The organism is Enterobacter sp. PTB, from assembly GCF_051130085.1.
GTDB lineage: Bacteria > Pseudomonadota > Gammaproteobacteria > Enterobacterales > Enterobacteriaceae > Enterobacter > Enterobacter ludwigii.
Window position 1 is genome coordinate 57,672 of the sequence record NZ_JBDKEE010000010.1, and the last position, 57,671, is coordinate 115,342.

Consider the following 57,671-nt stretch of genomic DNA (forward strand, 5'->3'; position numbering starts at 1 on the left):
CCGCGTCGATTGAGCAGGCGTGTAACCTGATACGCCAGCATCAGCCGAGGCTGATACTGCTGGACAATTATCTCCCGGACGGTAAAGGCGTGGCGTTAATCGATAACCCGCTCCTGAAAAGCTATGAATGCTCGGTGATCTTTATCACCGCAGCCAGCGATATGCAGACCTGTAGCCATGCCATGCGCAGCGGCGCGTTTGACTACCTGATTAAGCCCGTTTTTTTCCAGCGTCTGCACGCCTCGCTGGAGCGTTTTATGCGTTTCATCCACACCGTGCAGCAGGTGAAGGTTGTTGACCAGCATGCGCTGGATCGCCTGTTTAACCTCCCCGCCGCGGACACCTCGCAGACCCCGTCCACAAAGGGTATTGAGCCCCACACCCTGGACCGTATTAAGCGTTTATTTGCGGAACACCCCGAAAAAACAATGTCGGTGGAAGAGGTGGTGGAATACGTCGGGATCAGCAAAACCACGGGCCGCCGTTATCTGGAATACTGCGTGGAAAGTGGGTTAATCAGCATCGAAATGCTGTATGGCAATATCGGTCATCCCAGAAGGCTTTACCGCAAAGCGGCAGAGAAAACGTAATCCGCAACCGTTCGTTTGCTAAGCGTCGCGGATTTTATGGTGTTAATTGCTGAAACGACGCCGACAATCACACTTCGGAACCGCAACCCGCGCCCCCCTATTGTCGGCGCGGAGCCATGCGCTATGTTGACAATTAGTTCCTCAAATGTAACTAAAAGGTTAACTATAATGTCGAACATTTTCCGAATTTCTCTGATTACCGCTACCGTACTGTGTTCTGCTTCCGCACTGTCTGCTTTGCCGCAGGGCTACCCTGCTGACTATCAAAAAATGGTCGATGCTGCGACCAAAGAGGGCAAAGTGGTGATCTACTCCACCACCGACACCAAAGCTGCCGGGCCGCTGATTGAGGGCTTCGAAAAAACCTATCCGGGCATCAAAGTTGAATATAACGACATGAACAGCACCGAGCTGTATAACCGTTTTATCAGCGAACAGGCTTCGGGTGGCGGTAGCGGCGATGTGGTCTGGAGCTCCTCCATGGACACCGGGCTGAAGCTCGCTACCGACTACGCCATGGAGTACAAATCACCGGAGCAAAGCCAGCTGCCGAAATGGGCGGTCTGGAAAGATAAAGCCTACGGCACCACCTATGAGCCCGTCGTGTTTATCTACAACAAACGGCTGATCCCGGCGGGCGACGTGCCTGATTCCCATGCGGCGCTGGCTAAGCTTATTGCCAGCCAGACGGATAAATTCAAGAGCAAAGTCACCACCTACGACATCGAAAAATCGGGTCTGGGCTTTATGCTCTCGGTGCAGGATCACAAGGCCGATCCTAACTACTTCAAAACCCTGGCCGATATCGCCAAAGGGGGCTTAGCCGTTCAGTCTTCAACCGGCACCATGATGGAGAGGGTGTCATCAGGGGAAAACCTGATCGGTTTTAATATCCTCGGATCCTACGCGGAAGCGCGCGCGAAGAACGATCCGTCGCTGGGGATCGCCTATCCAAAAGATTACACCCTGGTGTTATCACGCGTGTCGTTCATCAGCCAGCAGGCGCAAAACAGCAATGCCGCGAAACTGTGGCTGGACTACGTCCTGTCTGAAAAAGGGCAAAGTATTCTGGCAAGCCAGGCGGATATCCCGTCCATTCGTAACGATATCGACGGCAAAAATGATATCGACGGCCTGACGAAAGTGCTCGGCAATGCGCTGAAACCTATCCCGGTTGATGAAAGCCTGCTGGAGTATCTGCAGCCGAAAAAACGCCTGGAGTACATCAAACAGTGGCGTACCGCCGCCGCCAAATAAGCGTCTGAGCGCGACGCGGGCCGTCGCGCTCCTGTTACCTGAGTTCGTTTTGCTGGGCTGCAACACCAGGGATACCCCATGAATACATTTCGCAGAAAGTGGCAAAGCCTGCCGCGCGGTATTGTCGTGTTGATAACCGCCCTGGTTATCTACACGCCGCTGTCGTTTATCGTGATACAGAGCTTCTTGTCCGCCCCGTTCTTTTCACCGGCAAAAGAGTGGAGCCTTGAATCATTTGGTTTTATCTTCACCGACCCTGATTTCTATAAGGCGCTGAAAAGCGGTTTTATTCTCGCTTTCGGGCTGGTCATCATCGCCATTCCGTTAGGGGGCGTGCTGGCCTTTCTGATGGTGCGTACCGACCTGCCCGGCCGCCGCCTGATTGAACCGCTGATCCTCGTGCCGGTTTTCGTGTCGCCAATGGTGCTGGGATTCGGCTACGTGGTGGCCGCCGGTCCGGTGGGCTTTTTATCCCTCTGGGCGCAGGCGCTGATTGGTTTCGTACCGTGGAATATCTACGACATGTCGAGCATCGTGGTCATTGCTGGCCTGACGCATGTTCCGCATGCCTATCTCTATATTTCGTCCGCGCTGCGAAGCGTCGGTTCCGATGTGGAAGAGGCCGCACGTACCGCGGGTGCGTCGCCGTTACAGGTGATGACCTCGGTCAGCCTGCCGATGGTGCGACCGTCCATTTTGTACGCCATCGTTCTGCTGTTCTTCCTCGGTCTTGAAGTGTTTGGTCTGATGCTGGTCCTCGGCGATCCGGAAGGCAACATGGTGCTGGCAACCTACCTGTACCAGCTGACCAACAAGCTTGGTACCCCTTCCTACCACCTGATGGCGGCGGTTGCGGTGGTGCTTATCTGTATCACCATTCCGCTGGTCATGCTGCAGCGTCGCCTGATGCGCACCGCCAACCGTTTCGTGACCATGAAAGGCAAAGCGTCCCAGGCCCGGGCCTTACCTCTGGGTAAATGGCGCTGGGTGGCGGGCGCGGTGGTCGCCTTCTGGCTCACCGTCACGATCGGCGTTCCCCTGCTCGGCGTGGTATTGCGCGCGTTTATCTCAAACTGGGGCGTGGGCGTTTCGCTGTGGGACGAGCTTTCCCTCAGTACTTTTCGCACGATATGGGCGCAGCCGAACCTGCTACGTGCCATCGTCAACTCCATGTCCATTGGGGTCATTGGCGGCGCGCTGGCCGTGGCGTGCTACCTGTTTGTCGGTATCGCCATGCACCGCAAACCGGACAATACCACGCGTTTCCTGGATTACAGCGTCCTGGTGCCGCGCGCCGTGCCTGGCCTGCTCGCGGGTCTGGCCTTTCTCTGGGTGTTCCTGTTCCTGCCAATGTGGCTGGATAACTCGCTGAAATCGGGCTGGCTTTCCGGGTTCGCCTGGAGCGACTGGATGCGTGAAAACCTGATTGTCTGGCTACGTTCGCTGCGCAGCACCATTTTCAGCGTCTGGCTGGCCTATACGGTGGTCTGGATGGCATACGGGCTGAGACTCATCTCGTCCACCCTGCTGCAGGTCGCGCCGGAGCTTGAAGAGGCCGCCCGCAGTACGGGGGCTACACGTGGCCAGATCACCCGCCATGTCACGATCCCACTCTCCCGCTACGGCCTTATCGGTTCGTGGCTGCTGATGTTCCTGATTTTTGAACGCGAATATTCAACGGGTGTGTACCTGCTTTCACCCGGCACGGAAACCATCGGCTCGATGCTGGTATCCCTCTGGGCCGCGGGAGCCATTGATATTGTGGCGGCGCTCTCTTTTATTAACATCCTGCTGGTGGTGGTAGGTCTGGGCATTGCCCTTCGTTTCGGAGTCAAAATACATGATTGAATTAGCGGTTAACGATCTGCACCTGACCTACGGTGACAATCCTGTTTTAAAAGGGGTCTCCATGAACCTCAACCGCGGCGAAGTGGTCTCCCTGCTGGGGCCATCCGGCAGCGGGAAAACCACCCTGCTGCGTGCGGTGGCGGGCCTGGAAAAACCGACTCAGGGCTCGATTATCATTGGCAAAAACAAAGTCTATGACGGCACGCCGCGCAGTGAGATCCCGGCGGAAGAGCGTAACCTGGGCCTGGTGTTTCAGTCGTATGCGCTGTGGCCGCACAAAACCGTTTTTGAAAACGTGGCCTATCCGCTCAAGCTGCGCAAGGTTCCGGCCAAAGAGATCCAGCAGCGCGTACAGGACGTGCTGGACCAGCTCGGGCTGGGCCATCTGGGCAAACGCCACCCGCACCAGCTCTCCGGTGGACAACAGCAGCGCGTGGCAATTGGCCGGGCGCTGGTCTACAACCCGCCGGTCATCTTACTGGATGAACCGCTCTCTAACCTCGACGCCAAGCTGCGCGAAGAGGCTCGCGTATTCCTGCGTGAGCTGATTATCAAGCTGGGCTTATCCGCGCTGATGGTAACGCACGACCAGAATGAGGCGATGTCGATTTCCGACCGTATCCTGCTGCTTAACAACGGTAAAATCGAGCAACAGGGCACACCGCAGGAGATGTACGGCTCGCCGAAAACGCTGTTTACCGCTGAGTTTATGGGCAGCAATAATCGCCTGCACGGCAAGGTAACGGAAGTACGCGACGGCAAAGCGCGTATCGAAGGCAAAGGCTGGGTGCTGTGGGGCCAGGCCGGTGAAGGGGTACGAAGCGGTGAAGACGCCACCGCGGTGATCCGCGTCGAGCGCGTGGCGGTGGTCGAGGGGCCGGGGGAAAACCAGCTGGCGCTCCCGTTACTGACCAGCATGTATCTCGGTGACCGTTGGGAATACCTGTTCCGCACGCCGGGGGATGATTTTGTCATTCGCGCCTATGGTCACGAGGCCCGGGACCCGCTGCACTGCCACCTTTCGCTGCCTGAAAAGCACGTGTGGATCTTCCCGAAAAACTAAATGTAAAAAGGCTGCGATAAGCAGCCTTTTTTATACCCGACATACTGCCTGCACACGGCAGTGAAAGCCTTACGTCATCAGCTTACCAGGCAAGACTGCCCGCGCTGAGTCAACGTCCATAAGGTTGTGACCGCCGGGATGAACGCGGACTGACCGGCGTTCAGCGTCATGGTGGCACCCTCGGCGTGGCTGAGCGTGGCACTCCCCTTCAGCACCAGCAGAATTTGCGCACGGTCTGTCCGGATGTTTTGCTGCTCGCAATGTTCAATGACGCTAAAGCGAAAATCCGTTACCGGGATCGGGTATTGCTGCATCCCCTCTTCCCGCTGCGGATGCATCCTGAGGCGGTCGGCTGGGGTTTCGTCAAACACCGTACAGCGCACCAATTCTGCCACATTGATGTTCTTGGGGGTTAAGCCCGCCCGCAGCACGTTGTCAGAACTGGCCATGACCTCAACTGCCGTACCATTCACATAAGCATGTAGCGTACCGGCGCGCAGGAACATCGCCTCACCCGGCGCAAGCGTAATGCAGTGCAGATACAGCGGGGCCAGAGCCCCGATGTCCCCCGGGTAGTCTCGCAGTAGCCGTTCGATAAAGGGCGCTACCGGAGCAAACACCCCGCATGCAAGTCGCGCTTCCAGACACGTCAGCACGCCCTCTTTTTCCGTCGGCTCAAGCGCCATCAGACGCGTAAAAAAGGCCTTAAGCCCTTCAGCATGCAGGTTGTTGCGAAACAGCGACAGCGCGGACGTCAGGGCCGGGGCATCCAGGCGCAAAAAGTGATTAGCAATCTCCTGATACGGCCGGAAGCCGTTCATGGCCATAAAAGGCGTCAGGGCAAAAACCAGCTCGGGCTTATGGTTCGCATCGGTGTAATCCTCTCCGGGCAGGTTGCCCTGACGGGCGAACCCGTCTTCTGCCTGAAGCTTATTGGGATGTACCTGCAGCGACAGTGCGCGCTCCGCTGACAGCAACTTCAGCAGGTAAGGCAACTGCCCCGCAGTTTCTCCCGCGCACGCGCCCAACATCTCTGCCGGCCTCTGTGAAATAAGGTCCTGTAAAGAGCGTAACCCTGTATCGGTTTCAATCTCCGAGCAGCCTGCGGGGTGGCTTCCCATCCAGACCTCGGCCTGGGGTTGATCGTCAGGGTTGAGCAGGCCAAAAAGATGATTAAGCGCTACCCGACTGCCCCAGTCGTAATTTTTGATGCCGTTACGCATCCGGTAAAAAGGCTGACTCATTGCGTATCCTTTTCACATTCGCCAGGGGTGAAGCCATTTTCAGCCGCCAGCTGCGCAAACCACAATGCGTTACGTTTGATTTGTCGCTCCCCGGTGGCTAAATCCAGACGCCAGAAGCCATATCGCCGCTTGAAGCTGTTGATCCAGGACCAGTTATCAATGAAGGTCCACTGATGAACACCAAAACAGTTGGCGCCGTCAGCGATACCACGATGCAGCTGAGCCAGATGCTCCTCCATCAGAGCGATACGGAAGGTGTCATCTATCACGCCATCGGCCTGCACCGGCCCTTCGGACTGCAGATCCATCGCGATGCCAATTTCCGCCAGATACCATTTGATGTTGCCGTAGTTATCGCGAATATTGCAGGCAATGTCATAGATAGCTTCCGGGTGGATCTCGTTATTGTCGCGATAAGGGTTAAACCGTCCCTGAGGATCGACGTAATTTTCGAAATAGACTTCCGGCGTGAAGTAATCGAGCGCGTAAACGCTTTCCCGCGCTTTCACCCTTCTCGGCACATAATAATTCACCCCCAGAAAATCAATTCTCGACTGCAGGATCGTCTCCACATCCTGCCGTGAAACCTCTGGTAAGCAGCCGTTTGCGGTTAAGATTTCGCACAGTTCTTTGGGGAATTCATGTTTAACCAGCGGGTCGAGGAAGCTGCGGTTAAACAGCAGGTCGGCATACCAGGCCGCTTTTTTATCGGCCTCGCTGTCGCTGCGGGTATAAGAAGGCGTGAGGTTGAGCACGACACCAATCTCACCCGGCAAGCCCATTTCACGGTAGACATTCACCGCCCTGGCGTGCGCCAGCATAATATTAAAGGCGACCTGAGCCGCCAGTTTGCCATCTTTTTTACACGGATAATGGAAGTCATATAAATAACCGCCTTCCACCGGCACGATCGGCTCATTAAAGGTTATCCAGTATTTCACCTTATGGCCAAACAGCTCGAACGCGGTGCGGGTGAAGCGGGCAAAAAGCTCGGTTACGTAGGATGACTCAAATCCGCCATATGCTTTTTGCAGCGCCTCGGGCATATCAAAATGGTAAAGATTGATGATAGGCTCGATGCCGTTGGCAATCATTTCATCGAAATAATCGTTATAGAAGCGGACGGCGTCGCGGTTTGGCTGTCCGGTTTTGAAATCATCGATCAGACGCGACCACTGAATAGAGGTTCGAAACGAGTTAAACCCCGTTTGCTTCATCAGGGCTACGTCTTCTTTATATTTACTGTAGGTTTCACAAACGTGCTGCGGACCAATCTGCTGAAAAAAACGCTCCGGTTGTTCGGCAAACCAGCTGTCCCAGACAGAACGGTGCGGCTTATTGGCTATGCCTTCCGTCTGCGGACCTGATGCCGCTGCGCCCCAAAAAAAACCTTCCGGGAATTGATACCGGTTCATAACGCCTCCTGAATGAAAAAAAGGGCTGCCCCGAACAGGGCAGCCAAATAACTACTCTGCAGTGACTTCAATTGATTTGATGAACATATATCCCCAGTCGCCAGAGAACTTGCCAAAGCTAATGGTGTTGTCCCCTGCCCTGAGCGTGACCGGTACGATCATCGTCTGGCCTTTCTCATCCGTTTGCGGGAATTCAATGCTCACCGGCGTTCCGCCGTTCACAATGAACGAGTTTTTCTTACTCCCCCATTTGCCGTTAAATTTCACGTGCAGGGCAAACTTACCGTCCCAGGGAGCGTTAACCTGCCAGGTCACGCTGTCTCCGTCATTGGCAAAAGGACCAAGGAAACCGTCTTCACCAATCGCTAACGTATCTTTATCGCTCTTGGTGATGTTCAGTTTCCCCTTGCTGACGTCCAGCGTTCCGCCGCCAAAATGACAGTAGTCCGCCGGCGCGGGCCCCGCCGCGGCCTTCACGCTAACGTTTACCGTCTTGCTGCTTTTCAGCAGTCCATCGTCAGCGGTAAAGGTCAACGCATAGTCACCGGGAGCCGAGAACCAGGCACGGGTTTCCGCTTTGGTGCTGTCACAAAAGTGGACGTTATCCTTGCCTTCGTGATGCCATGCCACGCTGACCTTCGGCTCCGGCAGATTGTCATCCTGCCAGGCCGCGGTGAGCTGAACGCCTTTATCCACGGTGGTAGAGAGCGCATCCTGCAGAGTGATGACCGGCGGCAGGTTTTTCTGCGTATGCTCAAGGCGAATCACGTTTGAAGGCGCAGACTGACCGCTTTCGTTCTTTGCGATCACCCGGTAGTAGTAAGTCTGGCCCAGCGTCAGGCTGCGATAGTCATCACGGAAGAGATCCATTTTTGCCGGATCCCACTCATTTTTGCCGTCAGAGATATCCTGACCAACGCGGGTCCACGGGCCGTGTGGCTGAGTCGCTCTCTCCACATCGTAATAACGCCCGACGGGGGATCCCATCCAGTTAATGGCAAACGGTGAGTTGCTCTCGCGCAGCTTAGGTGCTTCCGGGACCGGCAGGGCCGGCGCCTGGCTCAGCCCCGCCATTTGCGCCGAGGCGGTTCGCACCAGATTGACGACCTCCATCTCCTGGTTTGCTTTGCCCTCGACCGGGAAACCAGGCAGATGGTAGCTGTAGTGCCCGGTAAACTCTTTGTGCCAGTAAAAACCACCATCATGGCGATGACCACGGAAGCCCCAGATAAAGCCCCCCGCCGCCTGCGCGCCATTGACCTCGGTATGCACAATGGCCTGCATGATTGTGTTAAGGTCTTTTTGATCGAGCAGACCAAATTCGCCCACCAGATAGACCTTTTTGCCGCCAATCGCCTCCAGATCTTTACGAACCTGCTCGGGGTGGTTGTTCTCGGCGTTGGTGTAATAGTGGTTACTGATGATGTCGACGTTCGGATCGTTGAGCGCGAAAACATTCACCTTTTTATAGGTACCATCGACGATCAACTGATGGGGCGCCCACTTGCGGATCCAGGCCGACGTTTTCTGCAGGAAATCAACGTTGGTGTTTTCCAGCTCATTACCCGTTTCCCAGGCCATGATCGCCTTTTCATCGTAGTAATGGCGTCCCGTAATGGTGTTGGTACGGGTAATCACCTGACGGATCACATCCTGATAAGCACGGTAGGTTTTACTGTCAGTTCGATAAAAATCTTCCGGCTTTTCATGATAAAACGCGGCCAGCTGTTCGCGTCCCCCCCACCACCACCAGTGGTCAATAAACGGCAGAATCAGGCGCAGCCCCTGCTTATCCGCCTCGGCAATCATGTTGTCATACACTTTCATGGCCGTTTCATTCAGCCGCGGCATGCCGTCCGGCGTTGCCGGTGCCAGAATATGTGTCTCACGTCCGCAGGCGGCATCATTTTCCTGCTGCACGGAAAGCACATATACGCGCTGTGCTTTAGCACCGGTTTGCACCAGCGCTTTGATCCAGTTCTCCTGCTCTTCAGCAGTCGGCCATCTAAAGTATTGCCCCCAGCCGCGCGGATCCGCCTTACAGGTTCCGCGCGCGTCATCTTCTATACGATGCAGCTCCGGGGCGTGGATCCCGGCGAAGCGAAAGACGCGATTGCCATCTTTTAACGCTGCGCCATCGCGAGTAATAAAGTGTTCAAAATGGGATTGCTCGGCCGCCAGAGCCCCCGCGCTTCCCAGCGCGGAGAGTAAGGAGACGAGAAGCAGTTTTCGAATCGGGAAAGCCATCTCTTTTCTCCTCAGAACCAGACTTCAGCCTGCACACCAAAATTCAGCGTATCGGTATCGCCGCTACGTGAATATCCCCCCGGACTCAGGGTGCCAGTGCTCCAGTCGTAATTTCTGTCCATCGCATCCGAGACGCCTTTATCCCATTTTGCGTAGGTGGCAAAGAAGCGCAGTTGCGGACGGCTCCAGAAACCTGAATCAAAGGTCAGGGTCGGCGCAATGGTCACCTTGGTCAGGCCACCTTTCCCTTTACCGTTTACGCCCATGTAGTTTTTATCATCCAGATATTCGTAGCCCACCTCATATTGCATGGCGAAGTTTTTGGTTATCTGATGATACGGACGGATACCCGCTACCCACATGGACCGTCCCCAGCCGTCATCGTCGTTGGTCCACCAGCGGTAGTTTTTGTCTTTCTGATAAAACGCAAAGGTCGATACTTCCACATCACCCAGGTTGGCCATGCTGTCCAGCACGACGCGCCAGGATTGCGTATCGTCAAGGTTTGCCCAGCCCCAGCCGTTTTTACCCAGCGAATCCGCGGCGGCCAGGCCTTTGCCATACTGGAAAGCGATGCGGGAGTATCCGTTGGTCAGGCCGTAGAAGCTGTCAAAGTTGTACAGCGCCGTCACGCCGTACCCCTTCTCAGCCGAGGTAGGATGGTTTTCATTGCGGTTCATGTGGTGGCCGATAAGTTCGACGTCGAGCCCGGTGCCGCCGATCTTTTTAAACCACAGGTTAAGCGAATAGTCATCCGGATAGCCCTGATCCCCCAGATCTACCGGATAAGCTTTGGCTTCGTCGGTGGTCGAGAAGGCATACACACCCGCGTCAAAGCGCGCAAAGCCTAAGTCCAGGTTATCGAACCCGCCCCCGGTTCCGTTGTACTGAATGTACTCCCAGTCGAACTGGTGGCTGGAAAGGTTGGAGCTGCTGTAGCGTTTACCGGCCCAGAAGGTCATGTCCGGGGCAAAATTGAGATTCGTTAATTCAGCAAACCCTTCGCGGAACTGGGTCTCTTTGCCGTCATCGTCAGTACAGTTCCAGTCGGCGGTACATTTGGTCTGGTGCGTCAGGTTGGCCTGAATACGTGCGACTGCGCCTGAATCCGACTTCAGCGTCACCGTCGGGATCAGCTCAATTTTGGTATCTTCTTCGTTACCCAGACGCCATTTCCCGTCAGGCATCAGCCCCACCGAATCGACCCGGTTGCCATCGCTATTGGCAAGAATACCCGAGCGTAAATAGCCGTGGAGAGCGAAATCATATTTCTCATCGGCGCTGGCATAACCGCTGATGACAGTAAGAGCAATCAAGGACAGAGGTATTGATTTCATTAACGTTTGCATAGGTTCCCTTTGAATTTTTATTTTCACGGTTAAACGTGCAGGGGAAATGTAAGGATCAAATCTGGAAATGTACATCCACAAACGGAAAGCGCTTTCCATGTTTGCCGGATTGAATCACAAATTTAAGATCAAAGAGAAAATTTTTGTGAAGAATGTCACGAAATAATCTTCTGCCCATCAGGAACGGGCAGAAGCAGGGAGGCGGGGATTATTTTTCCAGCTGCATCAACTGGCGTTCATGAACCTTGAAGAAGGGGCGATAGAGCATCCATGCATTGAAAAAGGCGAACAGGCACATGCACATATTTTTCCAGCTGCCGTTCGCCGACCAGGCTGCGCCCAGCGGTGAAGGCATAGACCAGGGCAGCATGGCGACGGCTCTGTCGAGCACGCCAAGCTGGGTTAAATACCAGGCTATACAGGCATTTATCAGCGGTACAAACACAAAGGGCAGTAAAAAAACCGGGTTCATGATGACGGGGAAACCAAACAATATCGGCTCGTTAATGTTGAACAGCGACGGCAGAAGGCCAATTTTCCCGACGCTCTTCAACTGCCGGGATCGGCTTCGCATCGCCATAAAGACCAGCGGCAGCGTAGAGCCGATACCGCCAATCAGCAGATAAAAATCCCAGAATCCCTGCAGATAAATATGGGGCAGCACGGCTTCCCCGGCGGCCAGGGCCCGCTGGTTTTCAAACAGATAGGTGAGCCAGAACGGGTTCATGATGCCCGTAATGATCAGGGCACCATGAATACCGACGAACCATAAAAGATTACACAGAAACAAGGAGATAAGCACCGCCGTAAGGGTATCGGATGCCACGATAAGCGGGCGTAACGCCTCGCCAATCAGCTGCGGCAAAATTTGTCCGGTCGTCTGCAGCATCACGGCATTCATTACGCTAATGGAGAGCATGATCACCAGCAGCGGCATCAGCAGCTGGAAACCATTTCGCGTCATCACCGGTACCTCCTCCGGCAGACGAATGCACCACCCTCTTTTGTAGAAAAACCTTATTATTTCAATAGAGTAAGCGCTTGAAATGAGCGCAGTAAAAAGCCCCATCCCACCCAGAAAAATATTCGTTGCACCGTTATCCCGAAAGCCAATGAACAGCAAAAAGGAGAGGCAGCCGGTGAGCCCACACAGCCGTTCCGGCAGTTGATACTGCTTGGCCAGACTGGCGCTGGCACCAAACGCGACAATCAGCGCCACCAGTCCGAGCGTCAGCTCAAAGGTTGGCAACAGCATCGGACGCAGCAGCAGATAGACGTGTCCGAGGCGCGATGCACTTGAAATGGCGAACGGTGGAAACAGCAGCGGCACCATCAGGCTTCCCACAATCACAAAAGGCATGGCGAGGGAAAAGCCGTCCCGCATCGCGGTAATATGTTGATTTCTGGTGATTATATTGGCTGCTGGCGTGAGACGTTGCTCAATCAAATCCACAGCAACATTCATCAAATGAATGTTCATAACTCGACCTTAATAGTTCGTGAATAGCCGCGATGATCTCGCACATCCGGACAAAGTGAAAGATTCCCTCAGGTGATCGCGGTCACAATTACCTTATCCACCAATGGAAAGCGCTTTCCGTTTTGTTCCATGATGACTATATTCCAGCCATAAGTTCAAAGGAGACGTTATGAAAAAAATCATGTTGTGTTGTTCTGCCGGGATGTCCACCAGCCTGCTGGTGAAAAAAATGGTCGACGAAGCGCAAAAGCGTGGCCTGGAAGCGGAGATCAAAGCGTTTGGCGTGGCCGAATTCGCCGAGCAGGTCGGTCACTATCAGGTGGTGCTGCTTGGACCGCAGGTGAAGTACATGCAAAGCGATCTTCAGAAACAAGCTGATAAATACGGGATCCGTGTTGAGCCTATCAACATGATGGATTACGGCATGCAAAAAGGGGGCGCAGTTCTCGATTTCGCCCTCTCCCTGATAGATAACAAATAACGAAGGGAAAACCCATGAGCTCTCTGTACGCGAAACTTATCCAGGTCATTGAACAGAAAATTACCCCGATGGCAGGCGCCGTCGGGCAGCAGAAGTATGTGACCTCGATTCGTGACGGCTTTATCACCGCCCTGCCGTTCATGATCGTCGGTTCCTTTATGCTGGTGTTTATTTTCCCGCCCTTCTCACCCGACACGTCCTGGGGTTTCGCCCGGGCATGGCTGCAATTCTCGTTGGATCACCGTGAAGCCCTGATGCTGCCGTTCAACTTCAGCATGGGGATCATGACGATCTTTATTTCAGTCGGGATCGCCGCGAGCCTGGCCAAACATCACGATCTGGATGCCCTTACCGCCGGCATGCTGTCGCTGATGGCATTTCTGCTGGTGGCTGCGCCGTTAAAAGACGGGCAGATTTCTACCGCCTATTTCTCCGGGCAAGGGATCTTCACGACCATTCTGGTGGCTATCTACTCTACCGAGCTGTATGCCTTCCTGAAGCGTCACAATATTACCATCCGCCTGCCGCCAGAAGTGCCTACGGGCGTTGCGCGTTCGTTCGAAATTCTGATCCCGGTGCTGGCAATTGTTGTCACTCTGCACCCGCTCAACCTCTTCATTGAGGCCCAGCTCGGCATGATTATTCCGGAAGCGATTATGTCGCTGGTGAAACCGCTGGTTGCCGCCTCCGATACGCTGCCTGCCATTCTGCTCTCGGTGCTGGTGTGTCAGGTTCTGTGGTTTGCGGGCATCCACGGCGCGCTGATTGTCACCGGAATTATGAACCCGTTCTGGATGGCGAACTTGTCGGTTAACCAGGCAGCAATGGCTGCCGGTCAGGCGATCCCGCACATTTACGTTCAGGGATTCTGGGATCACTACCTGCTGATTGGCGGGGTCGGCTCCACGCTGCCGCTGGCGTTACTGCTGCTGCGCAGCAAAGCGGTGCATCTGCGTACCATTGGGCGTATGGGCGTGGTACCGGGGATGTTTAATATCAACGAACCGATTTTATTCGGTGCCCCTATCATCATGAATCCGCTCTTTTTCCTGCCGTTCGTGTTGGTTCCGATGGTCAATGCCACCCTCGCCTACTTTGCCCTTGATTTCGACCTGGTCAGTCGCGTGGTCTCGATGACACCGTGGACAACGCCTGCCCCTATCGGCGCATCCTGGGCGGCCAACTGGAGCTTTAGCCCGGTGATCCTCTGCCTGCTGTGCATGGTTACCTCAGCGGCCATGTACTTCCCGTTCCTCAAAGCGTACGAGAAGCAGCTGCTGGAACAAGAGCATGAAAATGCGGTTGAACAATCTGAAGAAGCGGCACAGTCCGCCTGATAGTGAAAACACAGAGGTTACGGATGGAATTAGAAGAACAGGTTATGGGCATTATTATCAATGCCGGTCAGTCACGCAGTCTCTGCTACGAAGCGCTTGGCTTCGCAAAAAAAGGTGACTTTGCTTCAGCCGACGCGCGAATGAAAGAGGCGGCGCACTTCGCCCGTGAAGCGCATCTGGTGCAAACCCAACTGATCGAAGCTGACGAAGGGGAAGGCAAAACCAAAATGACGCTGGTGATGGTGCACGCTCAGGATCATTTGATGACCTCAATTCTGGCGAAAGAACTGGTGACGGAGCTGATCGAACTGTACCGCACTCGTCAGGCATAACCATTCAGGAGAGGCGCTGGCCTCTCCTTTTCGAGGAACGTATGCACTATCTTGGACTCGATATTGGCGGCACAAAAATGGAAGCCGTCCTGCTTTCGCCTCAGGGCGAATGCCTTTGGCGTGAGCGTCGTCCGACGCAAAAAGAGAGTTATGACGCCTTTATGCACCATCTGCTGGCGTTTATCGGCGAAGCGCGCGCGGTAAGTGAAGTGCCATTCAGTATCGGTATTGGCCTGCCGGGGGCCATCGACCCACAAAGCGGGCTGATTAAAAACTGCAACTGCCTGGTGCTCAACGGTCACGACCTGAAGCATGATTTAGCAAAGCAGCTCAATCAGCCCGTGTGGATAGCCAATGACGCGGACTGCTTCACGCTGTCTGAAGCGGTTGATGGCGCAGGCGCAGAAGCAGAAACCGTCTTTGGCGTAATTGTCGGTACCGGATGCGGCGGTGGCGTGGCGGTACATAAGCGTCTGCTTCAGGGGCCAAACGCCATCGCTGGCGAATGGGGACATAACCCGTTGCCTGGCTATGCCCCCGAGACGGATGGTCCGGCGCAGTCCTGCTATTGCGGGAAACATAACTGTATCGAAACCTTTATCTCTGGCACCGGCTTTGCCCGCCGTTATCCCAGCGAACTGAGCGCGCAGGCCATCATTGAAGCGGCGGCACAGGGAGACCTGACCGCGCGGGCCCACTGGCGCCACTTTATCGACGCCTTTGCCCGCAGTCTGGCCTCGGTGATCAATATTCTTGATCCGCAGGTTATTGTGTTGGGCGGTGGGTTATCAAATGTCAGCCAGCTGTACGACGAACTTCCGGCCGCCATCAGGCCCTACATCTTCTCGGAAAGCTGCCGTACCCGTATCGTCCCGGCCCGTTACGGCGACGCCAGTGGCGTGCGTGGCGCGGCGTGGCTACCGGGTTTGCACGCCGCGCAGACGTGAAACCGCCTGTGGGGGGCGCTAAGATTCTTAAGGTGGGTTATGTTAAGATAACCAAAACCCACCACGCAGAAAATGCTATGCCAACGATTGACGATGTATCACGATTAGCCAATGTCTCACGAGCAACCGTCTCACGCGTGTTGACGGGGACGCGCGGCGTGCGCGAAGAGAGCCGTGAAGCCGTGCTGCGCGCCGTAGAAGAGCTTAATTATCGCCCAAGCTTTGCCGCGCAAAACCTGGCAAGTCAGTCATCAAGCTACGTTGGTCTGGTTCTCTCTGCGAAGGATGAAAGCAGCGGAGCACGTTTGCTGCCTGCGCTCTCCCGCGCCATGAAAGCGTTGAATAAAACGCTCATCGTAGAGTACGTAAACGATCCTGTTGAGCAGGCTGTCACCGTTGATGATCTTCAGCGCCAGTGCGTTGCTGTCGTAGTCTTTGGGCCGGTTGCGGCCGGTAGCGCAGAGAATGTCATCTCCTTCGATCGTCCCGTGGTGGATGCGAAACCTCAGGGATATGACTTTGCCTTTGCGACGGAAAGCGCCTGTCGTTACATGACGGGCAAGGGTCATCGCAATATCGCACTGGTGATTGACAGCGAACACGATGACAACAGTAAAAAGATGGTGGAAGGCTATCGCAACGTCCTGCAAAACTACTCTTTGCCGTTTAATCGCCAGCTGGTGTTAACGGCGAATGAAGATGTTGAACAGGCGCTGCTGACGCTTATCAACAGCCTGAGCAAGTTTTCCGCCATTGTGGTTAAACGTGATGCCTATGCCGCTGAAGCGATGCGTCTGTTCCGGGAATTTGGCATTTCCGTTCCGCAGGAAGTGTCGCTGCTGAGTCTGGAAGATTCGCCTCTGGCAACCCAGCTCTATCCACAGCTGACCTGTATCTCGTGGCCAATGGATCAGTTGCTCACTCAGTGCGTTGAGCGCATTAAAAGCCTGGTGGATGGCCGACCTGTTCGCACGTCAGAGCTCTCCCCCGTGATTGGTAAACTCACACCTCGCCAGTCGGTGATGGAAAAAAGCTAGCGGGTACGCAGCGATTGCCGGCTTAAGGGTGTGATAACACAATAAACGTTATCCCTGTTCTGGAGCGAGATGATGAAAACCTTTCTGTTCATAAGTGCCCTCACCCTTTTCCCGGCGCTCTCCTGCTATGCCATCGCCCAGGAAACGCCCCTGCCGCTGAAAGAGCAAATTCATACCGATGAAGGTACGTTATGCGTGTATGGCGATGCTTCGCGCAGTGAAAAAGTTGTGATGCAGGGCGGCAACGATTGCCCACAGAGTAAAGCGGCAAAACAGTCCTGATTGCAGATAGGATGCTGTTTTTTTGGGGGGCGGAGCAAAATACCGTTCCTATTTCACTTTCTAAGTCATTTGACCGGCAAACATTTACATCTTCATTAATGAACCGGTCTTTTGCTCTTAACGTGAATATTACCCCCAATATACCGATCGCAGCTATACGGAAAAGGTACCAGTAATAATTAGCACCGGCATGAGGCTTGCATTTACGAAGGGAAATGTCCTTACAGTAGATATCAAGCGAGACTAATCGGATATTGATGTAGTAGAATTGGCTAACTCCCGATTAGCGCTGGAGATGGGGATGAAGGCAAAGTGGGTGCAGTTATTCACACGCAGGCTGGGTCAAACTTTCTTATCAACTCAACTGTAACTTGCTGACTAGCTCATGACCTTTCATCTGACGTGGAATAATATAATTTCTCCAAGAAAATAATATCAAGCATCGTATTATAGATCAAAAATAATCAGGCGGACCACCTACAAGACGGCCCGTATAATTATACCCCCACATCCCCCATCAAAGGAAACACAGAGATTCATCCATAAAAATAATCATAAAATGCATTGAAATTTTCATCTCCGATAAATGGAACAACCCTTACCTTTAACTCATCCATAAAATCTTTTTTTACTTCATCATTATCATCTGCTATATCAAAAATATCGTAATAACCATATACCAAATCAATGAGCTCTGTTAGAGAAAGTAAAAAGCCAGAGAGATTGTCAGCTATTTTAAACGGTTCAACTACGTCATAAGACGCATAAATAGAGGTATTACCTTCATCTACAACAGCAATTATAGGCTTACCTCCACCTAAATCATCGCCAATTACAAGATAATTATCTGGTAAGTATTCATAACCACTTTGAGCTTTTGCAAGTTCACTGACTGAATAAAATTTAATTGGCGTAAAACCTGTTTCTATTTTTAACTTCTCAGGATTATTTTTTCCATATAAATAATCCAACTCTGCCGAGCGAGGTAAGTTGGAGGGGAATACGTTGTCAATGTCATTAACGATATTGAAACTCCCGGACAGTGAAAATTTATTGCAAATAGCAACAAATTTTTTTAATGACTCTTCAATTTCACTCATAATAACACCTCATATTTATCACATTCACTGATATTATTGACAGCTCTTTAAATTCTTACGGGTCAGGTTACGGTCTATCAATCGACCTTTACCTGGAGTGTCATAACTTCCTCGGTGACCTTGCAAACCATGTAAATGTTCATCATAGCCGCTTGGATGATTAGCATTCTGGAGAAATACAATATTCCTTGGATCGCCTTGCCATTTTCCTCCTAAAACACCGTTCCCTTTCACACTATTGATATGATGGCCTGTATAGCCCATTTCGGACATAACCGACGATAATTGGCGATTATTTTTTGTACTTAGTATTACTTCGCGTTCAGCGGCCGTCCAGTCCCGGCTTCCTCCTCCAGCTGCAACCAGTTCTCTTTCTTCTCCCCATGCTCGGCTTATTGCTGTCGCCCTGGCGCCCGGCTGCGCGCTAAGAGTGGGATCTGGTTTGTAACGAACCAAATCTTGCGCAGAAAGTCCCCACGGATCAATCCACCCATACGGATTAGGCGCATACTGATAAAGGTTCCACCCACCATTCAGCCCAATAGGATCCTGGACAATAAACCGCCCAACCTGTGGGTCGTAGTAGCGGAACAGGTTAAAGTGTAGCCCCGTTTCACCGTCAGCATACTGCCCAGCATAACGAAGCGGCTGATGCGGCATCGCCATCGCCGTGCGCTGAACAAACTTTGTAGCCCCTACAGTCTGATAGCGGACTTCTCCAAAACTGCCATACTGGCCGCTCCAGCGCACCGCGCCACGTTCGTCAGTCACCTCCAGCGGCGCGCCGTTCAGGTCAGTACTAAACCAGTAAATCTCACCGCTGCTCTGGCTACGAAGATGGTCCACCCGTGCCAGCGGGCTCCAGGCTTCATTCGGGTCATAAACATAAGTGCTGCACATCCCGGTTTCCTGCTGCTCCTGCAGCAGGCGGTAGCCCTGCCACAGGAAGCGCGTCTCGGTGATGCCATGCGCCGTGGTGACGATTTTGCGCGTACGGCGGCCCAGCGCGTCATAATGATAGCGAGCCTCAAACCGTCCTTCCGGTCCGGTTCCCCGCGCGGACACCAGCCGGTTCTCGGCATCCCAAGCATAATGCTGTTCATACAGCCCATTGCGACGACTCACCAGGTTACCCCAGTGGTCGTATTTCATAAACAGCGCCTGCCAGTGCTGCAAGCGGTTATCGGTTACCGGCGCATCTTCATCGCTAGCTGCGAGGTTATCCGCAGCATCATAGCTGAAATGCGCGCTTTTATGCCCCAGGCGGGCTTCGTAGTGCTTCTGCAGACGCCCTTCTGCGTCGTAACCATAATTTACTTCGCCCCGCAAGGTGTCGCTGACACCCGAAAGCTCACCACGCGCGGTGTAACGATACAGGCGCTCGAGGAGCGACTGCTCCGGCAGGGTGACGTTCGTACTCAATTCGCTGCGCTGCATGGTTCGCCTGCCGAGGCTGTCATACCGGCGGAACTGCTCGCGCGCGCCCTGAGTGCGGCGAACTTCTCGGTGCAGGTGGTCGCGGGTAAACTCGGTCACTAGTTGCTGCCCGAAGCGGATGGCGCTGACGTGGCCGGAGCCGTAGTGCAGCCAGGACATCTTTTGTTCGCCGGACAGCTTCAGGGTGGTCAGATTGCTCAGCGCATCCCATTCGTAGCCCACCTCGCCGTTGATGCCGGATTCGCTCAGCACGCGCCCGCCGGCATCGTGGCGGTAAGCGATCTCATCGCTTTCGATACCCAAAGCAACGCCTTCGGCCGTAGGCGTGCGGCTGATGCGGGTGATTTGGCCACTCAGGTCGCGGAAGAAGCTATACTCCGCGTGGCGGTGAGTGCGCCCAAGCAGCAGCCCACTATCGTCATATCTGAACTGCTGGACGCGACGGGCGATGCCACCATCGGCGGCAGGCTGTCCGTTTTCTTCGAGCGCGCAGAGGAAACCCCGCGCGTCCCATTCCATATGGAGCACGATCTCGTCGGGGCGCCTTTCGCTGAGTGGGCGTCCCACGGCGTCATAAGTGAAGCGGTATTCCGCGCCGTTGCCGTTATCGAGTCGTAGCAGGTTACCGCGCGGGTCGTAGTCCCAGCGGCGCACGCGGCCAATTCGGTCGGTGAGGCTTATGGGGAGGCCGAGCGCGTTATATGCCCAGCTTACCTCGCTTTCCAGTGGGTCACGCCAGCCCGTGAGCTGGCCGCGTTCGTTCCACATCAGCGACTCGCGACTTCCGTCCGGGTGGATCACGGCACTCAGCAGCCCGGCACGGCTCCATTCCCGACGTGTAATATTCCCTTCCGCATCCTCACTGGTTATCAACTGTCCGAAACGGTCATATGTGAAGCTGGTCACGCTGCCGGAACAGTCGGTGCGTTGCATCAGCAGCCCCTGATGGTTCCAGACAAGATGCACCACGCCACCAATGGCATCGATGATGCTCTCCGGCAGCCTTTCTTCATCATCGGGATAGCGATACGCGGTGGCGTTACCGGCCGGATCCGTTTCCGACAGCAGGCGACCTCGGAAGTCATACATGGCCTGCAAGGATGTACCGTCCGGGTACACCGTCCGGGTGATACGGTCACTCAGACGATGCCAGTGATATTCCGTGCGGCGGCCAGCCGGGTCCGTCTCGCTGGTCATGCGTCCGTATTTATCCCACGTGCTGCGGCGCATCGCACCGCCGGGCAGAATGACGTCGCAAAGTTCGCCGTCGCGGTAGACAAACGTCGTCTGGCGGCCGTCGTAATCCGTGAAGCGTGCGACGTTATCATCGTCATCAATGAGCCAGTGCGCCTGCGCGCCGTCATCACGGATGGCCCGACGAATCCCACTCTCAAAATCATATTCGAACGTCAGTTGTTCGCCGCCGCTATGGCGGAAGCCGACCACGCGCGGCAGACCGTCAATCTCCCGCCAGCGGTATTCGCTCAGCAGTCCGTTGGGATCTTCATGGGCGCTCATCAGCCCGTCCTGCCAGCGGAAGCATCGGCGCACGCTGCCGCCCCGGCCGATCACGGAGACCAGTTGGCGCTGTTCATCATAAGCGTAACTGACCAGGCATATCTCGTCATCTAGCCAGGTGCTGGCGAGCCTGTCACCGTCGTAGCGGCAGACCACACGCTGGCCTGCGCTGTCGGTTAGTGCATGTAAGGTACTATCCGCATTCCACTCGAAAAGGATAGCGCTACCGCAGGGTTCGGAGATGCGCTGCAGCAGTGACGGGGCACCATCCTGCAGCGGTGCATAGTGCCAGCGCTCACCGCTGACGCCATACACCGACCAGCTGTCGTCCTGGTGATGTTCAAGCCAGTTTTTTTCACTTTCGCAGTAGGTTCGCAGCCCTTTAGGCACCCTCGGAAAGGTAATGTAATCGCCAGACGGTGCGCGCCATACCAGGCCGTCCTGATAATGCTCCAAACGGCTTTCCCAGAACAGGCTCCAGCCGCGACCAAGAACGCTGTCACTGGGGTTGCCGCTACGCCAGTAGCGCTGCCATCGCACGGGCAGACGCGAAGGCAGGACGAAATCCAGCTCATCATCCCCGCTGAGAAACTTCTGTCCACTGACGATATCCACTGGGCGGGCAATGATCCCCGCCGCGGCAACACCGGTCATAAGCGTGCCGGCACGGCAGGCGATACGGGCCAGTTTATTGATGCCGGGGATTTTACCCAGCAGCTTCGACAGTGCCCCAACTTTACCGGCCGCACCGCCCCAGCCGCCGAGCAGTCCGGCGAACAGCAGGGTAAGATCCGAGACTTTATACAGCCACTCGGGGACCTCAGACTGAATGGGCAGAGTTTGCTGCGGGTCACCTCCGATAATGACATTGTTTGAACCGGTCATCACCTTCGCATCGCAGGTGGTCCGATCTCCGATGCGCGCCGCAGGCATGTTATTGATAGAGACGCGCGAGGATCCTTCAGCCATCTGCTGCGAACCGTCGTCAGAACAATCGACGGTGCTGTCAGTGGCAATGCCGGCGGCTTTACCGTTGATAAAAACATTGTGCGAGCCGGAGGTTATGACGCCTTTTTTCGTCATACTCGATGCACCTGCATCCGCAATACTATCCCTGGCGGCGGTCGCCAACTCCCCGGTGTAATATCCGACAGCAAGGCTGGCACCAACAAGCAGGATGCCCACGCCAAGACAAGACGCACCAAGGCCAGCTATAAACATCGCGCCTGCCAGAATTCCCCCGGCTGCCGCAATCAGGCCGCCGACAATCGTTCCGGCAATCATCCCAGCCAGTGCACCGGAGTGCCCGATATCATCATCAACGCGCGCAGCTTCAAACATAACAACTGTCCCTGATGTTAATTGTGGAAGCGAAAGCTCCTGAGAAGACCACCTAGCAGTGTGCTGTCAGCATCACTCAGTGTGCGAGAACAGGTCATGGTAAAAACCAACACCTTATCAGTGTTGGCATTAAATACGGCCTGCTGCTGCCAGATGCGTTTACCGTCGCGCAGGTAGCTGGCATGGACGATTTCACCCTGTAAAAGGTTATCGCCCAGTGTTACAGCGTTGCGCGCGCTCTGTTTCCAGCCCTTGAGGTGTTTTTCCATCAGGGCTAACTGGCGATCGATATAGGCTGCAAGCGCTTCGCCGGGATTGAGGGTATCGCGGGAGATATTGAATGCCGGAGCTTCAGCAACTGGCGGAACGAAAACATTGACGGTACGATCCTGATAACCATCAGGAAAATTTATGAGTCCTTCATTAAAAAGACATTGCGGAGAATGTTCTGACATTGAGCGGGTCCCACCACATTTTTTCAGAAGCGGTAAGTTTCGCATAACAGCATCGTAAGTGGCTACTCCCTTTTAGTTCAGAGAATCCCCGTCACCAGACCGCTGAAGCCATTGCCCATACCGGAGAAGCCGACGAGGGAGGGTTACTGGTATGCAGCAAAAGTCCAACAAAAATCTGGCACAGTTTAAGAACCACTCCTATAACGCATTCAGTTCAGTAATATCAAACTCAGCCGCCCACTCTTCAACTCAAAAGTCTCTCCACGCCAGCACATTTCAAGCCAGCATCTGCATGTTCGTACAGTTCCTCAAAGTTACACTCCAGCACTTGCATCCTATCTCATACGCATTTGGCGTACATGCAGTAGCTTGAGTGAGTCTTCTTTCGTAGAAGGATTCGGGGCGCTTCAATCACCTCGCTCAGCAAAACAATTCATATACGCAGTGAGCTGTTTTATCCGCGCTATTTGTGCCAACTTTGCTACATAGTTTCTCGTGTACTCAGCTCGCGGCAATACACGTTTTGTTACGGGGTCTGGTTCATTGTAAGTCATCAAATTTTCCACTCACATCCATCTTGTGTTAATGGTAGAGCAGACCAGCTCCCCCCACTTAACCACCGGAACGCTATAATCTGGGCGAATACTCCTGGGGCCCGGTATAGCTCGCACCTCTTGTGGAAAATACCAACTATTAAAATTCTTATTCGGGAACGTATCGTAATGGAAGATATACCAGCCAAACAGAGCAGCCATCCGTGCAAAGGCAAGCTATTTAGCCACTGATAGTTCTAACCTTGTATTCAGATACTGCAAAAACCCGGAGTTCGCAACCCCAGTCAGGATGTCTGCAATCTGCAATCTGCAATCTGCAATCTGCAATCTGCAATCTGCAATCCTAGATAGTACTTTGAGTCGTACATTGTCACCGACTTCATCAACAACTTCAGCAGGGTTATATCAATTAGCGAGACTTATCAGGATCCATAAACCCAATGGGAACGAGGCCGAACCGTTGGCAACGCTTGCATATGGTCTGCAAGTACCGTGTACACCATAAACCTGTTTATTTCCTGCGGCATCTCGCGGCGATCGAGCAAGGGAATCGGGATAAAATGCACTTCACTAAAAGTCTTCAGGATGATGCTGTAGGTGGTTTTTGTTGGTTACCAGAGTGTCGCAGAAAGAATGTTGAAATAACTAGCAGCCCATCGCTATGCTCCCGACTACTCCATACCAACCACACGACAGTCGCGGCGATCGTGCAATGTGTAGTTACGGCGGTATCTGCATTAGCGGAGAAAATTAACTATCTGATAAACAATAATCTTATTTATCAGTAATCTGGAGCGGGCGAAGGGAATCGAACAAAAGTACTTTCTTGTATAGCCGAAAGTGCCGAACCCCATTGCTGGTGCGGTGAATATACATCACCACACGGGGTAGCGCTATGGGTAGCAGCAACAAGAACCAGTACCTGTACAAACATGAAACAGGCCTTTGGATGTTTCAAATATCAGTCCCTAGGCATATGCGCCACTTAACCGATGGACGAAAGCTATTTAAGAAAAGCACAGGGCAACGAGACGTCCTGAAAGCGAGAGTAGTTCGAGACCGCCTAGTTGTTGAGTGGAACCACGTAAAGGAAAAGCACGCAATTGATACCGGAGCGGTATTATTAAATCGCGCTATCCACGCTATACAACAACTAGGAGAATCAGCACAAGCGCTTTCAGACCAAAGGGTCATGCTAAAGGCCGTTACGAATGAGTACCTCACCGAGTACAAACAATCTCGAAGCCCCAGCACAATAAGCAAACATGCCCTAGCCTCTCGTTTATTTCTCAAGTATCTAAACGTTTCTGATACCGAACTGACAGGCATCAGCCGCACCGAGGTAACGGGATTTATTCGAGCGCTCAAGCCTAAGAAATCCAAGCAGACTATCCAGAATTATTTATCAGGATTAAACACGGTGTACGAGTACGCCCGCCGTTGCTACGACGATATACCAGCGGCCTCCCCATTTACCGGGCATAGACTAGAGGCCAAGCAAACAATAAAAAGCTATGAAGCATTCACCCCGGATGAAATAAATACCCTACTTAATAACGCCTCAGACGATCTACAGGACGTTATTTTAATCGGGCTTTACTCAGGTATGCGGTTAGATGAAATCGCCTCTCTACGGATCTCTGACGCCTCAGAAATCGAGGGTGTCATGTGCTTTAGCGTGAGAGCAGCTAAAACAAAAGCAGGCGTACGGGTTGTACCAATGCACCCAGCGTTACAAAGCGTCATCACCAGATGCAAACAATTGAACCAGCAAGGCGAGCTAGGCGAGTACCTGTTACCTCAGTCAAATTTGATAAAGCGACTCGATGGTAAAAGGGGGCCGTGGTACAGCCAGCAATTCACCCGCCTACGGGATAAGGTTTTACCCAATGCCACAGACAGACAATGCTTTCATAGTCTGCGCGGAATGTTCATTACTGCCTTAGACCGCGCTGGCGTACCGGAGGATAGGATTGCACAGATTGTCGGTCATGAAAGGGGCAAGACTGAATCATTCAAAACTTACAGCTCTGGTGCACTTCTATCAGAACTAGCCGATTATGTGTCACTGGTACAAGCGATTTACCATGTGGAAGCTCACCAAAGATGATCGATTAAACCGATCGATTAACGAGTATTGATCTATCAAACCAATTATCAATGCCTTCTCGCTACTGGCAGTATTGAGATCAAAAACCAATCTGCCCATGAAAAGGGAATCTGTATGAGAATATTTAGGCTGAGTATTTTAGTTTTTAGCGTGTTGTATGGCGCACCGCCTGTAAATGCCAACGATCTAGGTGCCGTAACAATCCGCTTTATAGATACTTTCGCTGTTTATCCCGCAGCAAAGAACCTGACCGAGGAGAACTCAAACGCCTGTGTCATAGAAACAACGGACGGGTTATCTGCTTATCCCGGCACTTGCTCAAAACACATAGGCCTATTTCTAAAAGTATGGGAAGCAGCGCATCCAAACATCCCGTACGCTGTCGAAGAAAATGGAATACGCTGGGGAGGATAAATTATTAATGCACAGTGGTTGCCGCCTAGATTACGGAACATAACGGCACAACTGTACCTGTATAATAACAATCCCATTCAGCAAGGGGCTAGTATGTTCAAGGTATCCATAATTAAAGGGCGGGCTATCTCAATAGTAGCCCAACTTATCGCACTGAGCTTTGTAGTAGGCATTCTACTTGTATTCTCTCGCGCTCCAATGAATGATGAAGCATCATATTATATTGGAAGCGGCACTGATACGATTTCTTTACGTGATGTTGATATTAAACGTTTTAATGGCTGGTACTACAGCCCCGGTTGCTTATTAGAAGTTAATGGGCATCTCGTCACCGCCTCCCCTGACTCATGCAATCAGTTACTAAATGAAACGATAACTTTATTCGATAAATACTACCCAACCAAGCCGAGGGAGTTTATTATTTATGGTCGAAATATTGGGCGGTGCAGTGACTTAACAACGCCCCGTTGCCCTGCCTTAGAAGATAATAAATAACCCCATCTACCCGTGACATGTGAATTGCCCGTGTGAGATTGTACGGGCTAATTGAACCTCATGGGTGAGTTGCTCAAGGTTCTTCCCATGCTTACGCCACCGTTTCCCATTACCTTGGACTTGAGCACAATAAACCCCATTTGTTTTATTAACACTGATTCCCTTGGGGAGATTATTACCCGTAATACATTTACGTGCATTCTGGTTGTTCTGCGCTCTGGTAGCTAATCGCAGATTCAGGATATTGTTATTACTTTTATCTCCGTCTATATGGTCGATACAATGCCCAGCAGGAATAGCGCCATTGGTAAGAGACCAGATAATACGATGTACAGCGTACTTCTTTCCTTTTAATTGAACAGACCAATAACCATCTTTACCGAGAGTCCCAGCACAAGCACCGATTTTAACTCTCTGGGATAGGACACGCTTCCAAGTTAAACCGCTCGGAGATTCTGTATCGACTGCAAAGCAATTAAATATAATATCATTCTCCTTATCATTACTTATAATAAGACACTCCTTAAAATACATTGAGTTTATATTGAGCAACAAAAAACAAACCAACAATAGAAACCAATATCAGTCAACCTATGATGAACACCCTGCAATCTAAAACCATGTTAACCGCTCATAAATTTAAAAACACTGAACACCCATATTATGGAGCATTACTTTCATGAACGATTAACATGTACAAGAAGCATAGCAAGGTTAAATTTTTTTGATTGAGACTTAACAGCACGGTAATAGTATAGGGGGGGGGGGGGGGGGGGGTATTGGTGACAGCAGTATCGTACCACATTATACCAACTGATGATTTGAGTTAGAGGCACGATTGCTATTACCAACGTATAAGACGATATACCGGTACAAGTTTGATTGAATTTTAAATCAATGGAGTATATTATTTTTGAAGTTAAAATACGTTGCGGCGATATGTAGCCTCTTAATCGGCGCTCTGACCATTGAACCTAGATACTTTTTTAACGTCTTTTTTCTGCACTTGCTCTTTATCAGCCTCAACAATTCGCGTTAGCAACTGAATCTCACGCTCAAGCTCTAAGTGCTTCAAAGCAGCGCGAACCTCAGCAGCAGGGAATGTTTCTAGCAAAGGATTAACGTCCCACAAGCCTTCGCCTATCTCTTGGATATCCCAACCTGTTTGTACTGACACTTCATAATCTAACGGGTGCAAGTGCTGGCCTCTGAATGCCTCAGCCACATCAGGGGGCCACGACGTTTGGATTGTAGGCAACCCAGCGACACACGTTGGAATACGGGCACCGAGGGAGCCTTGCACGCTGTAACGTACACCGGACGGGGAATCATTGGCTAAGCAAAGCGACTCGTGAAGCGCTGGTACTTGCGTAGGCAGCGCCTTTTGTTTTGTACACAGCATCACACCTCCTTTTTGATTCGCTGGACAGATTCCAGACTCAGCAGAATTCGAACGGCGGCGGGAGCAGTCCACCGCTTCCCGTTCACCATGACTCGATAATCCCGCCCACCCGGGCTATTTAAACCGCCTGCTGGGTCGCCTTCCCGCTTATTCGCCTTACCTTTCCCAGAGCGTGCTCTCCACGCCAGCCCCGAAGGTGCATCGCTACACAGCTTTAAAACTCGGTTAAGGGCAATAGCCTCTTGTAATGAACAACCCAGATCACCGTTCATGGCCTTTCTCCTATAGTATTTTCGATATAATTCAAGATTTCCCGATACTCGGGATCATTCATAAACTCGGCATGTCGTTTCTGGTTGGGTTGCAAGTACCGCACGCCCTGAGTACGTCCCCCGGTACCGGGCTGGAACAGCACACCACGCTCAAGCAGCCACTGACCGCACTGGACACGTACCAGCATTAACTCACTACGGAACCAATCGAGGTACTGCTTCGCCTGCACACGCTCCTGATACCGCTCTGAGGCCGCCTCATCGGGGATATACCGGTACTCGGGATTCAGGATGTACGGCGATTCGAGAAGAACAAACACCGCCTTGCTACGTTTAATACAGCAACCACGGCAAGCCAGATTCCGGGTGTACTGCTCGACACCCCCACATTTCACACATCGGAAGTCACCACTATTGAAGAGTTTCTGCTTATCCATAATGGCGTTGTATCGAGCGGGGTTGTGCTGCTGAATGCTGCTGAGCCGTTGTTGGTACTCGGGGTAACCAAGCCGCATGAGATGGAGTTCTCTATTTGTGGGGTGTTTGCCAGACTGGAGGGGGGGTATGCTGACCTTACGCCAGCTCATCAGTGAATACCTTGCTTTGCATCTGCGGGCGTCGGCGGCCTAACAGAGTATCAATCTCTCGCTGTTGTGCACGCTCACGCTGCAAGGTGTCCAGCAGGTTCTCACTGCACTGGATAACCACCCAGCCGGGATTGTCACCATTACCGGTTTCAGCAGAGTTCCACCACGCCAGCACCCACCCACCATCACGGAACTGTACGGACACAGAATCACCTGTATCCTTTGTCCCGATACTGGCGGTAATGCTACGGCTACCGGGAATCTTAGCCATCGCATCGGCCTTGGCTTTCCAGTTGGTATCTGCAATCAGGAACTGTACATCCTGCCCGGCCATGCTCTTGGCGATGTTCATGCGCCCAGCCTGAGCATGCTCACGGATTAGCTGCACTTCATCCGGGCTGAACTTCTCCCGCATCTTCTGAGTGAGCATACACGCTTGCACAGAGTGAGATAGCTCCTCCCCCAGCGCGTCAGCCTGTGCAGTATCCTTGTTGATCCTGGCTTGATTCAGGGCGCTGTGTTTGCTTCGGATGCTCAGATTCACCAGCTTAATCAGAAATCCACGCACCAGTAACTCGATATCCTCCGGCTTGCTGATGCGCACATCACGCAAAGCCTCGTCCATACCGCGTAGGATACTGCCGTAGTGTGCCTGTAGGTACGCGCCTGCCTGTGTCGCGTCTGGCTTGTACATCTGGATGCTCGGTAGCTCAGACGTATCTGTAGCGGCCTGTACAGCCTCCAGCAGTGTGTTCACTGTGGCCGTCAGTGAAAGATACTCGGTATCCTGTACGGTGTTCTGACTGGCCTCACAGGAAGCCTGTGCGGGGCCGGGTACAGGCAGGGTAATTGTCTCAGTGTTGGTACTTGTGTTCATACATTCTCCATTTGGTAGTTCTTAAGTGTTCAGTACAGGGGCTCAGTACGTGGGGCTACTCGTCGGAGGCATCGCGTACCATATCCAACATGCGCTGTGCATCTCCCGGTGCGTACCCATCCTGCTCTTGCATTGCCCCAGCTTTGGCATACGCCGCAATCATGCGTGAATCCGCTGCTGTAAATTCCTTGTTGTCGGATAAGTCCTCAAGTTCCTGCACCAGCCGGGCACGGTGCTGACCCCGTGCTGTGCGTAGTTCCTTTCCGATTGTCTGTAATCGGGATCGCTCGGCTGGGCTTAGGCTTGTCCCCTTCGGCTTAACGTCAAAAACGTTCTGGTAGCCTGTGCCCGATTTGCTACCGGGCTTGGAGTAATCATTCCATTTCATACTGTGTATCTCCTTGTTGGTGCATTCTGTTGATTAGTTGGTTTCGTACATCCCGGCAGAGATAGCCCTTGCCTTTGATAAAGCAGAGATACCCACGCACGAACAACCTCGCTCAGAAGCTGAACAAGCGTCTGTACGTGAATTCTGATAGACCAGCAAAGTGAATCCCCAGCAGAACACACACAGCACTGTTCTTTCAAACGTTCCACAGCCACCCAGCCCAGAGAGGCACACGGGGGAAAGGCTTCCTTTGAGTGGGGGACACCCCCTCGCCTGAGTGCAGTACTTTTCAGTCGTGGCCTTTTTGGTACTTTAGTAAATATCGAGAAGCCTTGAGAATTAACTCATTACAAGATTTCAGACAATACAAGCCATAAAGCCCGTTGGTGGTAAGACAACGTGCGGAGCGTAGCGACTTCATCGGGGGTTATGTCAGACAGTGAAGTTTATCAGGATCGCCGTGTACCCTTTCGGGAGCGTGGCTGAGACGCTGGCAGAGCTTGCATATGGTTTGCAAGTACCGTAACCACCATAAAACCTGTTTATTCCCTGCAACGTCATCTCGACGTGTGGCATGTGGGAGCATCGGCAAAAATGCGCTTCACTGAAAGCTGTAGGAGTTATGCCGGGTGCTCGGCTTTTTGTTCATTGTTGGGCTATCGCGGTAAGAACGTGGAACCACCGCCAGCTATTTGATATGCTCCCTAACCACATACCAGATCGCAGCAGCAATGAGTAGCCCCGTGGGTACCTTTAAAGGTAACACTGGTTACATCCGCTTTTAGCTTATTGATTCTAAAGAATATTTTAGAGTGGAAATAGCTGGAGCGGGCGAAGGGAATCGAACCCTCGTATAGAGCTTGGGAAGCTCTCGTTCTACCATTGAACTACGCCCGCTTTGAGGTGCGTAAGGCATTATAGACCTTACGCCTCTTCATACAAGCCTCTTTGCAACTAAATGGCGAATATATAATCACTTAGCACTTTGGCTTACTGCCTGGCGCCGGAAGATAACGCTGCGGATCGATGGCTGTGGCGCGATAGCGGATCTGGAAGTGTAACTTCACCGAGTCCGTACCGGTACTGCCCATGGTGGCAATCTTCTGCCCAGCCTTCACATTCTGCCCGTTGTTCACCAGCATCGTATCGTTGTGGGCATAGGCAGTGATGTAATCTTCCCCATGCTTAATCATGATCAGGTTACCGTAACCGCGCAGCTGGTTGCCGACGTAGACCACCTTCCCTGCCCCTGATGCATAGACTGGCGTGCCGCGCGCAGCAGCGATATCAATGCCTTTATTGCCCCCCTCAGACAAGGAGTAAGGCAACACGACTTTGCCGCTGGCAGGCCAGACCCAGCAACGCTGGCCGACCGGAGGCCATGAGGACTGCGGCACCGCGTAGGACGGCGTCACTTTGGCTGTTTTGCCTTTTGAGGATTTCTTCGTTGAAGACGCGCCACCGTTAACCTTCAGTTTCTGCCCCACCTCGATGGTGTAGGGTGGAGAGATGTTATTCAGACGCGCCAGATCCTTCACGCTGGTCCCCGTTGCGCGCGAAATCCGATACAGCGTATCCCCGCGCTTAACGGTATAGACCGCACCGGAATAGCTGCCCATATCCGACGACTTGCTTCCTGAACAGCCTGCCAGTAATAGCGTCAGCGTCAGACAAAAAACGGCGGTAATGGGATTTCTCGTCAGGCTTCCTGCAAACAAAACAGATCCTCGGTCAGCATGAATGGCGCACTATGATACCAGCCCAGACTGATATGGGTCAGCCCTTTTCCGCTCTTGAGAGCAAACGGCGCATGGAGGAATGCGGTATAATGCAGCTGCTGATGGTGCTGAGCCATCCGCATCGTTGGCACTGGAGCATCAATGAGTATTCAAGAACACGTTATTTTGGTAAATGACCAGGGAATGGTGATTGGCACTCAGGAAAAGTACGCCGCGCACACCGCCCACACCCCGCTGCACCTGGCTTTCTCATCGTGGCTTTTTAACGCCAGAGGTGAGTGTCTGGTTACCCGACGCGCCTTAAGCAAAAAAGCCTGGCCAGGGGTCTGGACCAACTCCGTTTGCGGACATCCTCAGTCCGGTGAAAAGACGGAACAGGCTATCATCCGCCGTTGCCGCTTTGAGGTTGGCGCGGAGATCGCCAATATTACCCCCATCGCCGCTGAATTCCGTTACCGTGAAGCCGATCCTTCGGGGATCGTGGAGAACGAGATTTGCCCGGTATTCGCAGCACGTGTCACCAGCGAACTGCATATTAATCACGATGAAGTGATGGAGTATGAATGGGTCGAGCTGGAAGCGTTGTTCCGCGCACTGGACGCTGCCCCCTGGAGCTTTAGCCCGTGGATGGTGCAGGAAGCGACGGTCGCCCGCGACGCGCTCAGGGCCTTCTCGGCGCAATAAAAAAGCCCCTTTCGGGGCTTTTTTTACTGTCTTAACGGCTTACTTCACCGGGCGCATCGCCGGGAACAGGATCACATCACGGATGGTGTGGCTGTTAGTGAACAGCATAACCATACGGTCGATACCAATCCCCAGACCTGCGGTTGGTGGCAGACCGTGCTCCAGCGCAGTCACATAGTCTTCGTCGAAGAACATCGCTTCGTCATCGCCCGCCGCTTTCGCGTTAACCTGATCCTGGAAGCGCTGAGCCTGATCTTCTGCATCGTTCAGCTCGCTAAAGCCGTTGCCGATTTCGCGGCCACCGATGAAGAACTCAAAGCGGTCAGTGATTTCCGGGTTCACATCATTACGACGTGCCAGCGGAGAAACTTCTGCCGGGTATTCGGTGATGAAGGTCGGCTGAATCAGGTGCGCTTCGGCCACTTCTTCGAAGATCTCGGTCACGATACGGCCCAGACCCCAGCTCTTCTCAACTTTGATACCGATGCTTTCCGCGATCGCTTTCGCAGAGTCGAAGTTATCCAGATCGGCCATGTTGGTTTCTGGACGGTATTTCATGATCGCTTCGCGCATGGTCAGTTTTTCGAACGGCTTGCCGAAGTCGAAGACTTCTTCACCGTAAGGCACTTTAGTGGTGCCCAGAATGTCCTGCGCCAGGGTACGGAACAGAGATTCGGTCAGCTCGATCAAATCTTTATAATCCGCATACGCCATATAGAGTTCCATCATGGTGAACTCTGGGTTATGACGCACGGAGATGCCTTCGTTACGGAAGTTACGGTTGATTTCGAACACGCGGTCAAAACCACCGACGACCAGACGCTTCAGGTACAATTCCGGCGCGATACGCAGGTACATGTCCAGATCGAGGGCGTTGTGATGGGTGATGAACGGGCGTGCAGACGCGCCGCCTGGGATCACCTGCATCATTGGGGTTTCCACTTCCATAAAGTCGCGGTTAACCATGAACTGGCGGATACCGGCCATGATCTGAGAGCGAATCTTGAAGGTCTTACGGGATTCATCGTTGGAGATGAGATCCAGGTAACGCTGACGGTAGCGCGCTTCCTGATCCTGCAGGCCATGGAATTTGTCCGGCAGCGGGCGCAGGGCTTTGGTCAGCAGACGCAGTTCGGTGCAGTGGATAGACAGCTCACCGGTCTTGGTTTTGAACAGCTTACCTTTCGCCCCCAGGATATCGCCCAGGTCCCACTTCTTGAACTGCTCGTTGTAGATGCCTTCCGGCAGGTCGTCGCGGGAGACGTACAGCTGAATACGGCCGCCAACGTCCTGCAGCGTCACGAAGGAGGCTTTACCCATGATACGACGGGTCATCATGCGGCCAGCAACGGCCACTTCGATGTTCAGCGCTTCCAGCTCTTCGTTCTCTTTACCGTCGAAGTCAGCGTGCAGTTGGTCTGAGGTATGGTCACGACGAAAATCGTTCGGGAACGGTACGCCCTGCTCGCGCAGTGCTGCCAGCTTCTCGCGGCGGGTTTTCAGTTCGTTATTAAGATCGACTACCGCGTCAGCGCCCTGTGCTTGTTGTTCAGACATGTTGGTTCCTCATAACCCTGCTTTCAAACTTGCTTCGATAAATTGGTCCAGGCTGCCGTCCAGCACCGCCTGCGTGTTACGGGTTTCAACCCCGGTACGCAGGTCTTTGATGCGGGAGTCATCAAGGACGTAAGAACGGATCTGGCTGCCCCAACCGATGTCAGATTTGTTATCTTCCATCGCCTGTTTCTCAGCATTTTTCTTCTGCATCTCCAGCTCATAAAGCTTCGCTTTCATCTGCTTCATGGCCTGGTCTTTGTTCTTATGCTGGGAACGGTCGTTCTGGCATTGCGTCACCAGCCCGGTTGGAATGTGGGTGATACGCACCGCAGATTCCGTACGGTTAACGTGCTGACCACCCGCGCCGGATGCGCGATAAACGTCGATACGCAGATCCGCCGGGTTGATGTCGATATCGATATCTTCGTCAACTTCCGGATAGACAAACGCGGAGCTGAAGGAGGTGTGACGACGGCCGCCGGAGTCGAACGGGCTCTTACGCACCAGGCGGTGAACCCCCGTCTCGGTACGCAGCCAGCCGTAGGCGTAATCGCCAATAATCTTGATGGTGACAGATTTAATACCGGCCACTTCACCTTCAGACTCTTCGATGATTTCGGTTTTGAAGCCGCGGGCTTCCGCCCAGCGCAGATACATGCGCATCAGCATGCTGGCCCAGTCCTGGGCTTCGGTACCGCCAGAACCTGCCTGAATATCGAGATAGCAGTCAGCGTTATCGTATTCACCGGAGAACATGCGACGGAATTCAAGCTGTGCCAGCTTCTCTTCGAGCACGTCGAGTTCAGCCACGGCTTCGTTAAAGGTTTCTTCGTCGTCAGCTTCGACGGCCAGCTCCAGTAAACCGGAAACATCTTCCAGCCCCTGAGCCATTTGATCCAGCGTATCTACGATAGCTTCGAGAGAGGAACGCTCTTTACCCAGCGCCTGCGCGCGTTCAGGTTCGTTCCAGACGTCCGGCTGTTCCAGCTCGGCGTTTACTTCTTCAAGACGCTCTTTCTTGGCATCGTAGTCAAAGATACCCCCTAAGAACGTCAGAGCGCTCCGTGAGGTCCTGAATACGGTTTTTTACCGGATTAATTTCAAACATGGTCTGTTTTCTTTTATGGACTTGTCAAAATGCGGTGATAAGAGCGGGATTGTACCGAATCCACGCCCTTTTTTATAGAGATTACTGCCGCTAAATTGGCCAGATATTGTCGATGATGATCTGAAGGGTGCGGTTACCGCGGAACTCGTTTATATCCAGTTTGTAAGCCAGCTCAACTTCGCGCACGCCGTTGTCCGGCCAGACAGCGGTATCGACGTTAAAGGCAATACCGTCCAGCAGCGGGCCACCGCCTACAGGCTCGACCATCACTTTCAGATGGCGCTCACCAACAATGCGCTGTTGCAGCAGACGGAAGCGGCCATCGAACAGGGGTTCCGGGAACATCTGCCCCCACGGCCCTGCATCCCGGAGCATCTGTGCCACTTCCATCGTCATCTCAACCGGCGTGAGTTCGCCGTCGGAAACCACTTCGCCCTGCAGCAGGGCCGGGTCAATCCAGTCGGTGACCAGCTCGCCGAACAGACGCTGGAACTCGTCGAACTTCGCCTCTTCCAGCGACAAACCTGCCGCCATGGCATGGCCGCCGAACTTGAGCATCAAACCCGGGTAGAGGGTATCCAGACGCTCCAGCGCATCGCGCATGTGCAGCCCCTGAATCGAACGCCCGGAGCCTTTGAGGGTGCCATCACCAGCCGGTGCAAACGCAATGACCGGGCGGTGGAAACGCTCTTTAATACGCGAAGCCAGAATGCCCACCACGCCCTGATGCCACTCAGGGTGATACATCGCCAGGCCGCCCGGCAGCGTATCGCCGCTGCGTTCCAGCTTTTCGCACAGGGTCAGCGCTTCAACCTGCATTCCCTGTTCAATTTCTTTACGGGTCTGGTTCAGGGCGTCCAGCTCATTAGCCAGCACGCGCGCTTCACCAATGTTGTCGCACAGCAGCAACGCGACGCCAACGGACATGTCGTCCAGTCTGCCGGCCGCGTTCAGGCGAGGCCCCAGGGCGAAGCCCAGATCGCTTGCCGCCAGCTTGAGCGGATCGCGGTTAGCAATCTCAAGCAGCGCTTTGATACCGGGACGGCATTTGCCCGCCCGGATGCGGCTTAAGCCCTGCCAGGTCAGAATACGGTTATTGGTATCGAGCGGCACCACGTCTGCGACGGTCCCCAGTGCGACCAGGTCGAGATACTCGGCCAGGTTCGGCACGGCAATACCGCGGGCGTCGAACCAGCCCTTATCACGCAGCAGCGTGCGTAACGCCAGCATCAGATAAAATGCCACGCCGACGCCTGCGAGTGATTTCGACGGGAAATCGCAGTCGCGCAGGTTCGGGTTGATGATCGCTTCCGCGGCAGGCAGCGTTTCACCCGGCAGGTGGTGATCGGTAACCAGCACCGGGATCCCCAGCTGATGCGCATGATCGACGCCCGCATGGGAAGAGATCCCGTTGTCTACGGTCAGGATCAGCTGTGCGCCGCGGGCATGGGCCTGATCGACCACTTCCGGGCTGAGGCCGTAACCATCTTCAAACCGGTTCGGCACCAGATATGTCACGTTGTCGCAGCCCAGCGCGCGCAGGCTCAGCACGCTCAGCGCGGTACTGGTTGCGCCATCAGCATCAAAATCCCCCACCACCACAATACGCGTACCTTCACACAGCGCGTTGTAGAGAATTTCTGTGGCTTTTTCGATGCCGTTTAACTGCTGCCATGGCAACATCCCTTTAACGCTGCGCTCAAGGTCGGCGGCGGTACGCACGCCACGGCTGGCGTAAAGCCGCTTTAACAGCGGCGGGAGGTCGTTAGGCAAATCAGCATGTTCAACCGCCTCGCGGCGGCGCAGTTTTATTGGGGCTTTCACGCGAATTATTTACCACCAAACTGTTTCTGGTGCGCGTCGAGGAACTCTTTCATCTCTTTAGGTCCCTGATAACCCGGAACAACATAGCCATTGCTCAGGACAATCGCTGGCGTACCGTTCACGCCAAACTGCACACCCAGCGCGTAGTGGTTAGCGATATCAATGTCGCAGGATGCAGGCTGCACGCCTTTGCCATTCATCGCGTCATCAAAGGCTTTGTTGCGGTCTTTCGCACACCAGATAGCTTTCATATCCTGCTCTGGCTTGCTCTCAACGCCCGCGCGCGGGAAGGCCAGATAACGCACGGTGATCCCCAGCGCGTTGTAATCTTTCATCTCTTCATGCAGCTTATGGCAGTAGCCACAAGTGATGTCGGTGAAGACGGTAATGACGTGTTTTTCCTGCGCCGCTTTATAAACGATCATCTCTTTTTCGAGCGCGTTCAGGTTTTTCATCAGCAGCTGGTTGGTTACGTTGACCGGCTGTGCACCGCTCACGTCGTACATTGGCCCCTGAATAATGTGTTTTCCGTCTTCGGTCACGTACAGCACGCCGCTGTTCGTCAGAACCGTTTTCATGCCGGCAACCGGTGCAGACTGGATATCACTGCTGGTGACGCCAAGCTTCGCCAGAGACTGTTTGATAGCGGCGTCATCCGCATGGGCAAAACCGGTAAATGAGGCTGCCAGCAGGGTGAACAGCGCGAAAGACTTTTTCATATAAGATCCTAATTCGTCGGCACTCACGCTCGTGGGTGGTGCTGTTGGTGTAGCTGCCGCAGCCGTTCCGTCGCGACATGGGTATAAATTTGGGTCGTGGAAAGATCGCTATGTCCCAGCAGCATCTGCACCACGCGCAGGTCGGCGCCGTGGTTCAGCAGATGCGTCGCAAAGGCATGACGCAAAACGTGTGGCGAAAGCTTTTCACTGTCGATACCCGCCAGTGTGGCGTAATGTTTGATGCGATGCCAGAACGTTTGCCGCGTCATCTGTTGTGCGCGCTGGCTGGGGAACAAGACGTCGATTGAAGCGCCATTAAGCAACCATGGACGACCGTGCTCCAGATACGTTTCCAGCCAGTACACCGCCTCTTCACCCAGCGGCACCAGCCTTTCCTTGTTTCCTTTACCGATTACGCGAACCACGCCCTGACGAAGGCTAATGTCGCTCATCGTCAGGCCGACCAGTTCAGAAACACGCAAACCGGTAGCATACAATAGCTCAAGCATGGCTTTATCGCGTAACTCCAGCGGCAGGTCAACTGCGGGTGACTGTAATAATCTCTCAACTTGTGCTTCGCTGAGATCTTTCGGCAGCCGCTGCGGGAGTTTCGGGGAGGCCAGGAGCGCGCTGGGATCGTCTCCGCGAATTTTTTCACGGTTGAGATGCTGGAACAGCCGACGCATTGCGCTGAGCAAACGTGCGGAACTGGTGGCCTTGTAGCCCCCTTCCATCCGCTCGCCCAGCAGCGCCTGCAGGTCGTCGCTTTGTGCGTTCGCCAGCGACAGCCCGCGGTGCGCCAGCCACTCCACCAGCATGGTGAGATCGCGCCGGTAGGCACTGAGCGTATTCTCGGCCAGGTTCTTCTCCAGCCACAGTGCATCGAGAAACTGTTCGATGAGTGCGAGATCCTTTTCCACATCAGCCCCTTTGATTCTGCAGTCAGGCCATTATGCCTGATTGCGATCGGTTTCTGGTACACTACGCGCAAAGTCAAAGCAAGAATTGAGATAGTCACGCGATGAATATTGGTCTGTTCTATGGTTCCAGCACCTGCTACACCGAAATGGCGGCAGAGAAAATTCGGGACATCATTGGCCCGGAACTGGTGACGTTGCATAACCTGAAAGATGACGCGCTTACGCTGATGGAGGAGTACGACGTGCTGATCCTCGGCATCCCGACCTGGGATTTTGGCGAAATACAGGAAGACTGGGAAGCCATCTGGGACCAGCTTGATACGCTTAACCTCGACGGCAAAATCATTGCCATGTACGGCATGGGAGATCAGCTGGGTTACGGTGAGTGGTTCCTGGACGCACTCGGCATGCTGCACGACAAACTGGCACCGAAGGGCGTCACGTTTATCGGTTACTGGCCAACCGAAGGGTACGAGTTCACCAGTAAGAAACCGATTATTGCCGATGGGCAGCTGTTTGTCGGGCTGGCACTGGATGAAACCAACCAGTACGATCTCAGCGATGAGCGCCTGCAAAGCTGGTGTGAGCAGATTCTGGGCGAAATGGCAGAAAAGTTCAGCTAACGCGAATTACTCCTGCGTCAGCTGCTGTAATAACATCCGACGCAGGTCCCGCCACTCAGCGCTATCCATACTGTCCGCGGCCAGCCACAGATGCTGGCGACGCCCGCTGTCCACGCTACGTAGCCGCAGCATCATGCCGGAAGCGATCATCCAGGGCATACCGAGAATTTCCCACTCTTTTCCCTGCCAGCGCAGGCGGGAATCCATCAGTAATTTGATCTCCCCCTGACGGGCATGAATGCGGCGCTGGCTGCGCACGCTGTCAAACACCACAAACGACAGCAACAGCAGCCACAGAGGCGTATAGCTAAGCGGCCACGGCATCAGTAACACAAAGGCCGCGACCAGGCCGTGGAGCAACAACGACATCCACTGCGAGCGCCACGAGACGCGAAGGTCAGATTGCCACAGGACCACGTTCCTGATTCCGTGTTTGAATTAATTGCACCATCCGTTGCAACTCGGTGTCGGCGGGTTTGCCGTGATTCATCAGCCAGTTAAATAAATCAGGATCGTCAGACTCAAGCAGGCGAACAAACAGACGCTTATCATCATCGCTTAAGCTGTCATACTCATATTCGAAGAAAGGCATGATGGAAATATCAAGTTCACGCATGCCGCGACGGCACGCCCAGTGAATACGGGCCTTGTTGTTAATATCCATGTTCTGTTTCCTGCATTACGTTTGGCACAGTCGGCACCCCGTCCAGTGTTCTTGATTTCTCTGCGGGGACACCAGCTAGTGTAACGTGTTTTTGACCGTTTCTTTACTGGAATATTGCGAACCACGAGCGCGCTTCCACAATAAACCCTATAAAGACAGCGGATTACACTATTTTGCGTGGCACTACGCATAACCGGGTTATGGCACAAATGGCCTGTTGAAAGCGCTTGCAATGCCAGCAGGCTCTTTTACCATTAGGCATTATCAAAGCGTTAAGCAATTCAGGATATCGTTATGGCCTTTACACCATTTTCTCCTCGCCAGCCCGCCGCCTCTGCGCGTCTGCCGCTGACGCTTATTACTCTTGATGACTGGGCGCTGGCGACACTCACCGGTGCAGACAGCGAAAAATACCTGCAGGGCCAGGTAACCGCCGACGTCAGCCAGATGGACGAACATCAGCATCTGCTGGTCGCACACTGCGATCCAAAAGGGAAGATGTGGAGCAACCTGCGCCTGTTCCGTCGTCAGGAGGGTTTTGCCTTTATTGAGCGCCGCAGCCTGCGGGACGCGCAGCTCACCGAGCTGAAAAAATACGCGGTCTTCTCAAAAGTCACTATCGCCGCGGATGATGAACACGTTCTGCTGGGCGTGGCAGGCTTCCAGGCCCGTGCGGCGCTGAAAAATCTGTTCAGTGAACTCCCGGATGCCCAGAAACAGGTCGTCAGCGAAGGCGCAACGTCTATCCTGTGGTTTGAACACCCGGCGGAACGCTTTCTGTTAGTCACGGATACCGCGACCGCCGAACGCGTCACCGAGGCGCTGCGTGGTGAAGCCCAGTTTAATAACAGCCAACAGTGGCTGGCGCTGAACATTGAAGCCGGGCTGCCGGTGATTGACGCCGCAAACAGCGGGCAGTTCATTCCTCAGGCCACCAACCTGCAGGCGCTGGGTGGCATTAGCTTTAAGAAAGGGTGCTATACCGGCCAGGAGATGGTGGCACGCGCCAAATTCCGCGGAGCCAACAAACGCGCACTATGGACCCTGGCGGGCCACGCCAGCCGCGTGCCTGACGCTGGTGAAGATTTAGAGCTGAAGATGGGCGAGAACTGGCGCCGTACCGGCACGGTGTTAGCCGCAGTTCAACTGGATGATGGCCGCCTTCTGGTTCAGGCCGTCATGAACAACGATATGGAAGCCGACAGCGTGTTCCGCGTGCGTGACGATGCTAATACACTGAGCATTGAGCCACTGCCGTATTCGCTGGAAGAGTAAGGCGTCATTGCCCGGCGACGAGATAAAAAAACGGTAACCTGACGGTTACCGTTTTTTTTGCTTACTCTCACGAAGAGAGGGCGGAGGCAAGAAAATCAACGTTCTGAAATTAAACCTGCCCCACATAGAGATAAATCGCTAAAAAGTGGCACACGCTACCGCCCAGCACAAACCCATGCCAGATAGCATGATTGTACGGGATACGCTTGCAGACATAGAAAATGACGCCCAGCGAGTAGACGATGCCCCCAACGGCCAGAAGCGTCACGCCCCCTACCGCCAGCTTGATCGCCAGTTGATAAACCACAATCAGCGAAAGCCAGCCCATCGTGAGATAGGTCACCAGCGACAGCACCTTAAACCGGTGCGCAATGGTCAGCTTAAACAGGATCCCCAGCAGCGCCAGGCTCCAGATAACAATCATCAGGCCACGCGACAGCGGCGAGTTAAGGCCCACCAGCAGGAAAGGCGTGTAGGTCCCTGCAATAAGAAGATAGATAGCGCAGTGGTCGAATTTCTTGAGCCAGATCTTGGCCCGTTGATGCGGGATAGCGTGGTACAGCGTCGACGCCAGGAACAGCAGGATCATACTCCCGCCATACAGACTGTAGCTGGTAATGGCCATTGCGCTGGCATTCGTATCCACCGCCTGCACCAGCAATAACACTAAACCGACAATCCCAAAAACCAGGCCAATACCGTGGCTAATACTGTTGGCTATTTCCTCAGCCAGCGAATATCCCTGTGCAATTAATGGTCTGCTCACCATACAAAACTCCGGGAAAACTAACGATGAATATTCATCACCTGTCTATGCTAACTGAGAATGATTCCAGTGAACACCTGTTAGCTAAAATAATTTCACAAACATAATTTTTATCTATAAATCATGAACATAAACAAATTATTCACCTAACATTTGTTCACATTAAAATTTAATCATTAAGAATCAAGGGCATAAAATTGGATCCTGCCGACTTGCTGCATGTTATGATGGATAAATGAGGTCTGAATGAGAGTTTCGCCATTGTGAGTATGTTCACCCACGCCGCCATTGCCAGTCTCAATAATCTGGAAATGATGGTCTACAACTATGTCATTAAAAATCGTGACAAAGTCATGTACATGACCATCCGCGAGCTGGCGGATGCGGCCGGCGTCTCAACGACCACTATCCTGCGCTTTTGCCGCAAACTCAACTGCGAAGGCTACTCTGAATTCCGCGTGCGCTTTAAGCTCTATTTAGAGCAGAACGAACCTCAGCAGGCAAATTTTGGTGCCAGCGAAATTATCAGCTTCTTTAAAGGCGTTAATAACGAAGAGTTCGATGCTTTATTAGATGAGGCGGTCGATATTATTTTATCTTCCGAACGTATTATATTTGTCGGCGCGGGCACGTCTGGCTCGCTGGCAAAATATGGCGCACGCTTCTTTTCGAATATCGGTAAATTCAGCAACCACATCGACGATCCTTATTTCCCGGTCACCAATGATATGGCGAAAAACGCGCTGGCGATTGTGCTGTCGGTATCCGGTGAAACCGAAGAGATCCTGCGCTTTGCCAGCCAGTTTAGCCTGCATCGCTGCAAAGTGCTCTCCATTACCAGCCACGAGCACTCGCGCCTGGCAAAGCTCGCGGACTTTAACCTCTCCTGGCATGTCCCTCAGATGCGGATAGGCGGCGTGTACGATATCACCACACAAATACCCGTCATCTATATTCTCGAATCGCTTGGCCGGAAACTGGCGAAGAAACTGACAGAATAAAACACCCTGTTTTTTCGATGTGACAAATTACATTTTCAGCGAATTGTTATATCGTGACATTTAATTCCGCTTTGCTAGACTCGAACGCAATATGTCATTAACTGAGAATAGCAGCGATGAAAAAACTTACCCTACCAAAAGACTTTTTATGGGGCGGCGCAGTGGCCGCTCACCAGGTTGAAGGCGGCTGGAACAAAGGCGGTAAAGGGCCGAGCATCTGCGATGTCTTAACGGGCGGTGCGCACGGCGTGCCGCGCGAAATCACGCAGGAAGTCGTGCCGGGGAAGTACTATCCGAACCACGAAGCTATCGACTTCCATGGCCATTACAAAGAAGACATCAAGCTGTTTGCTGAGATGGGCTTCAAATGTTTCCGCACCTCTATCGCCTGGACGCGTATCTTCCCGAAAGGGGATGAAACACAGCCGAATGAAGAAGGCCTGAAGTTCTACGACGACATGTTCGATGAGCTGCTGAAATACAATATTGAACCGGTCATCACCCTCTCCCACTTCGAAATGCCGCTCCACCTGGTGCAGGAGTACGGCGGCTGGACCAACCGTAAAGTGGTGGATTTCTTTGTGCGCTTCGCGGAAGTGGTGTTTGAGCGTTACAAAAATAAGGTCAAATACTGGATGACCTTTAACGAGATCAACAACCAGCGTAACTGGCGTGCGCCGCTGTTTGGCTACTGCTGCTCAGGCGTGGTTTATACCGAGCATGACAATCCGGAAGAGACCATGTACCAGGTGCTGCACCACCAGTTCGTTGCCAGCGCGCTGGCGGTGAAAGCGGCGCGTCGCATTAACCCGGAAATGAAAGTCGGCTGTATGCTGGCAATGGTGGCGCTCTACCCGTTCTCCTGTAAACCAGAGGACGTGATGTTTGCACAGGAATCCATGCGTGAACGCTATGTCTTTACCGATGTCCAGCTGCGCGGTTACTACCCATCCTATGTGCTTAATGAATGGGAACGCCGTGGCTTCACCATCCATATGGAAGCGGGTGACGAGCAGATCCTGCGTGAAGGCACCTGTGACTATCTGGGCTTCAGCTATTACATGACCAACGCCGTGAAAGCGGAAGGCGGTACTGGCGATGCTATCTCAGGCTTTGAAGGCAGCGTACCGAACCCGCATGTGAAAGCCTCTGACTGGGGCTGGCAGATTGACCCGGTGGGTCTGCGCTATTCCCTGTGCGAATTGTACGAGCGTTATCAGAAACCGCTGTTTATCGTGGAAAACGGCTTTGGCGCCTACGACAAAGTAGAAGAAGACGGCAGCATCAACGATGACTACCGCATCGACTACCTGCGTGCGCACGTGGAAGAGATGATGAAAGCCGTCACGTATGATGGCGTGGATCTGATGGGTTATACCCCGTGGGGCTGCATCGACTGCGTGTCGTTCACTACCGGCCAGTACAGCAAGCGCTACGGCTTTATTTATGTGAACAAGCACGACGACGGTACCGGCGATATGTCACGCTCGCGGAAAAAGAGCTTTAACTGGTACAAAGACGTGATTGCCAGCAACGGCGAGACGCTTTAACGCTTTTCTCCTCTCCCCGATGGGGAGAGGAGATGTTTATTTCCCACCCGCCAGTTCAATAAAACTTCCCGTCACATACGAGGCTTTCTCGCTCAGCAGCCAGACAATCGCCTGCGCCACCTCTTCCGGCTGACCGCCACGCTGCATAGGCAGCATGGATTTGACCCTATCCACCCGGCCCGGCTCACCGCCAGATGCATGAATCTCGGTGTAAATCAGCCCGGGACGCACGCAGTTTACGCGGATCCCTTGCGCTGCCACTTCCAGCGATAATCCCGTCGTCAACGAATCGACAGCACCTTTGGACGCGGCGTAATCCACATATTCACCCGGAGCACCGAGGCGCGATGCCGCGGATGACACGTTCACGATCGCGCCGCCTTTGCCACCATGTTTGAACGACATGCGTTTTACCGCTTCGCGGCAGCAGAGGAAATAACCGGTCACGTTCGTGGCTAACACGCGGTTGATCCGTTCAGCGGAGAGGTGTTCAATCGTGGATTGTTCAAACAGGATCCCGGCGTTGTTCACCAGTGCGGTAAGCGGTCCGGCTTCACGATCGATACTGTCGAACATCGCCAGCACCTGAGCTTCATCACTGATATCTGCGCGCACGGCAAACGCGTTACCCCCCGCGTCGGTAATCATCGTGATCACATCCGTCGCGGCTTTAATGTTGTGGTGATAGTTTACCGCCACGGTGTAGCCTTCGCGCGCCAGCTGCAGCGCGGTGGCTTTACCAATACCGCGGCTGGCGCCGGTGACCAGTGCAATTGCCATCTATGTCTCCTTATAAAAAAAGCCGGGTAGCGTTAACGCTGACCCGGCCTGTACACATTATAACCGTGGAACGATTACTGGTATTCGCTCATTGGCACACACGAGCAGAACAGATTACGGTCACCGTAGACGTCATCGAGACGTTTCACGGTCGGCCAGTATTTGTTTGCTATGCCAGCCGGGAACACCGCCTGCTCACGGGTATAATCGTGCTCCCACCCGGAGACCAGCTCATTCTGGGTGTGCGGTGCGTTAACCAGCGGGTTATCAGCCAGCGTCCACTCACCGGCTTTCACGCGGTCGATTTCAGCGCGGATAGCCAGCATCGCGTCAATAAAGCGGTCCAGCTCAACTTTGCTTTCAGATTCGGTGGGTTCAACCATCAGCGTACCCGCCACCGGGAACGACATGGTTGGCGCATGGAATCCGTAGTCAATCAGACGCTTAGCAATATCCAGTTCGCTGATACCTGTCTCTTCTTTCAAAGGACGGATATCGAGGATGCACTCGTGCGCCACGCGACCATCACGGCCCGTGTAGAGCACCGGATACGCTTCTTTCAGACGCGTTGCGATGTAGTTAGCATTGAGGATAGCCACCTGGCTTGCCTGCTTCAGCCCTTCCGCGCCCATCATGCGGATATACATCCAGCTGATGGGCAGGATTGAGGCGCTACCGAACGGTGCCGCAGAGACCGCGCCCTGACGGGTCAACATGCCTTCAATCTGCACTACGCTGTGGCCTGGGACAAACGGCGCCAGGTGTGCTTTCACACCGATTGGGCCCATACCCGGACCACCACCGCCGTGTGGAATACAGAAAGTTTTATGCAGGTTCAGGTGCGACACATCCGCGCCGATAAAGCCCGGAGAGGTAATGCCAACCTGTGCGTTCATGTTCGCACCGTCGAGATAAACCTGACCGCCGAACTGATGGACCACTTCACATACTTCACGGATGGTCTCTTCGTACACACCGTGGGTGGACGGGTAGGTCACCATGATGCAGGAGAGTTTTTCGCCCGCCTGCTCGGCTTTCGCACGCAGATCGGCCAGGTCAATGTTGCCGTTCTTGTCGCAGGCCACCACCACCACTTCCATACCCGCCATCTGGGCAGACGCCGGGTTGGTGCCATGCGCAGAACTTGGGATCAGGCAAATATCGCGATGCCCTTCATTGCGGCTTTCGTGATAGTGACGAATTGCCAGCAGGCCCGCGTATTCCCCCTGCGCCCCGGAGTTTGGCTGCATGCAGAGTGCATCGTAACCGGTCAGCTTCACCAGCCAGTCGGAGAGCTGGTTGATCATCAGATGGTAACCTTCGGCCTGCTCTGGTGGGCAGAACGGGTGCAGCTCGGAAAATTCAGGCCAGGTGATTGGGATCATCTCTGCCGCAGCGTTCAGCTTCATGGTGCAGGAGCCCAGCGGGATCATCGCCTGGTTCAGCGCCAGGTCTTTGCGCTCCAGAGAGTGCATATAGCGCATCATCTCGGTTTCGCTGTGGTAGCGATTGAACACCGGGTGAGTCAGGATCGCATCATCACGCAGCATGCTTTCCTGGATAGAGCGGCTGTCGAGCGCGACATCTTTATCGAGCGTATCAATATCCAGGCCGTGCGCATCGCCCAGCAAGACGTTAAACAGGTTTACGATATCTTCGCGGGTAGTGCTTTCATCCAGGGTAATGCCTACCGCGTTATGGATGTCGCTACGCAGGTTGATCTCTGCCGCGTCAGCACGAGCCAGCACCACGGCTTTGTCAGCCACTTCAACGCACAGCGTGTCAAAGTAATGGGCGTGGCGCAGTTTCAGGCCTTTCTGCTGCAGACCACAGGCCAGAATATCCGCCAGACGGTGAATACGGCTGGCAATGCGTTTCAGGCCAACCGGACCGTGGAAGACAGCGTACAGGCTGGCGATATTGGCCAGCAGGACCTGCGAGGTACAGATGTTGGAGTTCGCTTTCTCACGACGAATATGCTGCTCGCGAGTCTGCATTGCCATGCGCAGCGCGGTGTTACCGGCGGCATCTTTTGATACGCCGATGATACGGCCAGGCATGGAGCGTTTGAATTCATCTTTTGCGGCAAAGAACGCCGCATGTGGGCCACCGTAGCCCATCGGGACACCAAAGCGTTGTGCAGAACCGAAAACAATATCCGCGCCCTGTTTACCTGGAGCCGTCAGCAGGACCAGCGCCATAAAATCAGCCGCGACGCTGACAACCACTTTGCGGGCTTTCAGCTCAGCAATCAGTGCGCTGTAGTCGTGAACGTCACCGGTGGTGCCGACCTGTTGCAGCAGCACGCCAAACACATCCTGATGATCGAGGACTTTGTCGGCGTCGTCGACAATCACGTCAAAACCAAAGGTTTCGGCACGGGTACGAACCACATCAAGCGTTTGCGGATGCACGTCCGCTGCCACGAAGAAGCGGTTGGCATTTTTCAGTTTGCTCACGCGCTTCGCCATTGCCATTGCTTCGGCGGCTGCGGTGGCTTCATCCAGCAGTGAAGCGGACGCGATATCCAGGCCGGTCAAATCCAGCGTAACCTGCTGGAAGTTCAGCAGCGCTTCCAGACGGCCCTGAGAAACTTCTGGCTGATACGGGGTGTAGGCGGTGTACCAGCCCGGGTTTTCCAGCATATTACGCAGAATAACCGGGGGTAACTGCACGTTGGTGTAGCCCATGCCAATATAAGACTTATAGCGCTTGTTCAGGCCGGCAATCGCCTTCAGCTCCGCCAGAGCGGCGAATTCAGTGGTGGCTTCACCCACCTGAGGCGGCGTGGCAAGCTGGATGTCTTTTGGCACAATCTGGCCGATCAGTGCATTTAATGAATCCGCGCCAACTGTCTTCAGCATCTCCTGCTGTTGCTGAGCATCCGGCCCAATGTGACGTTCAATGAAGGCGCCACGGTTTTCAAGCTGGCTTAAAGTCTGTGTCATGAGCGATGGTTCCTGAAACGTGCAGTGAATGTGTTTTCTCCCTCTCCCGGAGTGAGAGGGCTGGGGTGAGGGTGTCGTCTGTTCCCCTCACCCTACCCTCCCCCCAAAGGGGAGAGGGTTAAGGCTTACTCGTTTTCTAACAGCGCTTCGTACGCGGTGGCATCCAGCAGCGCGGCGACCTGCGATTCGTCGCTGGCTTTGATCTTGAAGATCCAGCCGCCTTCATAAGGCTCGCTGTTCACCAGCTCCGGGGAGTCGCTCAGGGCGTCGTTCACGGCAACAATTTCACCGCTTACCGGGGCGTAGATATCAGAAGCCGCTTTTACGGACTCGGCCACGGCGCAGTCATCGCCTGCTTCCACGGATGCGCCGACTTCAGGCAGGTCAACAAACACCATGTCGCCCAGCAGCTCCTGCGCATGCTCGGTGATCCCTACGGTGTAAGTGCCGTCCGCCTCTTTGCGCAGCCACTCGTGTTCTTTGCTGTATTTCAGTTCTGCTGGCACATTGCTCATTGAAGTTCTCCTGATAAAAATGATTAGGCGACCGGCTTACCGGCGCGAACAAAAATCGGTTTGGTCACGTTGACCGGCATTTCACGGTTGCGGATTTGCACCACTGCCGTTTCGCCAATGCCCGCCGGAACACGCGCCAGTGCAATACTGTAGCCCAGCGTCGGGGAGAAGGTACCGCTGGTGATCACGCCTTCACGCGGGTTGCCGTCAGCATCTGTAAAACGCACCGGCAGCTCGCCGCGCAGCACGCCTTTCTCGGTCATCACCAGGCCTACCAGTTGTTCAGTGCCCTTTTCACGCTGCATTTCCAGCGCTTCACGGCCAATAAACTCACGGTCAGCCGGTTCCCAGGCGATGGTCCAGCCCATGTTGGCCGCCAGCGGTGACACGCCTTCATCCATCTCTTGCCCGTAGAGGTTCATACCGGCTTCCAGACGCAGCGTATCGCGCGCGCCCAGACCTGCCGGCTTAACGCCGGCTTCCACCAGCGCACGCCAGAAATCGGCGGCTTTCTCATTCGGCATGGCAATTTCATAGCCCGCTTCACCGGTGTAGCCGGTGGTCGCGATAAACAGATCGCCCGCCTGTACGCCGAAGAACGGCTTCATGCCGTCGGTGGCTTTACGCTGCTCATCGCTGAACAGAGAGGCGGCTTTAGACTGCGCGTTCGGCCCCTGCACGGCGATCAGCGACAGATCATCGCGGACGGTGATGTCGATGGCGTAAGGTTCAGCGTGTTGGGTAATCCAGGAGAGGTCTTTTTCGCGGGTGGCGGAGTTTACAACGAGGCGGAAGAAATCTTCAGAGAAGTAATAGACGATGAGGTCATCAATTACGCCGCCGGAGGCATTCAGCATGCCGGTGTAGAGCGCTTTGCCTGGCGTCTTCAGTTTGGCGACGTCGTTTGCCAGCAGATAACGTAAAAACTCCCGGGTGCGGCTGCCATGCAGGTCGACAATCGTCATGTGTGACACGTCGAACATACCGGCATCGGTGCGCACCGCGTGGTGCTCATCAATCTGCGAGCCGTAGTGCAGCGGCATCATCCAGCCATGGAAGTCCACCATGCGTGCGCCGCATAACACGTGTTGTTCGTACAAAGGAGTCTGTTGAGCCATCTTTTCCTCGTTGAATAAGCAGGGCTGTCTTGCGTTTCGCACACCTGAACAGTGCCACGAAACCCGGCGCCGCGATCGCTTTCTGGACCCCGACGCAAACGTTCTCTTTTACCTGAACTTACCACCGAAACCGGCGATTAACCATAAGGTAAAACGGGTCATCACATTAGCTTATGACCTAAAAACACGAAAAAGCTTACAGAGTTATTCACTGGCAAACTGCGATTAAACCCGCATAAAATTAACATTGCTCTAACAGGATTTAGCAGATGGTGATATTTCATGCGGAAAAACGGGCGGAATTTACGTAACAAAAAAATAGTAAGATTATATTTTCTAATGCGAAAAATGCGGTGAAATTAGATTATTTCAAACGAGCGAATTTCCCCGGCGCAGAGGCCGGGAAAATAAAGTGTGACGGGGGTCTATATTAGCGCAGCCAGTCCGGCAGGTCGTTAAGACCCATCGCCTGGCGAAGGAGTTGAGGTTTTACGCCCGGAAGGGTATCGGCAAGTTTAAGGCCGAGGTCGCGCAGCAGTTTTTTCGCTGGATTCGCGCCGGCAAACAGCTCACGGAAACCCTGCATGCCTGCCAGCATCAGCGCTGCACTGTGCTTACGGCTGCGTTCGTAGCGACGCAGATAGAGATGCTGGCCGATATCTTTGCCTTCGCGATGCAGGCGACGCAACTCTTCTACCAGCTCTGCCGCGTCCATAAAGCCAAGGTTCACGCCCTGCCCGGCCAGCGGATGGATCGTATGCGCCGCGTCACCCACCAGCGCCAGACGGTGCGCCGCAAACTGACGCGCATAGCGTCCGGTTAACGGGAACACCAGCCGCTCGCTCTCAAGGGTGCATAGCCCAAGACGGTTATCAAACGCGACGCACAGCGCCTGGTTAAACGCCTCGGGAGTCGCCTCCTGCATCTGTTGCGCTTTATCAGGAACCAGAGACCAGACAATCGAACACAGGTGCGGATCGCTCAACGGCAGGAATGCCAGAATGCCGTCATTGTGGAAGATTTGGCGTGCCACCCCACCGTGCGGCTCTTCAGTGCGAATCGTTGCCACCAGAGCATGATGGCGATAGTCCCAGAACGTCAGCGGAATATCCGCCTTGTTACGCAGCCAGGAGTTGGCACCGTCAGCGCCCACAACCAGTCGCGCGGTCAGCATGTCACCGCTTTGCAGGGTGATAAAGGCGTCGTTTTCTCCCCAGGCGACCTGCTGGATTTGCGCCGGTGCCAGCAGCGTGACATCGCTGCAGGACTGCGCTTTTTGCCACAGAGCATGGTGGATAACGGCATTTTCGATGATGTGTCCCAGATGGCTGTAGCCCATGCTTTCATCATCAAACGCGATATGTCCAAAGCTGTCTTTGTCCCACACTTCCATGCCGTGATAACAGCTGGCACGCTGCGCCACGATATCTGACCAGACGCCAAGGTGCGTCAGCAACTTTTCACTGGCCGCATTGATTGCCGAGACGCGCAGTTCCGGCGGCGCGTCCTGCGCGACAGGCTGAGGTACGTTTTGCTCCAGTACCGCAACGCGCAGGCCGCTGCCCTGTAAACCACAGGCCAGCGCCAGTCCTACCATTCCGCCGCCAACGATGGCGACATCAACATTTTGCACGGTGATAACTCCTTAACGCGCGACCCAACCAAGAGTCCGCTGCGCCAGCACGTCACGTGCCGGAATGAATAATTCCATCGCCATCAGCCCAAGATTGCGGCCTGCAACCAGGGGTGCCCAGCGATTGGCAAACAGGTGCACCAGACCATCCGTCACACCAATCGTCGCCTCTTTATCTGCCCGGCGTCGCTTCTGGTAATGGCTGAGCACCGACCAGGCACCACAGTCTTTTTGCTCGCTCCACGCCTGTGAAAGCGTTTCTGCCAGGCTCATCACGTCGCGAAGCCCGAGGTTAAACCCCTGCCCGGCGATGGGATGCAATGTCTGCGCGGCATTGCCGACCAGCGCCATGCGATGGGAGATAGACTGCGAGGCGGTGGTCAGCGACAACGGGTATACGCTCCGCTTTCCCGCGTGGGTAATACGTCCCAGCCGCCAGCCAAAGGCTTTTTGCAGCTCGGTACAAAAACGTTCGTCAGACCAGGTCTGTATCTCAGCCGCGTTGTCCTGCGGATGGCACCATACCAGCGAACTGCGATCGTGGGACATGGGCAGCATCGCCAGCGGGCCATGCTGGGTGAAACGCTCAAAAGCGCGGCCGTTGTGAGCGCCCGCTGTCGAAACGTTAGCAATGACGGCCACCTGCCCGTAGGGCTGTTGTCGCCACTCCACGCCGCACTGCGTGCCGAGCGAAGAGCGCGAACCGTTTGCCGCTACCAGAAGCTGGCCTTCAAGGACGGTACCGTTTTCCAGCACCACGTTGACCGACGCTTCACTGCGGCTAAAGCTGGCCACACGCGCCGGGCAATGCAGGGTCACGCCTGGCGCATCCTTAAGCAGGCGGAACAGGCGTAACCCGACGTCGTGCAGCTCCACAACCCGGCCCAGCGCATCTATACGGTAATCATGCGCATCCAGGGTAACGAAACCGGCATGACCGCGATCGCTGACGTGAACGGTTTTAATCGCCGTCGCGCAGTCGGCTATCGCCTGCCAGATGCCAATGCGTGAGAGTTGCTGACAGGTACCCTGCGCCAGTGCAATGGCGCGGGCATCAAAACCGGGGTGATCAGAGGCCTCTGGCGCAACGGCCTCCACCAGATGCACCGGCAGTTTTCCCTGCGTAAAATGCGAGATGGCCAGTGCCAGCGTGGCTCCGGTCATCCCGCCGCCAACGATAATCACGCTCATACGCGTGCCGCTGCCATCAGCGCCTCGATATCGTCAGCATTTTTCACGACGCTGGCGGTCAGGTTTTCGTTGCCGGTTTCGGTAATGACGATGTCATCTTCGATACGAATGCCAATCCCACGGTATGCTTCCGGCACGTCGGCATCCGGCGCGATATACAGCCCCGGCTCAACGGTTAATACCATGCCTGGCTCCAGCACGCGGGAACGATCGGCACCGTATGCCCCCACGTCATGCACATCCAGCCCTAGCCAGTGGCTCAGGCCGTGCATAAAGTACGGACGATGCGCGTTCTCGGTAATCAGGGTATCCACGTCGCCTTTCAGGATACCGAGCTTCACCAGACCGGTGATCATGATGCGCACCACTTCGCCGGTCACTTCCTGAATGGACGTGCCTGGACGGTACAGCCTGAGCGCCGTCTCGAGCGATTCGAGGACGATGTCATACACCGCGCGCTGTGCGGGGGTGAATTTACCGTTCACCGGGAACGTACGGGTAATATCGCCCGCATACCCCTGGAATTCGCATCCGGCGTCAATCAACACCAGATCGCCATCGCGCAGCGCACTTTCGTTTTCGGTGTAGTGCAGAATGCAGCCGTTTTCACCGCCGCCGACAATGGTGTTGTAAGAAGGATAACGCGCGCCGTGGCGGTTAAATTCGTGATGAATCTCCCCTTCCAGCTGGTATTCAAACATTCCCGGGCGGCATTTCTCCATGGCGCGGGTGTGCGCCAGCGCGCTGATTTCACCCGCACGGCGCATCACGTCCAGCTCTTCCGGCGATTTGAACAGACGCATCTCATGCACCACCGGACGCCAGTCCGTCAGGGTGGCTGGCGCGGACAGATTCTGCCTCGAACCTTTGCGCAGCTTATCCAGAGCGGTAAAGACAATCTCATCGGCATACGCATACTCGCCCTGCGCGTGGTAAAGCACATCCAGGCCATTGAGCAGTTGATAGAGCTGCTGGTTGATTTCACTGAATGCCAGCGCCCGATCCACCCCCAGCTTCTCTGGCGCAGCCTCTTGCCCTAAGCGGCGGCCAAACCAGATTTCGGCTGTGAGATCGCGAACGCGGTTAAAAATCACGCTGTGGTTGTGGGTGTCATGACTCTTAATCAGCACCAGTACCGCTTCCGGCTCGTTGAAGCCGGTGAAGTACCAGAAATCGCTGCTCTGGCGATAGGGGTATTCGCTGTCGGCGCTGCGCGTCACTTCTGGCGCAGCAAAAATCAGCGCGGCGCTGCCCGGCTGCATATTGGCCAGCAGCGCCTGACGACGGCGCGAATACTCTTGATTTGAGATAACCATGACACCCTCCTGTGCGTTATTTTTCTTAATGTAAGGTTGGCTTGCGGACTTCCGGCGCGGTCGGCTGCGAACGCGTAAAGTGGTCGTGGCACAGCAAAGCAGCAACGCGAACGTATTCGATGATCTCTTCGAGAGACATTTCCAGCTCTTCCTGGTCTTCGTCTTCATCGTAGCCCAACTGCGCAATGTTACGCAGATCGTCGATCGCCTCACCCGCTTCGCCGGTCACTTTATCGAGTTTCGGCTGCGTGACGCCCAGCCCCAACAGGTAGTGGTTGACCCAACCTGCGAGCGCATCGGCACGATCGAAGACGCTGACGTCATCACCTTCAGGCAGATAAAGCTGAAAAAGGAAGCCATCGTCTTCCAGCGAATCGCTGATCGCGGAGTGCATTTTACGCACGGCTTCCGCCAGCTCGTGACCAAACGCCAGCCCTTCGTTCGTCAGGTCGTGGATCAGCGGCTGCCATGAGCTGTCGCTGTTTCCGCCGCACAGCATGCCACTGATCAGACCGTGCATTTCCGCAGAGGTTAAACCGACTCCCTGCTGGTTCAGTAACTGGTTTAAATCCTTGTAACCAGGCATTTCGTTCTGTATAGACATGCGCATTCGTCATCGTTGGGAGGAATATTCATGATATGCTACCACTTTGGACCCTGGTGATACCAGAAAAGGGCTTGTATCTTCACATCAGGGTAGCTATAGTGTCGCCCCTTCGCAGCCCCCGGGGCAGTAAGCGAAGGCAGCGCAGTCAATCAGCAGGAAGGTGGCATGTCTGCACAACCCGTCGATCTCCAGATTTTTGGCCGTTCACTGCGAGTGAATTGTCCGCCTGAACAAAGGGATGCCTTGAATCAGGCTGCGGACGATTTGAATCAGCGGTTGCAAGATCTCAAAGAACGCACTAGAGTCACAAATACTGAGCAGCTGGTTTTCATCGCCGCGTTGAACATCAGTTATGAACTGACTCAGGAAAAAGCGAAGACCCGCGATTACGCGGCAAGCATGGAGCAGCGCATTAAAATGCTCCAGCAGACCATTGAACAGGCATTGCTTGATCAAGGTCGCAATCCCGAAAGACCGGGACCAAAGTTTGAATAACACTTCTCAGTTGACTATGGTAGAGTAACTGTGAAGACAAAATTTCTCTGAGATGTTCGCAAGCGGGCCAGTCCCCTGAGCCGATATTTCATACCACAAGAATGTGGCGCTCCATGGTTGGTGAGCATGCTCGGTTCGTCCGAGAAGCCTTAAAACTATGACGACACATTCACCTTGAACCAAGGGTTCAAGGGTTACAGCCTGCGGCGGCATCTCGGAGATTCCCTCTCTTTTTCTTCTACCGACTACCATGACCCAACTCCCTGAAGTATCTTCCTCACGCCAGGACATCCGTCAGCTCATGCGTCAACGCCGTCGTGCGTTAACTCCCGAACAGCAAGCACAGTTTGCCCAGCAAGGCGCAGCCCGTATGATGGCCTATCCCCCTGTTGTGATGGCGCGTACCGTCGCCCTGTTCCTCTCGTTTGATGGCGAGCTGGATACTCAACCGCTGATAGAACAGCTGTGGCGCGCCGGGAAAAGAGTGTACCTGCCGGTGCTGCATCCGTTTAGCCAGGGAAATCTGCTGTTTTTACACTACCATCCGCACAGCGAACTGGTGGTGAATCGTCTGAAAATCACCGAACCAAAACTCGACGTCCGCGACGTCCTCCCCCTCTCAGAACTGGATGTACTGATCACGCCGCTGGTGGCGTTTGATGAGCAGGGTCAGCGCTTAGGGATGGGGGGCGGTTTTTATGACAGGACGCTGCAAAACTGGCAGCAGTATCATTTACAGCCTGTGGGGTACGCACATGACTGTCAGGGCGTCGAAGCCTTGCCGGTAGAGAAGTGGGATATTCCGCTGCCGGCGGTAGTGACGCCGGGCAAAACCTGGCGCTGGTAAAATAAAGCCGGGTAGCGACCCGGCTTTATGCTCACAGAAACAGAATCAGTACAGCAGACGGGCGCGAATGGTACCCGGAATGGCCTTCATGCTCTGCAGCGCTTTTTCCGCTACATCTTCGTCCGCTTCAATATCAATTACCACGTAACCCATCTGAGAGTTCGTTTGCAGATACTGCGCGGCAATGTTGACGCTCTGCTCGGCAAAGATCTGGTTGATTGCAGTCAGCACGCCCGGACGGTTTTCATGGATGTGCAGCAGACGACGGCCACCGTGCAACGGCAGAGACACTTCCGGGAAGTTCACGGCAGAGAGCGTAGAACCGTTGTCGGAGTATTTGCTCAGCTTGCCCGCGACTTCCAGACCGATATTTTCCTGCGCTTCCTGCGTCGAGCCGCCGATGTGCGGCGTCAGGATCACGTTGTCGAATTCGCACAGCGGAGAGGTGAACGGATCGCTGTTGGTAGCAGGCTCAGTCGGGAAGACGTCGATTGCCGCCCCCGCCAGATGCTTACGCTTCAGCGCATCGCACAGCGCCGGAATATCGACAACCGTACCGCGCGCGGCGTTGATCAGCAGTGACCCCGGCTTCATCAGCGCCAGTTCCTCAGCACCCATCATGTTTTTCGTCGACGCATTTTCCGGCACATGCAGGCTGACCACGTCGCTCATGTTCAGCAGGTCAGAGAGGTGTTGAACCTGAGTGGCGTTGCCCAACGGCAGTTTGCTTTCGATATCATAAAAATAGACATGCATCCCCAGGGATTCAGCCAGGATCCCCAGCTGAGTACCGATGTGACCATAGCCGATGATACCGAGTTTTTTACCACGGGCTTCGTATGAACCCGCAGCCAGTTTGTTCCACACGCCGCGGTGCGCTTTGGCGTTAGCTTCCGGAATACCACGCAGCAACAGCAGCAGCTCGCCAATCACTAACTCCGCCACGGAACGGGTGTTGGAGAACGGGGCGTTAAAGACAGGCACACCGCGTTTTGCGGCGGCATTCAGATCAACCTGGTTGGTACCGATGCAGAAACAGCCGATGGCAACCAACTTTTCCGCCGCGGCAATCACGTCTTCAGTCAGTTGGGTACGGGATCGCAGGCCAATGAAATGGGCATCACGGATGGACGCTTTCAGCTCTTCGGTGTCCAGCGCGCCTTTGTGAAATTCGATGTTGGTGTAACCTGCTGCACGAAGGCTATCAAGCGCTTTCTGATGCACGCCCTCAACCAGCAGGAATTTAATCTTGTCTTTCTCCAGTGATACCTTTGCCATTTACCTTACCCGACCCTGTTTTTGTCTGAACTGATGTTGTGCTGGATTAAAATCCGCTGTAGCCAACATATCAAAAAAAACTATTGCAGCAATATGAACGTTTGCGTCGGCACTCTGAAGAAAAGTCATACAGAGCAAAATGACAGAGGAAAATGCTGTAGAAATTTGCGAATGCGGCAGGATCGGCAAACGAGAGGTAAAAAGCGTGACACAAGTCACCGAATTTAGCTTTTCAAAATTTTTTTAGCGGGGGGAGGGCTCCCCCCATCAGATCATTTTACGATGGTTTGCACGCCATCTGCCGTGCCGATCAGCGCGACATCCGCGCCACGGTTGGCGAATAACCCCACAGTCACTACGCCTGGAATACCGTTAATGGCATTTTCCAGCGCAATGGCGTCGAGAATTTCCAGACCGTGAACGTCGAGGATCACGTTGCCGTTATCAGTGATGACGCCCTGACGATATTCCGGGCGTCCACCCAGTCTCACCAGTTCACGCGCCACAGCGCTACGCGCCATTGGGATCACTTCTACCGGCAGCGGGAATTTACCCAGGATATCAACCTGCTTTGACGCATCGGCGATACAGATGAATTTATCCGCCACGGAGGCGATGATTTTTTCACGCGTCAGCGCCGCACCGCCGCCTTTG

Annotated in this window: 53 protein-coding genes, 1 tRNA gene, 1 other RNA gene and 1 pseudogene (2 of these 56 cut by a window edge); 21 read left to right on the plus strand and 35 right to left on the minus strand. The window is 54.0% G+C overall.

Annotated elements, in window-relative coordinates; genetic code table 11:
* The 4 genes from AAIR21_RS14105 to AAIR21_RS14120 all read left to right on the plus strand — a co-directional run.
* Positions 1-590 carry the 3' portion of a response regulator gene (locus tag AAIR21_RS14105; RefSeq protein WP_014171487.1) on the plus strand. It extends 112 nt beyond the left edge of the window, so 590 of the gene's 702 nt are visible here — the last part of the coding sequence; the start codon falls outside the window, past its left edge; the stop codon is at positions 588-590.
* Positions 591-758: 168 nt separating this feature from the next.
* Entirely contained in the window at positions 759-1,847 is a 1,089-nt protein-coding gene (locus tag AAIR21_RS14110; protein WP_020883753.1) for an ABC transporter substrate-binding protein, read from the plus strand.
* Positions 1,848-1,925: 78 nt separating this feature from the next.
* A complete protein-coding gene (locus AAIR21_RS14115; protein WP_014171489.1) occupies positions 1,926-3,695 on the plus strand; it encodes an ABC transporter permease in 1,770 nt (589 codons plus the stop codon).
* On the plus strand, positions 3,688-4,758 hold the full coding sequence (locus AAIR21_RS14120; RefSeq protein WP_020883751.1) for an ABC transporter ATP-binding protein: 1,071 nt from the start codon (positions 3,688-3,690) through the stop codon (positions 4,756-4,758). Before AAIR21_RS14115 ends, AAIR21_RS14120 begins: the two co-directional genes overlap by 8 nt.
* Positions 4,759-4,835: 77 nt before the next feature.
* On the opposite strand, the gene manA is transcribed toward AAIR21_RS14120, so the two are convergent.
* The 5 genes from manA to AAIR21_RS14145 form a co-directional block, all read right to left on the minus strand.
* Complete coding sequence (manA, locus tag AAIR21_RS14125) at positions 4,836-6,002, minus strand: mannose-6-phosphate isomerase, class I (protein WP_183516691.1); 1,167 nt, start codon at positions 6,000-6,002, stop codon at positions 4,836-4,838.
* Positions 5,999-7,417, minus strand: coding sequence for a glycoside hydrolase family 1 protein (locus AAIR21_RS14130; protein WP_183516692.1), 1,419 nt, complete (start codon positions 7,415-7,417; stop codon positions 5,999-6,001). The genes manA and AAIR21_RS14130 overlap by 4 nt, the downstream gene beginning before the upstream one ends.
* Before the next feature lie 51 nt (positions 7,418-7,468).
* Positions 7,469-9,664 carry a CBM35 domain-containing protein gene (locus AAIR21_RS14135; protein WP_410397710.1) on the minus strand — a complete coding sequence of 732 codons (2,196 nt, stop codon included), beginning with the start codon at positions 9,662-9,664 and terminating at the stop codon, positions 7,469-7,471.
* An 11-nt stretch (positions 9,665-9,675) separates the two neighbouring features.
* The gene (locus tag AAIR21_RS14140) at positions 9,676-11,013 is read right to left on the minus strand and encodes a maltoporin (protein ID WP_078774202.1); all 1,338 of its coding nucleotides are present in this window, start codon (positions 11,011-11,013) and stop codon (positions 9,676-9,678) included.
* A 208-nt stretch (positions 11,014-11,221) separates the two neighbouring features.
* Entirely contained in the window at positions 11,222-12,493 is a 1,272-nt protein-coding gene (locus tag AAIR21_RS14145) for a PTS sugar transporter subunit IIC (protein WP_020883745.1), read from the minus strand.
* Positions 12,494-12,662: 169 nt separating this feature from the next.
* Between AAIR21_RS14145 and AAIR21_RS14150 the strand changes: the two genes are divergently transcribed.
* From AAIR21_RS14150 to AAIR21_RS14175, 6 genes are all read left to right on the plus strand, one after another.
* Positions 12,663-12,974, plus strand: coding sequence for a PTS sugar transporter subunit IIB (locus AAIR21_RS14150; RefSeq protein WP_014171497.1), 312 nt, complete (start codon positions 12,663-12,665; stop codon positions 12,972-12,974).
* Positions 12,975-12,988: 14 nt separating this feature from the next.
* A complete protein-coding gene (locus AAIR21_RS14155) occupies positions 12,989-14,311 on the plus strand; it encodes a PTS sugar transporter subunit IIC (protein WP_434681306.1) in 1,323 nt (440 codons plus the stop codon).
* Between the two features lie 2 nt (positions 14,312-14,313).
* Positions 14,314-14,643 (plus strand): PTS lactose/cellobiose transporter subunit IIA, encoded by a 330-nt coding sequence (locus tag AAIR21_RS14160; protein ID WP_074148033.1) that lies wholly within the window; start codon positions 14,314-14,316, stop codon positions 14,641-14,643.
* A gap of 41 nt (positions 14,644-14,684) precedes the next feature.
* Positions 14,685-15,590, plus strand: a complete 906-nt coding sequence (locus AAIR21_RS14165; RefSeq protein WP_106503468.1) for an ROK family protein — start codon at positions 14,685-14,687, stop codon at positions 15,588-15,590.
* A gap of 77 nt (positions 15,591-15,667) precedes the next feature.
* Positions 15,668-16,627, plus strand: coding sequence for a LacI family DNA-binding transcriptional regulator (locus tag AAIR21_RS14170; RefSeq protein WP_025203317.1), 960 nt, complete (start codon positions 15,668-15,670; stop codon positions 16,625-16,627).
* Positions 16,628-16,696: 69 nt separating this feature from the next.
* Positions 16,697-16,909, plus strand: a complete 213-nt coding sequence (locus AAIR21_RS14175; protein ID WP_014171502.1) for a hypothetical protein — start codon at positions 16,697-16,699, stop codon at positions 16,907-16,909.
* Positions 16,910-17,445: 536 nt separating this feature from the next.
* Here the strand turns inward: AAIR21_RS14175 and AAIR21_RS14180 are convergent.
* The 4 genes and pseudogenes from AAIR21_RS14180 to AAIR21_RS14195 all read right to left on the minus strand — a co-directional run.
* Positions 17,446-18,009: a hypothetical protein gene (locus tag AAIR21_RS14180; RefSeq protein ID WP_020883739.1), complete on the minus strand. Its 564-nt coding sequence runs from the start codon at positions 18,007-18,009 to the stop codon at positions 17,446-17,448.
* Positions 18,010-18,042: 33 nt separating this feature from the next.
* The gene (locus AAIR21_RS14185) at positions 18,043-22,305 is read right to left on the minus strand and encodes an RHS repeat-associated core domain-containing protein (protein WP_183516695.1); all 4,263 of its coding nucleotides are present in this window, start codon (positions 22,303-22,305) and stop codon (positions 18,043-18,045) included.
* Positions 22,306-22,322: 17 nt separating this feature from the next.
* Positions 22,323-22,760, minus strand: coding sequence for a DcrB-related protein (locus AAIR21_RS14190; protein ID WP_020883737.1), 438 nt, complete (start codon positions 22,758-22,760; stop codon positions 22,323-22,325).
* A gap of 566 nt (positions 22,761-23,326) precedes the next feature.
* Positions 23,327-23,709, minus strand: a pseudogene (locus AAIR21_RS14195) (hypothetical protein); the annotation flags it as partial.
* 500 nt (positions 23,710-24,209) lie between these two features.
* On the opposite strand from AAIR21_RS14195, the gene AAIR21_RS14200 reads away from it, so the two are divergent.
* From AAIR21_RS14200 to AAIR21_RS14210, 3 genes are all read left to right on the plus strand, one after another.
* Positions 24,210-25,424, plus strand: coding sequence for a site-specific integrase (locus AAIR21_RS14200; protein WP_137362215.1), 1,215 nt, complete (start codon positions 24,210-24,212; stop codon positions 25,422-25,424).
* 27 nt (positions 25,425-25,451) lie between these two features.
* A complete protein-coding gene (locus AAIR21_RS14205; RefSeq protein WP_161623269.1) occupies positions 25,452-25,838 on the plus strand; it encodes a hypothetical protein in 387 nt (128 codons plus the stop codon).
* A 93-nt stretch (positions 25,839-25,931) separates the two neighbouring features.
* On the plus strand, positions 25,932-26,333 hold the full coding sequence (locus AAIR21_RS14210) for a hypothetical protein (RefSeq protein WP_325941284.1): 402 nt from the start codon (positions 25,932-25,934) through the stop codon (positions 26,331-26,333).
* A gap of 6 nt (positions 26,334-26,339) precedes the next feature.
* Here AAIR21_RS14210 and AAIR21_RS14215 read toward each other — a convergent pair whose 3' ends face one another.
* The 8 genes from AAIR21_RS14215 to AAIR21_RS14250 form a co-directional block, all read right to left on the minus strand.
* Entirely contained in the window at positions 26,340-26,867 is a 528-nt protein-coding gene (locus AAIR21_RS14215) for an HNH endonuclease (protein ID WP_182382653.1), read from the minus strand.
* A gap of 415 nt (positions 26,868-27,282) precedes the next feature.
* Positions 27,283-27,558, minus strand: coding sequence for a hypothetical protein (locus AAIR21_RS14220; protein WP_249421921.1), 276 nt, complete (start codon positions 27,556-27,558; stop codon positions 27,283-27,285).
* Positions 27,559-28,003: 445 nt separating this feature from the next.
* On the minus strand, positions 28,004-28,594 hold the full coding sequence (locus AAIR21_RS14225; RefSeq protein WP_182382655.1) for a hypothetical protein: 591 nt from the start codon (positions 28,592-28,594) through the stop codon (positions 28,004-28,006).
* A complete protein-coding gene (locus AAIR21_RS14230; protein ID WP_182382656.1) occupies positions 28,581-29,471 on the minus strand; it encodes a hypothetical protein in 891 nt (296 codons plus the stop codon). Before AAIR21_RS14230 ends, AAIR21_RS14225 begins: the two co-directional genes overlap by 14 nt.
* A 55-nt stretch (positions 29,472-29,526) precedes the next feature.
* Positions 29,527-29,859 carry a hypothetical protein gene (locus AAIR21_RS14235; protein ID WP_182382657.1) on the minus strand — a complete coding sequence of 111 codons (333 nt, stop codon included), beginning with the start codon at positions 29,857-29,859 and terminating at the stop codon, positions 29,527-29,529.
* An 823-nt stretch (positions 29,860-30,682) separates the two neighbouring features.
* A tRNA-Gly gene (locus tag AAIR21_RS14240) sits at positions 30,683-30,756 on the minus strand.
* Between the two features lie 80 nt (positions 30,757-30,836).
* The gene (gene actS / locus AAIR21_RS14245; protein WP_014171504.1) at positions 30,837-31,577 is read right to left on the minus strand and encodes an amidase activator ActS; all 741 of its coding nucleotides are present in this window, start codon (positions 31,575-31,577) and stop codon (positions 30,837-30,839) included.
* Positions 31,559-31,714: a hypothetical protein gene (locus AAIR21_RS14250; protein WP_183516696.1), complete on the minus strand. Its 156-nt coding sequence runs from the start codon at positions 31,712-31,714 to the stop codon at positions 31,559-31,561. The genes actS and AAIR21_RS14250 overlap by 19 nt, the downstream gene beginning before the upstream one ends.
* A gap of 25 nt (positions 31,715-31,739) precedes the next feature.
* Here AAIR21_RS14250 and idi point away from each other — a divergent pair, with 25 nt between their 5' ends.
* Positions 31,740-32,282, plus strand: a complete 543-nt coding sequence (idi, locus tag AAIR21_RS14255; RefSeq protein WP_113656428.1) for an isopentenyl-diphosphate Delta-isomerase — start codon at positions 31,740-31,742, stop codon at positions 32,280-32,282.
* A gap of 39 nt (positions 32,283-32,321) precedes the next feature.
* Here idi and lysS read toward each other — a convergent pair whose 3' ends face one another.
* The 5 genes from lysS to xerD all read right to left on the minus strand — a co-directional run bounded on the left by lysS (position 32,322) and on the right by xerD (position 38,410).
* A complete protein-coding gene (gene lysS, locus AAIR21_RS14260; RefSeq protein WP_044866096.1) occupies positions 32,322-33,839 on the minus strand; it encodes a lysine--tRNA ligase in 1,518 nt (505 codons plus the stop codon).
* A 9-nt stretch (positions 33,840-33,848) separates the two neighbouring features.
* A protein-coding gene (gene prfB / locus AAIR21_RS14265; RefSeq protein ID WP_104440355.1) for a peptide chain release factor 2 occupies positions 33,849-34,947 on the minus strand; the annotation gives its coding sequence in 2 pieces (ribosomal slippage) (positions 33,849-34,871 and positions 34,873-34,947; 1,098 coding nt in all).
* A 90-nt stretch (positions 34,948-35,037) separates the two neighbouring features.
* Entirely contained in the window at positions 35,038-36,771 is a 1,734-nt protein-coding gene (gene recJ / locus AAIR21_RS14270) for a single-stranded-DNA-specific exonuclease RecJ (protein ID WP_183516697.1), read from the minus strand.
* A 5-nt stretch (positions 36,772-36,776) separates the two neighbouring features.
* Positions 36,777-37,490: a bifunctional protein-disulfide isomerase/oxidoreductase DsbC gene (dsbC, locus tag AAIR21_RS14275; protein WP_020883731.1), complete on the minus strand. Its 714-nt coding sequence runs from the start codon at positions 37,488-37,490 to the stop codon at positions 36,777-36,779.
* A 23-nt stretch (positions 37,491-37,513) separates the two neighbouring features.
* Positions 37,514-38,410, minus strand: a complete 897-nt coding sequence (xerD, locus tag AAIR21_RS14280) for a site-specific tyrosine recombinase XerD (RefSeq protein WP_151887166.1) — start codon at positions 38,408-38,410, stop codon at positions 37,514-37,516.
* 101 nt (positions 38,411-38,511) lie between these two features.
* Between xerD and fldB the strand changes: the two genes are divergently transcribed.
* Positions 38,512-39,033, plus strand: a complete 522-nt coding sequence (fldB, locus tag AAIR21_RS14285) for a flavodoxin FldB (protein WP_183516698.1) — start codon at positions 38,512-38,514, stop codon at positions 39,031-39,033.
* A 6-nt stretch (positions 39,034-39,039) separates the two neighbouring features.
* Here fldB and AAIR21_RS14290 read toward each other — a convergent pair whose 3' ends face one another.
* The gene (locus AAIR21_RS14290) at positions 39,040-39,450 is read right to left on the minus strand and encodes a protein YgfX (RefSeq protein WP_014171514.1); all 411 of its coding nucleotides are present in this window, start codon (positions 39,448-39,450) and stop codon (positions 39,040-39,042) included.
* Positions 39,431-39,697, minus strand: coding sequence for an FAD assembly factor SdhE (gene sdhE, locus AAIR21_RS14295; protein WP_003863437.1), 267 nt, complete (start codon positions 39,695-39,697; stop codon positions 39,431-39,433). Before sdhE ends, AAIR21_RS14290 begins: the two co-directional genes overlap by 20 nt.
* A gap of 294 nt (positions 39,698-39,991) precedes the next feature.
* Between sdhE and ygfZ the strand changes: the two genes are divergently transcribed.
* Positions 39,992-40,972, plus strand: a complete 981-nt coding sequence (gene ygfZ / locus AAIR21_RS14300; protein ID WP_020883730.1) for a tRNA-modifying protein YgfZ — start codon at positions 39,992-39,994, stop codon at positions 40,970-40,972.
* Positions 40,973-41,081: 109 nt separating this feature from the next.
* Here ygfZ and trhA read toward each other — a convergent pair whose 3' ends face one another.
* The gene (gene trhA / locus AAIR21_RS14305) at positions 41,082-41,741 is read right to left on the minus strand and encodes a PAQR family membrane homeostasis protein TrhA (RefSeq protein WP_014171517.1); all 660 of its coding nucleotides are present in this window, start codon (positions 41,739-41,741) and stop codon (positions 41,082-41,084) included.
* A gap of 266 nt (positions 41,742-42,007) precedes the next feature.
* Here trhA and AAIR21_RS14310 point away from each other — a divergent pair, with 266 nt between their 5' ends.
* Together AAIR21_RS14310 and bglA are read left to right on the plus strand one after the other, a co-directional pair.
* The gene (locus AAIR21_RS14310) at positions 42,008-42,739 is read left to right on the plus strand and encodes a MurR/RpiR family transcriptional regulator (RefSeq protein ID WP_020883729.1); all 732 of its coding nucleotides are present in this window, start codon (positions 42,008-42,010) and stop codon (positions 42,737-42,739) included.
* A gap of 116 nt (positions 42,740-42,855) precedes the next feature.
* Positions 42,856-44,289 (plus strand): 6-phospho-beta-glucosidase BglA, encoded by a 1,434-nt coding sequence (gene bglA / locus AAIR21_RS14315; protein WP_032678925.1) that lies wholly within the window; start codon positions 42,856-42,858, stop codon positions 44,287-44,289.
* 36 nt (positions 44,290-44,325) lie between these two features.
* Here the strand turns inward: bglA and AAIR21_RS14320 are convergent, their stop codons facing one another.
* The 8 genes from AAIR21_RS14320 to AAIR21_RS14355 form a co-directional block, all read right to left on the minus strand.
* A complete protein-coding gene (locus AAIR21_RS14320; RefSeq protein WP_183516699.1) occupies positions 44,326-45,069 on the minus strand; it encodes an SDR family oxidoreductase in 744 nt (247 codons plus the stop codon).
* Positions 45,070-45,143: 74 nt separating this feature from the next.
* On the minus strand, positions 45,144-48,017 hold the full coding sequence (gene gcvP / locus AAIR21_RS14325) for an aminomethyl-transferring glycine dehydrogenase (protein ID WP_183516700.1): 2,874 nt from the start codon (positions 48,015-48,017) through the stop codon (positions 45,144-45,146).
* A gap of 125 nt (positions 48,018-48,142) precedes the next feature.
* Positions 48,143-48,532, minus strand: a complete 390-nt coding sequence (gene gcvH, locus AAIR21_RS14330; RefSeq protein WP_014171522.1) for a glycine cleavage system protein GcvH — start codon at positions 48,530-48,532, stop codon at positions 48,143-48,145.
* A 23-nt stretch (positions 48,533-48,555) separates the two neighbouring features.
* The gene (gcvT, locus tag AAIR21_RS14335) at positions 48,556-49,650 is read right to left on the minus strand and encodes a glycine cleavage system aminomethyltransferase GcvT (RefSeq protein WP_020883724.1); all 1,095 of its coding nucleotides are present in this window, start codon (positions 49,648-49,650) and stop codon (positions 48,556-48,558) included.
* Between the two features lie 430 nt (positions 49,651-50,080).
* Positions 50,081-51,283 (minus strand): FAD-dependent 2-octaprenylphenol hydroxylase, encoded by a 1,203-nt coding sequence (gene ubiI / locus AAIR21_RS14340; protein WP_183516701.1) that lies wholly within the window; start codon positions 51,281-51,283, stop codon positions 50,081-50,083.
* Between the two features lie 12 nt (positions 51,284-51,295).
* Complete coding sequence (gene ubiH, locus AAIR21_RS14345) at positions 51,296-52,474, minus strand: 2-octaprenyl-6-methoxyphenyl hydroxylase (protein WP_014171525.1); 1,179 nt, start codon at positions 52,472-52,474, stop codon at positions 51,296-51,298.
* Positions 52,471-53,784, minus strand: coding sequence for a Xaa-Pro aminopeptidase (pepP, locus tag AAIR21_RS14350; RefSeq protein ID WP_183516747.1), 1,314 nt, complete (start codon positions 53,782-53,784; stop codon positions 52,471-52,473). The genes ubiH and pepP overlap by 4 nt, the downstream gene beginning before the upstream one ends.
* A gap of 31 nt (positions 53,785-53,815) precedes the next feature.
* On the minus strand, positions 53,816-54,394 hold the full coding sequence (locus AAIR21_RS14355) for a YecA family protein (RefSeq protein ID WP_025203274.1): 579 nt from the start codon (positions 54,392-54,394) through the stop codon (positions 53,816-53,818).
* A 168-nt stretch (positions 54,395-54,562) separates the two neighbouring features.
* Between AAIR21_RS14355 and zapA the strand changes: the two genes are divergently transcribed.
* The 3 genes from zapA (at position 54,563) to AAIR21_RS14370 (ending at position 55,739) form a co-directional block, all read left to right on the plus strand.
* The gene (gene zapA / locus AAIR21_RS14360) at positions 54,563-54,892 is read left to right on the plus strand and encodes a cell division protein ZapA (RefSeq protein ID WP_006811891.1); all 330 of its coding nucleotides are present in this window, start codon (positions 54,563-54,565) and stop codon (positions 54,890-54,892) included.
* Positions 54,893-54,933: 41 nt separating this feature from the next.
* A non-coding RNA gene (ssrS, locus tag AAIR21_RS14365) (6S RNA) lies at positions 54,934-55,117 on the plus strand.
* A gap of 25 nt (positions 55,118-55,142) precedes the next feature.
* Positions 55,143-55,739 (plus strand): 5-formyltetrahydrofolate cyclo-ligase, encoded by a 597-nt coding sequence (locus tag AAIR21_RS14370; RefSeq protein WP_032670177.1) that lies wholly within the window; start codon positions 55,143-55,145, stop codon positions 55,737-55,739.
* Between the two features lie 45 nt (positions 55,740-55,784).
* Here the strand turns inward: AAIR21_RS14370 and serA are convergent, their stop codons facing one another.
* Positions 55,785-57,017: a phosphoglycerate dehydrogenase gene (serA, locus tag AAIR21_RS14375; protein ID WP_014171529.1), complete on the minus strand. Its 1,233-nt coding sequence runs from the start codon at positions 57,015-57,017 to the stop codon at positions 55,785-55,787.
* A 272-nt stretch (positions 57,018-57,289) separates the two neighbouring features.
* Positions 57,290-57,671, minus strand: the 3' portion of a protein-coding gene (rpiA, locus tag AAIR21_RS14380; protein WP_014171530.1) for a ribose-5-phosphate isomerase RpiA. The gene runs 278 nt beyond the window's last position; 382 of the gene's 660 nt are visible here — the last part of the coding sequence; the start codon falls outside the window, past its right edge; the stop codon is at positions 57,290-57,292.

Excerpts from the sequence above, each read along its gene's own strand:
- AAIR21_RS14110 (WP_020883753.1), top strand. The coding sequence starts at position 759 with ATGTCGAACATTTTCCGAATTTCTCTGATTACCGCTACCGTACTGTGT.
- AAIR21_RS14115 (WP_014171489.1), top strand. The coding sequence starts at position 1,926 with ATGAATACATTTCGCAGAAAGTGGCAAAGCCTGCCGCGCGGTATTGTC.
- AAIR21_RS14120 (WP_020883751.1), top strand. The coding sequence starts at position 3,688 with ATGATTGAATTAGCGGTTAACGATCTGCACCTGACCTACGGTGACAAT.
- manA (WP_183516691.1), bottom strand. The coding sequence starts at position 6,002 with ATGAGTCAGCCTTTTTACCGGATGCGTAACGGCATCAAAAATTACGAC.
- AAIR21_RS14130 (WP_183516692.1), bottom strand. The coding sequence starts at position 7,417 with ATGAACCGGTATCAATTCCCGGAAGGTTTTTTTTGGGGCGCAGCGGCA.
- AAIR21_RS14135 (WP_410397710.1), bottom strand. The coding sequence starts at position 9,664 with ATGGCTTTCCCGATTCGAAAACTGCTTCTCGTCTCCTTACTCTCCGCG.
- AAIR21_RS14140 (WP_078774202.1), bottom strand. The coding sequence starts at position 11,013 with ATGCAAACGTTAATGAAATCAATACCTCTGTCCTTGATTGCTCTTACT.
- AAIR21_RS14145 (WP_020883745.1), bottom strand. The coding sequence starts at position 12,493 with ATGAACATTCATTTGATGAATGTTGCTGTGGATTTGATTGAGCAACGT.
- AAIR21_RS14150 (WP_014171497.1), top strand. The coding sequence starts at position 12,663 with ATGAAAAAAATCATGTTGTGTTGTTCTGCCGGGATGTCCACCAGCCTG.
- AAIR21_RS14155 (WP_434681306.1), top strand. The coding sequence starts at position 12,989 with ATGAGCTCTCTGTACGCGAAACTTATCCAGGTCATTGAACAGAAAATT.
- AAIR21_RS14165 (WP_106503468.1), top strand. The coding sequence starts at position 14,685 with ATGCACTATCTTGGACTCGATATTGGCGGCACAAAAATGGAAGCCGTC.
- AAIR21_RS14170 (WP_025203317.1), top strand. The coding sequence starts at position 15,668 with ATGCCAACGATTGACGATGTATCACGATTAGCCAATGTCTCACGAGCA.
- AAIR21_RS14175 (WP_014171502.1), top strand. The coding sequence starts at position 16,697 with ATGATGAAAACCTTTCTGTTCATAAGTGCCCTCACCCTTTTCCCGGCG.
- AAIR21_RS14180 (WP_020883739.1), bottom strand. The coding sequence starts at position 18,009 with ATGAGTGAAATTGAAGAGTCATTAAAAAAATTTGTTGCTATTTGCAAT.
- AAIR21_RS14185 (WP_183516695.1), bottom strand. The coding sequence starts at position 22,305 with ATGTTTGAAGCTGCGCGCGTTGATGATGATATCGGGCACTCCGGTGCA.
- AAIR21_RS14190 (WP_020883737.1), bottom strand. The coding sequence starts at position 22,760 with ATGTCAGAACATTCTCCGCAATGTCTTTTTAATGAAGGACTCATAAAT.
- AAIR21_RS14200 (WP_137362215.1), top strand. The coding sequence starts at position 24,210 with ATGGGTAGCAGCAACAAGAACCAGTACCTGTACAAACATGAAACAGGC.
- AAIR21_RS14210 (WP_325941284.1), top strand. The coding sequence starts at position 25,932 with ATGTTCAAGGTATCCATAATTAAAGGGCGGGCTATCTCAATAGTAGCC.
- AAIR21_RS14215 (WP_182382653.1), bottom strand. The coding sequence starts at position 26,867 with ATGTATTTTAAGGAGTGTCTTATTATAAGTAATGATAAGGAGAATGAT.
- AAIR21_RS14225 (WP_182382655.1), bottom strand. The coding sequence starts at position 28,594 with ATGAGCTGGCGTAAGGTCAGCATACCCCCCCTCCAGTCTGGCAAACAC.
- AAIR21_RS14230 (WP_182382656.1), bottom strand. The coding sequence starts at position 29,471 with ATGAACACAAGTACCAACACTGAGACAATTACCCTGCCTGTACCCGGC.
- AAIR21_RS14235 (WP_182382657.1), bottom strand. The coding sequence starts at position 29,859 with ATGAAATGGAATGATTACTCCAAGCCCGGTAGCAAATCGGGCACAGGC.
- AAIR21_RS14250 (WP_183516696.1), bottom strand. The coding sequence starts at position 31,714 with ATGGCTCAGCACCATCAGCAGCTGCATTATACCGCATTCCTCCATGCG.
- idi (WP_113656428.1), top strand. The coding sequence starts at position 31,740 with ATGAGTATTCAAGAACACGTTATTTTGGTAAATGACCAGGGAATGGTG.
- lysS (WP_044866096.1), bottom strand. The coding sequence starts at position 33,839 with ATGTCTGAACAACAAGCACAGGGCGCTGACGCGGTAGTCGATCTTAAT.
- dsbC (WP_020883731.1), bottom strand. The coding sequence starts at position 37,490 with ATGAAAAAGTCTTTCGCGCTGTTCACCCTGCTGGCAGCCTCATTTACC.
- fldB (WP_183516698.1), top strand. The coding sequence starts at position 38,512 with ATGAATATTGGTCTGTTCTATGGTTCCAGCACCTGCTACACCGAAATG.
- sdhE (WP_003863437.1), bottom strand. The coding sequence starts at position 39,697 with ATGGATATTAACAACAAGGCCCGTATTCACTGGGCGTGCCGTCGCGGC.
- ygfZ (WP_020883730.1), top strand. The coding sequence starts at position 39,992 with ATGGCCTTTACACCATTTTCTCCTCGCCAGCCCGCCGCCTCTGCGCGT.
- trhA (WP_014171517.1), bottom strand. The coding sequence starts at position 41,741 with ATGGTGAGCAGACCATTAATTGCACAGGGATATTCGCTGGCTGAGGAA.
- AAIR21_RS14310 (WP_020883729.1), top strand. The coding sequence starts at position 42,008 with ATGTTCACCCACGCCGCCATTGCCAGTCTCAATAATCTGGAAATGATG.
- bglA (WP_032678925.1), top strand. The coding sequence starts at position 42,856 with ATGAAAAAACTTACCCTACCAAAAGACTTTTTATGGGGCGGCGCAGTG.
- AAIR21_RS14320 (WP_183516699.1), bottom strand. The coding sequence starts at position 45,069 with ATGGCAATTGCACTGGTCACCGGCGCCAGCCGCGGTATTGGTAAAGCC.
- gcvP (WP_183516700.1), bottom strand. The coding sequence starts at position 48,017 with ATGACACAGACTTTAAGCCAGCTTGAAAACCGTGGCGCCTTCATTGAA.
- gcvH (WP_014171522.1), bottom strand. The coding sequence starts at position 48,532 with ATGAGCAATGTGCCAGCAGAACTGAAATACAGCAAAGAACACGAGTGG.
- gcvT (WP_020883724.1), bottom strand. The coding sequence starts at position 49,650 with ATGGCTCAACAGACTCCTTTGTACGAACAACACGTGTTATGCGGCGCA.
- ubiH (WP_014171525.1), bottom strand. The coding sequence starts at position 52,474 with ATGAGCGTGATTATCGTTGGCGGCGGGATGACCGGAGCCACGCTGGCA.
- AAIR21_RS14355 (WP_025203274.1), bottom strand. The coding sequence starts at position 54,394 with ATGTCTATACAGAACGAAATGCCTGGTTACAAGGATTTAAACCAGTTA.
- zapA (WP_006811891.1), top strand. The coding sequence starts at position 54,563 with ATGTCTGCACAACCCGTCGATCTCCAGATTTTTGGCCGTTCACTGCGA.
- AAIR21_RS14370 (WP_032670177.1), top strand. The coding sequence starts at position 55,143 with ATGACCCAACTCCCTGAAGTATCTTCCTCACGCCAGGACATCCGTCAG.
- serA (WP_014171529.1), bottom strand. The coding sequence starts at position 57,017 with ATGGCAAAGGTATCACTGGAGAAAGACAAGATTAAATTCCTGCTGGTT.